The organism is Halalkalicoccus paucihalophilus, from assembly GCF_001593955.1.
Lineage (GTDB): Archaea > Halobacteriota > Halobacteria > Halobacteriales > Halalkalicoccaceae > Halalkalicoccus > Halalkalicoccus paucihalophilus.
Genome location: NZ_LTAZ01000005.1, coordinates 543,131 through 597,227 on the forward strand (window position 1 = coordinate 543,131; position 54,097 = coordinate 597,227).

Consider the following 54,097-nt stretch of genomic DNA (forward strand, 5'->3'; position numbering starts at 1 on the left):
ATCGACGGTTCGACGGCGGCGAGAGCCCGAGGGAACCGACGCAAACCGCGAGCGAACCCTCGCGGCTCTACTTGCGGACGACCATCGGCGGGACGATCATGCTGATCGTGCTGGCGCTCACGGTCGTGCTGTTCGTGCTGGTCTTCCTCTGAAGGCGCACTTTTTTGCTGCGAGTCCTTGCTCACTACGTTCGCTCGAACCGTACCAAAATCGCGGAGCGACTTTGTGGGCTCTACAAGAGCTTCGCTCTTGTGAACGCTTGCAAAAACCTGCACTATGACCAGAAACCCAAGTTTCTGGTCGTCAACCGGAATGCTATGCATTCCGGTGATAAAAAGACCGGCTCGGCGGAGCCACACCGGTCCGCCTCCGCACCGCCCCCGCACTTATTTCGACGCGGATCGACAGTGGGTCCAATGCAAACGGAGCCACCCGTCGAGGGCGACACCTACATCCACGAGCGAACGTTCACTCACGAGGACGTCCGGCGCTTCGGGGAGATCTCGGGCGATACACAGTCGATCCACACCGACCCCGACGAGGAGGGTCGGCTGGTGGTACAGGGCCTGCTGACGGCGACCATACCGACGAAGATCGGCGGGGATCAGGAGTTCATCGCTCGAACCATGGAGTACGACTTCCGACGGCCGGTTTATACGGGCGAGACCATCACCTGCGAGTGGACCACCGAGACGGTAAAAGAGCGTGCGGACCGCTACGAGGCCTCGGGGACTGCGGTCTGTCGCAACGAGGAGGGGACGACGGTGATGGCCGGGTATTTCGAGGGGATCGTTCGGAAGTGAGCGGGGGAGGATCGGCAGGTTTTACTGGCGGATCGAGTAGATACGACATGGATCAGTTGCGCCGATCGCTGCACGACGCGCCCATCATCGAGAAGGACGGCTATCACTACTTCGTCCACCCCATCAGCGACGGTGTGCCGATGCTCGAACCGAGCCTCCTGCGCGAGATCGTCATCAAGATCATCCGCAAGGCGAGCCTGGAGGACGTCGATAAGATCGTCACGCCCGCGGCGATGGGCATCCACATCTCGACGGCCGTCTCGCTGATGACCGACATCCCCCTCGTCGTGATCCGAAAGCGCCAGTACGGCCTCGACGGCGAGGTCGCGCTCTTTCAAGAGACCGGGTACTCCGAGAACCAGATGTACATCAACGACGTGGAGGCGGGCGACCGGGTGCTCGTCCTCGACGACGTCCTCAGTACGGGCGGCACCCTCAAGGCGATCACGGGGGCGCTCGAGGATATCGGTGCGGAGGTCCAGGACGTCGTCGCGGTCATCAAGAAGGTCGGCGGCGAGAACAAGCTCGACGGCACCTCCTACTCGGTGAAGACGCTGATCAACGTCGACGTCGTCGACGGCGAGGTCGTCATCGTCGACGAAACCGGCGACGACTGAGCGGTCCCGACCCGCGGAGTAACCCCGACTCGGTCGAACCCCGGTCCCGACCGATCGAAACGTCCGAACGGCGGAGCGGTTCGCCGATATATAATACGCCGACCCCACTCCTACTGCAATATTAATAGTGTAGTTAACGATACGTTCAAATTACGACGAAATTACCGACAAGACAGGAGTCAATATCTCCAATAGCATACATACACCTCATTAAACGAAACTATAGTGGAGATGCAAAGCTTGCTGATTTCGAAAACCGTCACGTATATGTGTATACAATCAATACCGAAAAAGTATGGCAGAAGGTCACAAAATGAAGGTCCGCGATATCAATCGGCGCCGGCTTCTGCAGGGGATGGGAGCGGCCGGTGTCGCGGGGGTCGCGGGCTGTCTCGGCGGCAACAACGACGAGGACGAGGACACCAGCAGCCCGGAGGTCAGCGACCGCGAAGAGGTCGATTTCGGGAATCTACAGGCGGGCGGGACCCTGCGTGGGGCGGTCGGCGCGAACGTCAACTCGTTCGATCCGCCATACAGCACGGACACGACCTCGACGCAGGCACAGAACTTCATCTTCGAGCAGTTGATCACGTCCGATCGCTCCGGGAACTACTACCCGTGGCTCGCAGAGAGCTACGAGCTGGTCGAGACCCAGGACATCGACCGGACGGCCTACGCCGACTACATGACCTCGGTCGCTACCGACGAGGAAGGCGCCCTCGAAATCGACGAGCAGGTGATCCTCCAGCACCCCGAAGACGATCCCCTGGACAGCGACGAGGTACGAGTCATCACGCCCGAGCAGGCGGCGGCGGCCGTCGACGACGGCACCTTTGGAATGCAGTATCGCTACCGGCTCCGGGAGGGCGTCCAGTTCCACAACGGCGAGGAGCTGACCGCAGAGAACGTCACCGCGAGCGTCGAGCGCTACGAGAACTCCGACGTCTCGGCCCAGACGTTCGACTCGCTTCTACACGCACGGGCGGTCGACGAGTACACGGTCGACCTGTTCGCGCAGGTCCCCGACGCCGAGGCCGAAGGACAGCTCCCGGCGGTCTACATCTTCACGACCGATCAGGCCGGCCTCGAGGACGGCGCGATCGACCCTCGGCAGGGCAACGAGCCCATCGGGACCGGGCCCTACCAGTTCGAGGACTTCTCGGACGAGCAGTACTACGAGCTCTCGAAGTTCGACGAGTACTGGACTGAGGCCATGGGCGTCGACGCCATCGACTGGTTCGACGGCCCCGAGGAATTCCCCGACGGCCCGCTCGTCGATACCATCGAAATGGAGATCGTCCCCGACGCCGCGAACCGGGCGGCGGCGCTCCGAAACGACGAGATCGACATCACCACCGGGCTGGCGACCGACACCCTCGACGAGTTCAACTCCGACGACGGGTTTACCGTCACCGGCATCGAGACCGGCGGCTACGAGTACATCCAGTACCCGGTCAACGTCGAACCGTGGGGCGACCAGCGCCTGCGGGCGGCGGTCAACCACCTCGTCCCCCGCGAGAACATCGTCCAGAACGTCCTCAACGGGTGGGCACGCCCGGCCTGGACGCCCATCCCCGAACTGGCCGAGGAATCGGGTACGGCCGACCCCGAGGCCCTCATGGAGGAACTCCGCCCGTACAACGAATACGACCCCGAGCGCGCGGGAGAGCTGCTGGACGAGGTCGGCGAGGACCTCGGGCTGGAGTACCCCCTCGAAGTCACCCTCGAAACCAACGCAGACAACCCCGACCGCGTGCAGATGGTCGAGCTGATCGCCGAGTCGATGGCCCAGACGGAGTACTTCGAGACCTCGGTCGAGACCTACGAGTGGAACGCCTACACTGCGCGGGTGCTCGACCCCGAGTACCCCGACGGGGAAATCATCCCGTGTATCGGGCTCTCGGGGACGTTCAACCCCGGCAGTTTCTGCGATGCGCTCCACGGCACCGCGAACATCGGGCAGTGTTGTAACCTGACGGGGATCAGCGACCCCGAGTTCGACGAACTGGTCGACGCCGCACGCTTCGACATCGCCGTCGTCGAGGACGAACAGCTCCGCGCCGAGCGCTACGACGAGATCTGGCGGCTGCTTGCCGACCGGCGCTACAGTTCGCTGACGCACTTCGACCTGATGACCGCCGTCTCGAACACCGCCGTCACCGGATTCGGCATCTTCCCCTTCGACGAGGGGATCTACAGCTTCGCGCTGTACAACCCGACCGAGAGCCAGACGATGTGGCTCGAACGCGAGTGATCGCGCCGCCAGACCGGTAAGTGGCGACCGTCCCGACCAGTACAGCTACGACGACCGACTCCCCATGAACGACCAACGATGACCGTACTATGAGTTTACGACGCTTCATACTGAATCGAGTGCTGTCGATCATCCCGATCCTCTTTGGCGTCTCGGTGATTACCTTCGGGCTGGTTCACCTCACGCCGGGTGACCCCATCAGCCAGATGGTCGCGCTGAACCCCGAGGTGACGGCGAGTCAAGAGGCTCAACTCCGGGCGCGCTACGGGCTCGACGGCCCGGTCTGGCAGCAGTACCTGACGTGGATGGGCAACGTCCTGACGGGCGATTTCGGCACCGTCATCAGAACCAATCGGGAGGTCTCGGCGATCGTGCTTGCGCGCCTGCCCGAGACGATCGCGCTCGGCCTGTTCGGCTGGGCGTTCGCGCTGCTCATCGCGATCCCGACGGGGATCTACGCGGCGGTCAACAAGGACGCGTTCGGCGACACCGTCAGCCGATTCATCGCGCTGTCGGGCATCTCGATCCCGAACTTCTGGCTCGGATTGATGCTCATTCTCGTCGGCGCGCTCTGGCTCGGCTGGTGGCCGGTGCTCGCTCCCTCGCGATTGCCGCTGTACCACCCGCAAATGCTGTGGTACCTGATTCTCCCCGGACTGACGATCGGCACCGCCGCGGCGGCCTCGATCATGCGGGTGATGCGCACCTCGATGACCGAGGAGATGAACAAGGAGTACGTCACCGCCGCCCGCGCGAAGGGGCTTCCCGAGCGACAGGTCGTGCTCAAACACGTCCTGCGGAACTCCCTGATCTCGGTGGTGACCCTCGCGGCGACGCTGACGGCGGGGATCGTCGCCGGATCAGTCGTCGTCGAGACCGTCTTCAACTGGCCGGGACTCGGCCGGGAGTTCATTCAGGCGATCACCGCCCGCGAGGTAAACCTCATCATGGCGATCACGCTGTTTACGGGCGTGTTCATCATCCTCGCGAACCTGCTTGCGGACATCCTCTATGCGGTACTCGACCCGCGGATCAGATACGATTAAACCATGTCTACAGAACGAGGCCGAATTCGGATCACCGGGTTCGAGGCGGAGCGCGTCGAGGAACGCGACTCGCTTTCGGACTGGGAAGCGGAGAGTGGAACAGGTACGGAGAGCCGGTGGCGCCGAGGGTTACGCCGGTTCAAGCGCAACCGCTCGGCGATGCTCGGGATCGCGATCGTCGTCGTCATGTCGTTGCTCGCGATCCTCTCGCGACCGATAACCGTGGGGGGAGTGCTCGTTCAGCCGATCTCGCTGGCCCCACACGCGCCGACGGACATCCTGTACCTACAGAACCCCTCGGTCGGGGTCTACGATCCGCCGTCGCTCGCCTACCCCATGGGGACCGACGGCTCAGGGCGCGACCTCTTTTCGCGGCTGCTGTACGGCGGGCGCTTTAGCATCTCGATCGGCTTCATCGTGGTCGCGCTGACCGCCAGTTTCGGGGCGGTCTACGGAGCGGTCTCGGGTTACTACGGCGGCTGGGTCGACGAGGTCATGATGCGGATCGTCGACACCATCTTCGCGTTTCCCAGCCTCATCCTCGCGCTGATCATCGTCGCCATCCTCGGCGGTGGCTACTGGCAGCTCGTCCTCGCCTTCACCCTCTTCGGGTGGGCGGGCTACGGGCGGCTCGTCCGGGGAGAGGTCCTCTCGATCAAGGAAAACGAGTACGTGCTGGCGGCCAAGGCCCTGGGCGCGAAAGACCGATCGGTGATCTTCAGACACGTCATCCCGAACGCGATGCCGCCGTTGCTCGTGTTGGCCTCGCTCAACATCGGTACCGTCGTCATCGGCGTCGCGGCGCTCGGCTTCCTCGGGCTGGGGATGCCGCCGGGCACCGCAGAATGGGGGACGATGTTGGACGCGACCCGCCAGACGCTGATTCAGGGGCCGGGAGGTGCGATCCCGTGGTGGGCGACGGTCTATCCGGGCCTGGCGATCTTCCTGTTCGTGATGTCGATGAACATGATCGGCGACGGTATCAACGACGCCCTTGACGCCCAGGAGACGGGCGTCGGACGCGGGGGTGAGGAGTAATGGCGCTGCTCGAAATCGAGGACCTGACCGTCGAGTTCTACACCGAAGAGGGCGTCGTCACCGCCGTCGAGGACCTCAGCTATCGGATCGAGCGCGGCGAGAAGTTCGGCGTCGTCGGCGAGTCGGGGGCTGGAAAGAGCGTCACCGCCCTGTCGGTGATGCGCCTCATCGAGAGTCCGGGTCGGATCGCAAGCGGCGAGATCCGCTTCAAGGGAGAGGACGTCCTCGGGATGAGCGAGCGGGAGGTCAGGGACCTCCGAGGACAGGAGATAGCGATGGTCTTTCAGGACGCCCAGACCGCGCTCAACCCCGTCTACACCGTGGGCGAGCAGATCGCCGAGGCGATCCGCCACCACCTCGACTACGACGACCGGGAGGCAAGGGAGCGAACCATTCAACTGTTGGACGAGGTCGGCATCCCGGAAGCCGAGACGCGGTACTCCGATTACCCACACGAGTTCTCCGGCGGGATGCAACAGCGCGCGATCATCGCGATGGCGCTGTCCTGCGAGCCGGACCTGCTCATCTGTGACGAGCCGACCACGGCGCTGGACGTGACCATCGAGGCCCAGATCCTCGATCTGATCGAGGAACTCGCCGACGAGTTCGACGTCGCGGTCCAGCTCATCACCCACGATCTGGGCGTCATCGCGAAGGTCTGCGATCGCGTGATGGTGATGTACGCCGGCAAGCCAGTCGAGAAGGCGCCCGTCGAGGAGCTGTACTACGACCCCAAACACCCCTACACGGTCGGACTGATGAGTTCGATCCCGCGCGTCGGCGATCGCCGAGAGCGCCTCCAGACGATTCCGGGAACGATGCCGGACCTCGTCGGACTGCCGCCGGGCTGTAGCTTCCACCCGCGCTGTCCGTACGCCGAGGAGGTCTGCACCCTCGAGGAGCCGCCGCTGCTCGACCCCGAGACCGGCGCGGAGGCGAGCGGGCTCGGCGAGGCAAGCGAGCACACCGCGGCCTGTCTCGAGTACGCCGGCGCGCTCGAAGACGGGCTTGACTACGAGGTGGAGATCCGGAATTCGGAAAGCGAACCGCGGGCCCCACAGGGGGGACAGCGATGAGCCATCGAAACGACGAGCCGATCCTCCGGATCGAGAACCTGAAGAAGTACTACGACACGTCCGGCGGGTTCGTCGACAGCCTGCTGGGGCGGGGCGGGTCGGTGAAGGCGGTCGACGGCGTCGACCTCGACCTCTACGAGGGCGAGACCCTCGGCGTCGTCGGCGAGAGCGGCTGTGGGAAGACCACACTAGGACGATCACTGTTGCGCCTGACCGAGCCGACCGGCGGGTCGGTCCACTACCGGGGTGAGGAGGTCACCGACATGTCCGACGGGCGCCTGCGCGAACTCCGGACGGACCTCCAGTACATCTTTCAGGACCCGTTTTCGAGTCTGAACCCCCGTCTGACCGTCGGTGACATCATCGGCGAACCGCTCGACATCCACGGGATCGCCGGGGGCGAGGAGCGGACCGAACGGATCTACGAGCTGCTCGAAACCGTCGGGCTGAACCCGACACATGCTAACCGTTACCCCCACGAATTCTCCGGTGGACAGCGCCAGCGCATCGGCATTGCCCGCGCGCTCGCGGTCGACCCGGAGGTTATCGTCTGTGACGAACCGGTCAGCGCGCTCGACGTCTCGGTGCAGGCCCAGATCCTCAACCTGCTGGAGGACCTCCAAGCGGAGTTCGGCCTCTCCTATGTCTTCATCGCCCACGACCTGAGCGTCGTCGAGCACATCTCGGATCGGATCGCGGTGATGTATCTGGGCGAGGTCGCCGAGATCGGACCGACCGAGGCGGTGTTCTCGCCGCCCCATCACCCCTACACCGAGGCATTGCTCTCGGCAATCCCCGAACCCGACCCGCTCTGGGAGGGCGAGCAGATCTTCCTCTCGGGGACGGTCCCCTCGCCGATCGATCCGCCCTCGGGCTGTCGGTTCCACACGCGCTGTCCACGCGTCATCCAGCCCGCCGAGTACGATCTCGAAGGGGACGAATGGCGCTCGCTGCTCGATATCAAGCTTCGGGTCAGGGACGCGGAGGGCCTCGAATCGCTCACCGCGACCGACGGCACTCGAGGGGCCGGTGACGAACTGGCGGCTCCGGGGAACGCCTCCCGGAGGGAGGTGGACGAACTGGTCCGCACGGAGTTCGACCTCCCACGGCCGGTGTCGGATCCGCGAGCCGAGGAGGCGCTCTCGGCGGCGATCGGAGACCTCGATACGGGGGACATCGACGGGGCGTTCGAACATCTCGAATCGGCGTTCGTCTCGCCGTGTGAGCGCGAGCACCCCGCGTTGACGCCCACCGGCGAGGCCCACCGGATCGCGTGTCACCTCTACGACGACGGGTACGACGAGCGATCCGACTCGGCCACGGGGACGGACGACGCCGTCGCCGATGACTGAGAGGGAGTATCGTAGCCAGCGGGAGACACAGCGACTCTCGATAGGTCCGGCGTTCGGTTCTCGACGAGGACACCGCTGAACTCCTCCGTGAACCCCTATGTGTCCCGCCTCGTCCCAACGTTTTAGTCGGTCTACCGCCTCCGAGAGACAATGCGCCGGATCTACGAGTCGGAGGCCCTCCACCGGGACGACGACCGGTTCACGCCGGCCGAGCGGAGGGGAGACGAGTTACAGGCGATGCGGTCGGTCGACGGGACCGCACTGAGCCGTCGGCTGGTTCCGGACTGGCTTCGACACCGGGCGATCTCGGTCGAGGTATCGACGCCGAAGACCGCGTACACCCCCCACGAATCGATCCCGTTCCGGGTGACGATGACGAACTCGATTCCGTTTCCGATCACGTTCCGGACCCGCTCCCCGCTCCTCTGGACGTGGTACGTCGACGGGGTGGCCGAGGCCTCGCGCGTCTCGCTGCGCGATCCGCCGGACGAACCGGGGGAGTTCAGGTTCGCTCGCGGCGAGCGAAAGCGCTTCGTGAAACGCTGGGAACAGGCGTTTCGTGTCTCCAAGCGGGAGTGGGAGTCGGCCGGCACGGGCGAGTTCACGATCGGCGCGGGGCTCAACGTCGAGAACGCCTCGGAGAAGGGGCTGACCGACGAGACGACGGTTCGGATCGTCCCGGAGGGCTATGAGCAGGCCGATCGGACTGCGGAGACGGGTTAGGACCGGACGCCCGATTCGTGTTCGGCCACGGCGAGGTCCGCGGGGTCGAACTCGAGGAGGGGCTGCTCACAGTCGACACAGCTGATCACGACGACCTCGTGTGTGCGACAACAGGACTCGACGGTGTCCTCGCTGAAGACCACCTCGCCGCCACAGTTGGGGCAGGTCTCGTGGAACGACCGGAGCGATTCGAGGATCCCGAGGCGCTGTTCGAGGGGGACGGTCGCCCACCGGTCGGTCAGTTCGGACAGGGCCTCGTGGGTGACGACGTCCGCGAGCAGTGCGGCCTCCGAGGGCCACTTCCTGATACGGCGATCGATCTCGACGGCGGGATACGGGCGGTCCATCAGTGTCATCGAGTCGGCGTCGGTATCGAACAGGGCGGCCATCGCCTCGTCGTCGGGTCGTCCATCGTGTGTGGCGAGCCGGTCGTCGAAGAGATGCCCGAACCCGTCGGTCAGACGGAGGTCGTCCTCGTGGTCACACGGGCCGACCGCACCCACCTCAAGGAGGAACCGTTCGGGATCGACCGCGTTTCGCCTGTGGTCTTCGAGTTTTGCGACCGTCTCCCATGCCCCCTCGTCGATCCGTCGGTCGGCCGCGGGGTGGCTATCGAACAGCGCGAGGACGCGCTCGGGGAAATAGCGCTCCGTGATCGCGGGCGTGCCGGGAACGAGATAGCCACGGAGATAGATGGCGAGCACCGAGCCGAGGAACGCGACGGCCGCGAGACCGACCGAGGCGAACGCGAGGAGGACACTCGCGAGGAGGGCGAGCGACACGTTGAGGACGGTACAGGGGGTACACCGGTTCTCGCCGGTGTACTCGGGCCGTCGGGCGCGTTCGAGGAGGGATGTGAGCCGATCTACCATACCCGATACCGGGACCACGGGATCAAAAACGTACCCGCTCGCCCGCATCCGTCGGGGCCGGGCCACCGGCCATACTACCGGATCAGCGTGATCCGGCGAACGCGGACGCCGGCACGTCGTTTATCGGGCTCGGTCCCCTGAATTGAACTATGGTACGCGTACTGTTCGTCGTCAGCGAGGAGGGGTACTGGGGAGAGGAATGCATCGAGCCGCTCACGACGCTTTCGGATGCCGGCATCGAGGTCACCGTCGCGACGCCCAGCGGCGCACCGCCGGTGATCGACGAGACCTCGCTCGATCCCGAGATGGTCGGCGAAGAAACCGCCGAATGGGTCCGTGAGGTCCACGAGACCGACGAGCGGCTGAACGACCCCGAACCGCTCGCCGCAGTCGAGGCCGAGGACTACGACGCCGTCGTCTACCCCGGCGGCCACGGCACCGTCTGGGACGTCAATCAGGACCGCGACGCCCGCCGGATCCTCGCCGAGACGGTCGAAGCCGGTAACGAGGCGCTCGTGGTCTGTCACGCGGTCGGTATCCTCGCGTTCACCCGCGAGGCCGACGGGTCGTTCCTCGTCGAGGGACGAAACGTCACCGGCTTCCCCAACGAGTGGGAGGAAGACACCGTCGAGGAGAACGACGTCATGCCCGACGGTCGAAAGCTCCCCTACTGGGTCGAAGAGGAAGTGATCGCTGCGGGCGGGAACTGGGACGCCGAACTCGATGCCGAGACCTCGGTGACGGTCGACGGGGACCTGCTGACCGCCCGCGGGCCCGAATCGTCGGCCGAGGCCGCCCGGACGCTGCTTCGGGAACTGGGGATCGAACAGACCGCCTGAGAGCGGGCCGTCTTCGGGTTTTCTCCTATCAGAATCGCGCCACAGGACCGGGCAAGCACTTACTTCATTATCTTCCGTGACGTATCCTCGTCCATGGCAATCAACACGAAAGCGGTGGTGTACGGCTTCATCGTGAGCCTGCTCATCGGGCTGATCGGCGGAGCGGTGATTCCGGGCACGGACATGACGGTCCCGATCCTCGGATGGGGATTTGCAGGTATCGTCGCCGGTCTGGTCGCCGGCTACGTCGCCGGTGGAAGCGTTGGTAACGGGGCGATCCACGGCGGTCTGGCGACCGTTATCGGCGCGCTCGTCCTACTGGTCGCGGTGTCGTTCGCGGGGGCCCTCTTCGGTGGACTCGTTCCCGCGTTCGGGCTGCTCACGGTCGGCGTGACGGTGCTCGTGATCTATGCGATCCCCGGCGCCATCGGCGGGGCGATCGGCTCGTGGGGGAAGAACCGCCGGACGAAACCGACGGCTCGCCCGGCAGCCTGAAACGCCAATCGAACGGAGTGATCGGACGATACTCACTCCGAACGACTTTTCGACCGCGGCTACACGATGGCAAGCCGTCGGTTTATTCTCCATCAGCGTTCAGTGACCCCATGGACAAGGACAAGCGAGGGATGATCATCTACGCCCTCATCGGGGTCGTAATCCTGCTGTTCGTCTCGTACGTCGTCGTACGGGCCGTAATGGGAGCGTAGGGAGAGTATCGAACGTGTTACGCGGCGTCGGACGCTCCATTGGGGGGAGCGTCCGAACAAGGGACGAAACGTTCCAGAAACCAGTTGTGTCTCTGACCGGTTACTTTGTCGAGAACAAAGATTAATCTATTGTATATAACGGAACACACCGCGTCATCATAACTCTTCGCCTGTCAGGGGGAGGCCGACGGAGGTTCCTCGATGTCCGGCGGCGTGGGAACGTGGCTCGCGGAACGGATGTGGCGATACACCAATCACCAGGGGATTATCTATGCGGCTTGAAAAGTAATACTACGGCGTATGTCCGACGAATACGTAACGCCAGCAACGAACCTCCCCCCGGATCCCGAGGGCGATGAGATCACACTCCAGATTAGTGATAAGTACATCGCTCCGCGCGTGACGTTCGACTAGTCGTATCCCGAGGAGATCCGGAGCGGACCCTCGATCGCTGGGAGCGGCTCGAATCGGAAGGGGGGGGGATCCGATGACGGACCCGGCCCGGATCCCCGTGGGCGCGGGCACGCCCGAGGGAGTCAACAGCGCCTACCACCTCCCCGACCGGGGTGTCGTGGTCGATCCGGGGCCGCCAACCGAACCCACATGGAACGCGCTCGTCGACGCGATCGGTTCCCTCGGGGGCTATCGAGTACGTGTTCATGACCCACTGGCATTCCGATCACGCCGGCCTCGCCTGCCGGCTGGTCGAGGCGGCGGGCGCGACGATCCACTTGCACTCCGCCGATGCGCCCCTCGTCGGCGAAATGCGCGGTATCCACGCGAAGTTCGGTGCCGGCGAGGCCGCCGCGCACCTCAATCAGCTGGCTGCACTCGATGTCGTCGAGCGAACGGGCGAGGATCCGCTCAGCTACCGACCACGCGTCGCGGACTACCCCTCCGATCTGAACTTGACGCCGTAGCGCGCCACGCCCTCCTGCGTGTAGATCCGCCGGATCGTCGCCCGGACGGTGTCGCCGACCGCGACCGCCTCGGGATCGACGTCGGCGAGCTGTGCCGGCAGTGTCGTCTCGCCGCCGCCGGCCTCGAGGGCGATGATGGCGACCGCGTACACACCCTCTCGTTGCTGTAACTCGGCGAATTCGGGGGGCGCACCGCCCTGGCCGATGATCGTCAGTGCCCGGACCGTTCCTCGCCGAGACGCTTCGACCCGCTCGAACTCGACCCGCGAGTGACACTCCTGACAGGCCCCCCGCGGCGGGAACGTGATCCCGCCGCAGTCGGGACATTCGCCCGCGACCAGCCGGTAGCGTTGGTCGAGCGAGCCCTCCCAGTTCGGGAGGCTCACGTTCGCGCCGCCACCTGCGACCTCGCCCTCGACGACGTAACCCCGCTTGCGGAGGTACGTCGTGTAGTCGATCGCCTCCCCTCCGTCGAGCTCGTCGATCCCCGCGACCGGGAGACCACCCTCGAGTTCGAGGGCGACCGCGCTGCCGCCGCCGAAGAAGCCGCCGACCGTCACCCCTCCTGTGTCGCCCTCGGCGAGCGCCGCGAGCAGGCCGATCGGGACGGTCGCCGCGCCAGCGTCGCCGATCCGATCCACGACGGTTCCGGTCGCCACGGCCTCGTTCGAGAGGGGTAGATCGCCGTCGACGCGGTAGGGGAACTTCCCGTCGCGCTGGTGGAGCGCCGCGGCGGTCGCCTCGCTCGCGTCGCCCTCCAGAGCCGTCATTGCCGCAGTCACGGTCTCGCGGACCGCATTCCGCTCGTAGGTTGTGACCCCGAGCGAGTTGACCTCGCGCTCGCCACGGGGCCGGAAGCGGATCCCTGGGGTCTCGTCGCTGTGCCACGCGATATCTCGAATCGGGACGGCCGCATCCTCGTCGATCACGAACGCCGCCGCGCCGGCACCCAGTGGGTGGTCGGCGTCGGCGGGTGCTCCCTCAGGACAGTCGGCGGCGACGACCAGCGCCGGCCCGTTGGCGTCGAGCGCCCGCGCGAACGCCTCCCCACCCGCGGCGGTGTGCTGGGTCGAAACGGAGCCGGCGACGTCCTCGGGCAGCGCGAGCATCCGGACGAACCGCGAGAGGAAGTCGCCCTCGACCATCGGCGGCGTTGTCGTCGCGACAGCAACGAGTTCGATCGCTGAGCGGTCGAGAGACGCGCTGAGGGCGCGTTCGGCCGCCGCGACGGCCATCGTCAGCGCGTCCTCGTCGGCCGCGGGGACCGCCTTCCGGTCGATCCCCCTCGCGTCGGCGTGGCCCCACGCCGCGGCCGTCTCCTCGGTCGACAGCCGGAACCGGGGGAGGTAGATCCCGCCGGCGTCGATCCCCCTCATGCTACCTCCTCCCGCTCGAAAACGTGAACGGTCACCCCGCCGCCGGATCCGCCGACGTTGTGCGTCAGTCCATAGCGCGGCTCCTCGACCTGGACGTGGGCCTCGCCGCGGAACTGCTCGAATGCCTCGACGATCTGGCCCGTTCCGGTGGCACCGATCGGGTGGCCCTTCGATTTGAGCCCGCCGCTCGTGTTGGCCGGGAGTTCGCCGTCGGGGCCGGTGACACCTTCTCGCAGGAGGCGTCCGGCCTCCCCGCGCTCGCAGAAGCCCAGATCCTCGTAGGCCAGCAGTTCGGCGATGGCGAAGCAGTCGTGGACCTCCGAGAAATCGAGGTCCTCGGGGCCGATCCCGGCCTCCTCGTAGGCGGCCCCACCGGCCCGGACGCTCGCCGGAATACTCGTGAGCGTACCCCGCTGGAAGAGGCCGACCCGGCCGCTCGACGCGCCTGCGCCCGCGACGCGGATCAGGTCGTCGCCGTATTCGCGGGCGACCGCCTCGCTTGCGACCAGCACCGCACTCGCGCCGTCGGTGGTCGGACAGCAGTGATAGAGGTTGAGCGGATCGGCGATGGAGGGTGCCGAGACGGCGTCCTCAAGCGAGCACTCGAAGCCGAGGTGGGCTTTGGGGTTCTTCGCGCCGTTCGCGTGGTTCTTGACCGCGACTCGAGAGAGGTCCTCGACGGTCGTGTCGTACTCCTCGAGGTGGGCGCTTGCCATCTGGGCATAAACGCCGGCAAAAGTGGTTCCACTGATGCGCTCCCACTCGGTCTCGCCGCTGACGCCGAGCCACCACTTGGTCCCGTCGGCGCTCGTGTCGGTCATCACCTCGTAGCCACCGGCCAGTGCCACGTCGACCATGCCTGAACGCACGGCGGTGACGGCCTGTCGGAAGGCGTAGCCGCTGGCCGCACAGGCGTTTTCTACTCGCGTGGTCGGGACGCCGTGCAGGCCGACGTGTTCGGTCACTGCCGGCCCCGAGAGGCCGATCTGCCGGCCCCCAACACCGAGCGTTCCCAGGTATGCCTCGTCGATCGCTTCGGTCGGAAGCTCGCCCTCGACGCTATTGAGAGTGGACTCGAATGCGCTCTCGAACAGCGAGAGGTAGGTCTCCTCGGGAAAGGAGCCGAACGAGGACTGTCCGGCTCCGATCACGTATGCGTCTCGCATGGCCCGCACTACCTATCCCTGGGACTAAAGTGTATAGGTAGTAAGTATACTCAACGACGTGCTTCAAACGTAGGACTAATATTCGATTCAGAATTCATTACATAAGTATGTGCGTAATTGATTATCACCTATGAGTTGCCAGATGGGAGATCAGAATTCAGGTTATTCAGTCAATCGTCGCTGGCGCCGACACGTTCGCCGCCCTCCCAGACGTAAAAGCCCTCGCCGGTCTTCTTGCCGAGCTTGCCCGCACGGACCTTCTGGCGCAGCAACTGGGGCGGGCGGAACCGCTCGCCGAGCTCCTCCCGGAGGTACTCGAGGATGTCGAGGCGGACGTCGAGGCCGACGACGTCCGTGAGCTCGATCGGTCCCATCGGGTGGTTGTAGCCGAGTTCCATCGTGCGGTCGATGGCTCGCGGTCCGGCGACGCCTGTTTCGAGCATCCGGATCGCCTCGACCCCGAGGGCGACGCCCAGCCGCGAGGAGGCGAAACCGGCAGAATCCCGGACTGTGACCGGCTCCCTGCCGATGTCGTCGACGAACCCCTCGGCGAAGGCGACGGTCGCCTCGTCCGTCTGCTCGGCGACGACGAGCTCGACGAGCTCCATGATGTGGACCGGGTTGAAGAAGTGTAGCCCGACCGCCCTCGACGGGTCGTCGAGCACGCTCGCGACCTTCGTGACCGACAGCGAGGAGGTGTTCGAGGCGAGGACCGCCCCGTCGGGCGCGGCGTCCTCGACCGCCTCGAACGTCTCCTGTTTGATATCGATGTCCTCGGGGACCGCCTCGATGACGAGCTCAGCATCTGTGACGGCGTCGGCGAGATCGGTCGTCGTGGCGATCCGATCGAGCGTCGCCGCCTTCTCCTCGTCGCTGACCTTCCCCCGATCGACGCCCCCCTGGAGGTTCGCCTCGATCGACTTAACGCCCCGTTCGAGGATGTCCTCCTTAATGTCGCGGACGACGACGTCGTTTCCGGCCTGTGCGGCTACCTGTGCGATGCCGTGCCCCATCGTGCCGGCACCTAACACCGTGATTCGCATACGATCGACTCCATCTAGCAGATACTTAAATCAGGTACGTTTGAGGGCCCGAAAGTCAACTCTCCTACCGACGAGCCGGTCCGGAGCCGCCTTCACGGGCACCCGGGAGCCACTGAGGGAGCCGTCGAAGTAGAGGCTCCATACGCGGGCGTTCCGCTGGGACCGTCCGATTCGAGGGGATCGAAACCGGGACCGGCGGAGACTGTAGCCAAACGATCGTCCCCGAAACGATCGCCTTCGCGAGGGAATTCGATCCGCTCGATATCCATACGGACCCCGACCCAGCGTCCGCGACCCGGTTTGGCGGTCCAATCGCCAGCGGATACCACACGCTCTGTTTCTCGACTCGGTTGTTGGCCGAAGCAGTTCAGCGTCAACGCGGGGTAGCGGGCTACGTTATCATCGGTTAGTCGATAGAATTCTACACATATCTCTCTCATATACGAATCGAGAGTGGCGCATATAAATCATTCTGTGGACGATCACCGCGCGGTTCCACATGGACTTCGTCTCCATTGCTCGATGTGCCGTGGCTAGGAGTAGGGATACTACGGATCATGACGAAGAAGACGGCTGACGGAACCGACAGCGCTCCTCGCGTGACGGACACCCGATTCTCGACTGGAGCGTGCGATATCCTCACAGGGGGTACGTTCACGGGAGCGGCGTTTCGAGGGGGCTGCTCACGATACTGTCGGAAGGGCGTCGCTCACTCGGTGGCTTCGAGTTTCGAGACCTCCCTCGCGTAGTGGAGAAAGGTGTCTGCGGAGCCGACTACGACGCGGGCTTCGACGGTGACAGTCTCGATCCCTACGAGGGAGATGCGAGTCCAGAGATCCACGACGACCCCCTTGTCCAAGATCCGATCGAGGACTTCCACGAGGCTCGACGTACTCGGTCGGTCGGAGTTCATTATACCGTGTCAATAGATACCGCCACTCGCAGCCTCTTAGCGTTTAGCAAATATGTGTAGCAATCAATAGGTGGGCTACTCGTTACCGGAACCTGATCGCCGACAGTCGTCTCGGAGGGGATCACAACAATATTTTATACTATATACTACTATTATAAATTTACTTTATTTCTTATTGGAAATTCAAGGGCGATGTTCGATACCGAAAGTACCGCGGGGAGCACGGAAGAGCGCTCGAACGGAACCGCCGATCGGCGGACGTTCTTGAGCGCGGTCGGGACACTTACAGGCGTATCGGTCGGAACGGCAGCAATGAGCGACGCCGCCACAGCAGAGGACACGAATCGAAACGGATCGGAGGGGACCGAATCGAAGCGAACGCCGCGAATCACCGCACATCGCGGCTACGCGGACGTCTATCCGGAGAACACTGTGGGAGCCGTCGAGGGGGCATCACGGCTCGGGGCCGACCGGATAGAGATCGATATCCAACCGTGTGCGGGCGGCGAACTCGTCGTCTTCCACGACGATTCCCTCGGCGATCTGACCGACGAGGAAGGGCGGGTCGCCGAGACGCCCCGTGAAACGGTGCTACGGGCGGAAGTCCTCGAGAGCGGGGAGACGATACCGAGGTTGGCCGAGGTCCTCGATGCGGCACGACCGAGTGTCACGATGAACATCGAGTTCAAGAGTTCTGGGAACTACTCGTGGGAGGCGGTCGCCGACCGCGCGTTGGACGTCGCCTCCGAGTACCCCGGTGACTTTTACGTCTCCTCGTTCGAGCCGGCGGCGCTCGAAGCGGTTCGGGAGGTCGATCCGACCGTTCCGGTGGCGGTGTTGTTCGGATCGGACACGGAGGAGAACCTCGAAATCGCTCGCGAACTCGATGCCGAGGCCGTGAACGTCTCGACGGGGGTGCTCGATCGCGACCTCGTGGAGACGGCCCACGAGGAGGGACGGGACGTAAACGTCTATACGATCGATAGCTGGCGGGAAGCACGCCGACCGGTCGAGCTGAACGTCGACGGGCTCATCGTCGATTATCCGAGCGTGCTGGCGTTCGCTTCCGAGAAAGCGGACTGAAAACGACAGCCCGTAGCACGGCTGCTCGGGCCGATCAGGGCGCTCGGAACACCCGTATCGTGTCCCGTGCCGTGGGTTCGCGGATCAGTTGGACGGCCCCCGTGTCGGCGAAGACCCGCTTCCAGTCGCGATGGTACAGCGGGAACTCGTCGTCGACGTAGCTGACGGCGGCGTCCTCCCGGCCGCGTGTGGGACCGTTGCCCTCGTTTTCGACCGTCACGAGCAGATCGCTCGTGATCCGGGCGAACTCCGCGAACACCCACTCGTCGTCGGGGTGGATGTGTTGGAGCGTCTCGACCGAGTAGACGACGTCGAACGCGCCGTCGTCGAACTCCGGAACGAGGTCTTCGATGGCCCCCGTATGGAACGTCCCCGCCTCCGCGAGCCGTGGATACTGCTCGGCCATCACCGAGAACGACTCGTCGTTGATGTCGATCCCGGTGAGGTCTTCGAAGCCGTGTTCACGGAGGTGTGTCAGGTGGCGTCCGGAGCCACAGCCCACCTCGAGGATCGCGGCGGTATCGTCGACGTAGTGGGTGAGCACGTCCACGAGCGTCTCGCTCACCTCGTTCGGTCCGATCTCGGCGTAGTACGCCGGCGAGAACCTCCCGGAGCGCTCGGCCCAGTCCCGGCGGACGTCGTCCGGCTGCATACGTCCTCGCAGGTGAGTGAGCGGTATATACTGCGCGGAACGGATGTGACTTCGGGTTCGAGCGGATCGACTCGTCTCGGCCCTAGAGCTGCATGAACAGCGGGATGAGAACCACCGCGAACGCCGCCAGTACGATCCCGTTGATCAACGCCGGGACGACGAACTCGTCGCCGGCGGCGGTCCGGATGAGCGGCAGCGTCACGTCCATCGTGGTCGCGCCGCCGACGCTGACGCTCGTTATCCCGTTGAGGTACTTGACGACGGGTGGGACGACGAGGAAGGTGAGGAGCTCCCGAAACAGGTTCGCGAGGAACGCGATTGCTCCCAGTTTCGAGCCACCGACTTCGAACAGCACGACGCCGGCATAGCTGTACCAGCCGAACCCCGCGGCGACCGCGGCCCCATGAGAGACCGGGAGCCCGATCACGGCTCCGACGAGCACCCCGCCGACGACGCTCCCGAGGGCCACCGCGACCGGAATCAGGAACACGCCCCAGCCGAGCCGCCTGACGTAGCCCAGCGATCCCGTATCGCTGCCGACCGCGAGTCCGACGCCGAACAGCAATAGCCACAGCGCGTAGACGCTTACGGGTTCCAGGCGTGTGAGGACCCACGGCGGGAAGGCGATCGACGAGAGGACGAATCCAACGGCGAGCGAACCGAATATGATACCGGTCGTTTCCCGATCGAACCCGTCCGTCACCGCAGTCGTCATGTCCGGTCGTGAGCGCGACGGCGAGCCGGTAGACGACAACGGATCGCTTGAGACGGTGCTGATCAGGCTGAGGGCGGTGCTCGCATAGACGCAGACGACGCTTCCAGCGACGCTCCCGATACAGAGGGCGACCGCCGAGAGACCGATGCGCTCGATGTCCCGCAGTAGTCGGTCGTCGCCGCCGATCTGGGCGCCGATGGCGAAGAGGAGGACGGCGACGACCGACGAGGACGATCCCGTCGGCGATGCGGTGGGTCCGCCGAAACGGGGATCGCCATCCGATCAGTCCCCCGACAGCGAAGACGGCGAGGAGAAGCCCTATGTCCATTGAAAGCCGTGTAGCGGTCCCTCGTTTCGTTGTCCGGTTCGTCCTCCCATCGTGTACCTCAGCTATACCGCCCTACGCTAGAAGTGCTAGGTGACGGGCATGAACGTATCGAAACCGTGAGGGCGAACAGAACACCGTACGTACCGACTGGGCCCGTACGAGGTAGAGGTGGGAACCGGTCGGGTCACTCGACGGATCGTTCGACGGCGTGACCGGCCTGTAACACGGTCGCGTCGTCGAAGCGCCGCCCGGCGAGCATGAGACCGACCGGAAGGCCGTCGGTCGTTCCGACAGGAATCGAGAGGGCGGGATGGCCAGTCACGTCGAACGGGGCCGTGTTCGGGAGCATGTTCACCGCCCGCTCGATGATCTGCAGATCGGACGGATCCTCGAGCCGCTCGTGAGCCGTCTGTGGCGTCGTCGGCATCGCCAGTACGTCGACGTCCTCGAGGACCTCGTCGTACGCGGCGGCGAGGTCCATCGAGAGGTTTCGCGCCTTGGCGTAGTAGCGACCGTGGTACTCCTCCGTGAGGTACTCTCCGAGCGTCGCGACGAGTTTGATCGTCGGCGGGAACGCGTCGGCGTTCTCCCGGCGGGCCTCGGCGAACGCCGCCATCAGATCGGTGTCGTAATACCCGTTTCCGAAGTGACCGATCCCCTCGCCCGCGATCGTCGCGGTCGTTTCCTCGTTGGCCACGCCGTTCCAGATCGCGAGCCCGTCGAGGTGCATCGGGATCGAGACGTCTTCGATCGCCGTTCCCGTCTCCGCGAGGGTGTCGAGCGCGTCCCGAACCGTCTCGTCAACGTCCGGATCGCTCTCATCGTGGCCGAACCCTTCCTCCAAAACGCCGACGGTGAGGGCCTCGGGGGTCGACTCGTCGAGCAACTCGGTGTACGGTTGGGTCGTGACCGCGCCCTGTCTGGGATCCAGCGGGTCGTCGCCGGCGATGACTTCGAGGACGCGGGCACAGTCGGCGACGCTCCGTGCGAGCGGTCCCGTGTGATCGAACGACCGGCCGAGCCCGAGGATCCCCGTGTACGGAACCAGCCCATACGTGGGTTTGTGGCCGACACAGCCGCTCCATGCCGCCGGAATACGGATCGAGCCGCCCTGATCCCCGCCGATCGCGACGTCGACGTCGCCGGTCACGACGGCCGCCGCCGAACCGCTCGACGACCCGCCCGCGAGGTGATCGGGGTCGTACGGGTTTTTCACGGGACCGTGAGCCGACATCTCTCCGCTCCCGGAAAACGCGAGGTCCTCCATGTTGAGCTTCCCCGTGATCGACGCCCCGGCCGCGAGCAACCGTGTAACGACCGTCGCGTCGATCGACGGGACGAATCCCGAGACGACGTCCGATCCGAACGTGGTCTCGATCCCCGCGACCGAGACGTTGTCCTTCAGACCGACGTCGTATCCCGCGAGCGGACCCGACTCCGCACCCTCGACGAGGCAGGTGCGGACGAACGCGTTCAACGGGTCCTCCTCGGTCGAAGGTGCTTCGCCAGCGGTGCGATCCGGATACTCGACGTCCGGTTCGGATGCGGACAGTTCGTCCAGTCGCTCGTACGCGCCGAGTACCGCCGGAATCGCCGCCGACAGGTCCTCGACTTCCCGTTCGGAGAGGTCCATGTGATGGGTCGCGGCGTACCGTTCGATCTCGTCGGTGGTCGGTGGGCGAAGGTCGGTCATGACGTATAGTGTGCGCGTTGGCAACACACATGAAGGTAGTGACCGGGAGGCGGAGTAACCCCCTCGAACGTGTCCATTTGGAGGGGTCACTAAATCGACCTCGTGTCACGGATCGATCGGTACACGCCGTGGCGGTTCCGTCGTGGAGGATCGGGAATACACCGACACGACAGAGGTGAACCGGGAGGGTTAGCGCTGTGCGCTCGATCGGGACACGTCCGAGAGCAACCCGAGGTAGTCGACGAGCAGGCGCGGGAGCAGGAACCGCTCGCGGACCATCTCGCGTCCTCGCTCGCCGAATCGGCGCTTTCGCGTCCCGTCGGTGAGCAGTCGCGTGATGCGCTCTGCCGTCGCGGCGATGTCCGTGGGCTCGACGAGGTAGCCGTTCTCGCCGTCCTCGATCTGAAGGGGGATCCCCCCGACGTTCGTCCCGACGACCGGCGTCCCCTTCCACAGCGCCTCCGAGACGGTCAGGGCGAACCCCTCGCGCAGGGACTTCTGGAGGACGACGTCGGCACCCCGCTGGAGGGCGTTGATCCCGGCGTCGGGGTGGTTCGTCAGGAGGTGGACGTCCGGATCGTCGCGCGTCGCCTCCTTCACCTCCCGGTAGACGACGATCCCTTCGGGGTCGTCGTCGGGCATCGCGCCGACGAGCGCGAGCTGCGCGTCGGGGATGGACGACTTCGCCTCGCGGTAGGCCTCGATCACGCCCAGCGGGTCCTTCCAGGGGTCGAACCGCGACACCTGGACGACCAACGGCCGATCTGTATCGAACGGGTAACTCTCGAGGTCGGCGGCGTCAGCGGCGTCGCCCGACAGCCCGTCGAGCGCTCGGTTCTTCTCGGTCAACGGGTCGATGGCCGGGTGGACGACCGTCTTCTCGACGCCCGTGATCCCCTCGCCGTACTCCGGGAGGGTGACTATCGCGCGGTCGATCGGATCGAGGTACGACTGGACGAACTCCAGAAATGGTGGCGCTGCTGCCGTGAGATCGATGTGACAGCGCCAGACCAGCGTCGTCTCCGGATACCGCTCGGCAAGCGTCGGTGCCATCCCGAGCGACTGTGGGTCGTGTAGCACGATCACGTCGTAGGCCTCGTCCAGGTCGGTCGCGTTCCCGACGACGACGGGCCGATACGTCTCGTGCATTGCGTCGGTGAACTCGCTTTTCTCGCCCTGAAGACCGTTGTGGATGGCCTTCGTCACGTCGAAGAACTCCGTGTGGGCGTCCATGACCAGCCAGTCTGTCTCGACCCCGACGTCGTTCAACAGCGGCACCAGCGAGCCGACGATCTCCGCGACGCCGCCACCGCTCGCCGTCGAGTTGACGTGGGCTACCCGTACGTCCACGAGCGCGTCCGTCGCGTCGCGGATCGCCCGGCGTTGTCGGTCGTCGAGATAGGAGTCGTAGGCCGTCACGGTCTTCTCTTCCGTCGGTGCGTTGTGCATCGAGTGTCCCCGATAGTCAATCACACCCGCATGTTATCACGATTTGGGCGCGCCCGGACCCGAAAGGCGACTAATCCGCCCGCGACGCAAAGGACGACGCGTCGGCTGGGGCGTACGAATCGAGGCGGACGGAATCCCGGTGGCGCTTCCGTTCGACCCAGTTCCGGGCGTCGGCACAGAAGAGGTCGAACCGATCACCGGCGCTTCCGGCCGGGTGTGATCGGTTGTACGGCGACTTCGGGGCGCGGAAGAAACTAATCAGGGTCCACATCACGCAGGTCGCGAGCGCGCCTGCGGCGGAGAACGTCATGCCGAGCGTCGCGAACGTAACGGCGTAGACGCCGCCGATGATCATCGAGGGTGCGCTCGTCGCGATCGGGACCCGCGCGGCCGTATCCCGAAGCGTCGGTGCGAGAAAGACGATAGAGAGGCTACTACCGGCCATGAAGACGAAGTCCTGCCACATCATGGTCGTGCCTCTCTGTGAATGGGAGGGTGCTCTCGAACTGGCATCAAGACTTACTCATACTGTAGTAAATAAATGCCTTATGGTCCAGTCGTTCACTAATCTCCACACAGAACGCCTAAAACGCCGGACAAGGCGTGATACCGTGATACACATTCTCGGTAGATGGGGTCGGTCTTGTACCGGCAGTTTTCGTCTCCGTTCACGGAATCCCGAGGCCGGATTACCTCTCCACTCTCCGATGTGACCCCCATTGGAGCTATTCGTACTCATATTCAAAATCACCGCCAATCGATCGGCTCGCCAGTAGTGGACGGTGTCCGGCCATGCGCTCGGCAGTCGGCGGTGACGGTCGGTTTTACCCGGAGTGTTGAACCCCTCAGTTCACGGCGTCGTCTCAACGGGATATAAGGAGTATATATGCGTGTTTACGTCCATCACACACGAGCCATGCAGGCACAGAGACGCACGCTCCTCGTCGGGATCGGAGCAACGATAGTGGGGCTCGGTACGGGCAGCACCGTCCTCGCGAACCAGCACACCGGGAGCGACGACGGGGCCTCGTCGGCGGACGACGCCGGCAGTGGAACCGACATCGAACTCCCGCGGGAGTATCACGCCCACTTGGAGGGCGAACCGCACGGAATCGAAACGGATGCGATCGGGGAGGCGAGGTTCGAAGTCAACGAGGACGGAACGGAAGCCACCTACGAGGTGACGGTGGAGGGTCTCTGTAACGTTACGCAGGCCCATATCCATCTCGGCGCCGAGGGCGAGGACGGGCCCGTCGTCGTCTGGCTCTACCCCGAAGGCGGGACGGAGCCGAAACTCGTCGACGGGCCGTTCTCCGGCACCCTCGCGGAGGGATCGATCACGGCCGAGGACCTCGTCGGGGACTGGGAGGGTGCCGACTTCGCGGACGCCGTCGGGACCTTCGAGGAGGAAGGGGCCTACGTCAACGTCCACACGGAGCAGTACCCCGAGGGTGAAATCCGCGGTCAGATCCTTCCCCCACACGAGTGACCACGGTCCTCGGAACGGACCACCGGCACGAACGCCACCCTCGTTTTCGGGGAGGACCACGGTCGTTCGTCGAACTTCGATGCCGATACGTCGACGCGTGATCACACCTCGAGGATCTCAACGAGTCCCCGCGTGCCGTCGATCCGAACCCGCTGGCCGGTCTCGATGCGGCGTGTGGCCTCGGGAACCGACACGACTGCCGGTAGCCCGTATTCGCGGGCGACGATCGCCCCGTGGCTCATCCGCGTTCCGACCTCCACGACCATGTCCGCCACCTTCAGGAAGGAGCGACCGTCCGGGAGCCGTCACTCGCGGAGGTCTTCCGTTCGGAGTTCGCCCTTGGCGTACCACGTCCGGGGCCGGACGGCCGCGGCGATCGCGGCGAGATAGAACAGCGCGACGACGACAGCGACGACCCCTCCGGGGATCACGCCGATCGCAGCGCTTTCGGTCCACGGCCCGGAAGCGAACGCGGTAATACGGACGATCCAGGCGGCGAGTAACACCGCAAACAGCGGGAGGTACACCCGGCGGAGCCGGTGTGCGATGGCCTCCTCGGCGGTGATCTTCAGCGTCGGCGTCCGGTAATCCCGGCTCAGGCGTTCGCGCCAGTTCGGGTCGGGGAGCCCGGCGGAGGGGTCGAGCCCGTAGGCGAAGACGTTCTCCTGCAGCGTCCGGACCCTGCTTCGCCAGATGTCGTAGCCACGATACCGGCGCGCCTCGATCAGCAGGAAGACCGAGAGCGTCGCCATCCCGATGAGGATGACGTAATGTGGGGTCTCGGATCTGGAGAACGACCACGTCAGGATAGCGGAGATGACGACGACCGCCCAGTTGGTCGTCCGGTCGAGGCGCTCGCGCCAGAACTTCATGCGGTGGATCTCGCCGCGATAGAGGTGCGCCATCGCGGATCCCGGCCCCATATCCTCCTCCAGTAGTCCCTGCCCGATCTCTCGGTGATCCGCGTCGGCCGGGTCGATCTCCTTCGCCGATGACCGTGTCATCGCGGACCCCGGTCGGCGAACACCAGCGGCCCGAGACCGGGGGCGGCCACGCCGATCATGCTTCCGGAAGGGAGTCCAGAACGCGGACGAAGCGTTCTCGAACCTCGGTTGCGATCCCGTCTAGCTCGGGCGTATCGATGACAGACAGCAGCGTCTCGGGATCGACCGCGCTCACTCCGACGGTGCCATCCTCGGCTTCGTAGACGACGACGTTACACGGGAGCAGCGTCCCCAACTTGAGGTCCGTTTCGAGCGCTCGGTGAGCCAGCGACGGGCTACACGCCCCCAAGATGCGGTACTGGCGGTACTCCTTGCCCAGTTTCTCCTCGAACGTCCGTCGAACGTCGACGTCACAGAGGACGCCGAACCCCTCGTCGGCCAGCGCGTCCGTCGTCCGCTCGACCACCTCGTCGAACTCGCCGCGAACCCGCGTATCCATAGTATAGGACATACAGTACAATATTATGCACGGCCGCTAATAGGTGTTGTGTCTCCCGAACGAGGTCCGAGACGTCAGTCGGGGAGGCCGATGGCCTCGGCGATCAGCTCGTGCGATCGGATCCTGTCTTCGGGGTCCTCGATGAGGTTCTGGACGATGACCTCGTCGGCGCCGACCCGGTCGGTCATCCCCTCGAGGAGCGTCTCGACCGTCGAGGGGCTCCCGGAGATGGCGCGTGGCCACTCGTCGACCGCCAGCGACGCCGGTGTCGGATCAGGGACGCCGCCGAGTTCGTCGATGGCTTCCTCGACGGTCGGCGGCGTCCCGAAGGCCCCCTGTGCCATGCGCCGATAGGCGGCCTCCGAGGAGGCCCGGAGGCGCGCCGCCTCGTGATCGGTCTCCGCGCAGGCGACGTTGAGCGCGAGCATGCCGTGTGGGGCGTCCAATCCGGTTTCGAATTCGGAGGCGCGAAACCGCTCGCGGTAGGTGTCGAAGGCCTCTTCGGCCAACGTCGGCCTGATGAACGCCGCGAAGGCGTAGGGAAGCCCGAGGTCGCCGGCGATGGCGGCGCTCGACGGACTGGAGCCGAGCACCCACACCTCGGGGATCCCGTCCGGGGAGCGGGGGATTCGGATCCCGCTGTAAGGGTGGTCGTCCGGAAACGCGCCGTGGAGGTGTCTGGCCGTCTCCTCGATCTTCGCGGCGTGATCATCACTCGGACGGCGGGCGACGCCGGACCGGAGCGCGCGGTCGGCGGCCGGCATTCCCGTCGCGCGCCCGAGACCGAGATCGATCCGTCCGGGCGCGAGCCCGTCGAGCGAGGCGAACGTCTCGGCCACCTTGAACGGGCTGTAGTGGTTGAGGAGGACCGTTCCCGAGCCGACGCGGATCTCAGAGGTCTTCGCGGCGAGGTGGGCGATCAGGGTTTCTGGGGTCGTGCTCGCGATCGAGTCGGCGAGCCCGTGGTGTTCGGCAACCCAGAACCGCGAATAGCCGAGGCGTTCGGCCGCCCGAGCGAGGTCGACGGTGTCCTCGTAGGCGTCCGTTGCCGTCGCTCCGTTCCGGACGGGTGCGATGTCGACGATTGAAACGTTCATAGGGAATCACAACGAGAAGCGCGTCGTGACCGTCTCGGGGGTGGCCGTACTTGACTCTGTCCGGTTCGATCCCTCGAAGGGGTCTCCGGGTTAGACCAGCAGTTGATGTCCGACTCGGCCGTGTCCCGAACGACCGCCGCGGGCGGGAGGTGAAAATCGAGGCCGTCCACATGCCCGGTCACACGACCGGAATGACCGTCCGCCGGTTTCGGTGTGCCAGTGAAGCATCACTCCGAGAGAGAGGTACGGGGCGATCTGTCTCGAACGCCGGTCGGCCCAGTCGGTACGATCCGTGCGTTCGGTTGTGACGGAACCGGATCGCGGTGTCCACCGGTTTTCACCGTCGGTAAGACAGTATTGTACATACTATGCAAACAGTTTTGAGTCTCCATCACATAATATTGGTAACTAATGGCTAACTCGATGAGTGAAATGCTCCGCCAGGACATGCAGTGTGAGGGGCTACTGGAGTGTTTCCACGATCTCAAGGAAATCGACAAGAACGTCTTTCGGATGTTGAACGAGACCGAGGACTCGCTCACGGTCGACGAGATCGCGGACCGAATCGATCGCGAGCGATCGACGGCCTATCGATCCGTTCAGCGCTTGCTGCAGGTCGGGTTCATCCAGAAAGAGCAGATCAACTACGAGCAGGGCGGCTATTATCACGTCTATCGGCCGCGGGACGCCGAGGAGATCGCCCAGGAGATGCAGCGGATGCTCAACGACTGGTACGCGAAGATGGGCCAACTCATCGGCGAATTCAGCGAAAAATACGCCGTCGAGTCCGGTCGATCACCGCCACTCGAAGGCTGACCCGTTCGTGTCGGTTCACCGGGGTACCGCTCCACTCAGTCGTCGGATCGTTTCTCGTGTGACGCGGGGGTCATGACGGACGCGGAGCTTCGGTGCCCTCGTTACGGGCCGATTTCCTTTCGGCCCGTGACGCTCGCCGGAACCAGTCGAAACGTTCGGAAGGTCACGTCTTCGGGCGGCCGATCGAAGATGTCCACCCGGGGGATGTCTACCGCCCACATCCCCTGGACTGCGGTCGATTCGTACGGGAAGTCAGTCACCCGCTCGAGTTCGCCGGTCGCCACGACGCTCTTCCAGCCCGTCTCGGTATCGCCGTGGACGACGAAGCTCACGGGCCGTTCGATCGCTTCGACCTTCTTGCTGTCGGGCAGCATGGACAGCTCGTAGTAGAAGTGCGAGGTCCCCTCGTCGTACCCGTACGAGACGGGGATCGAAAACGGCGGCTCGTCCCCCTCGGTCGAGAACGATATCACGCCGGTTCCCCCGTCCCCGAGGAACCCATCGATCTCTCCATCGGTCATCTGGACCCAGCGGAGGTCTCCCATAGGGGTCGTATGCCCCACTATGGGAAATCAGTTACTCCGATGATACCTTCTGTCGTCGGATCGGCCCGATCCTCGGGGGACGGGCCGACCGAACACAGCCCCGCTGGCCCGAGGTACCGGTTCCAGAGAATGGGAACGGACGCAGGGCTATACGGGTGCTGGGAGCCAACTAGTCCCGTGTGAAGGAGATGTACGACAGAATCCTGATTCCAACCGACGGAAGCAACGCGGCCGAAAAGGGTGTCGAGCACGGGATCGAGCTCGCGTCCCGATACGACGCGGTGGTCGATACGCTGTACGTCATCGACGAGCGACTGTACAATACCCCTGCGCTGTCGAGTACGGAAGCGATCTTCGAGAAACTCGAAGCCGACGGCGAGACGGCGATGGACCTCGTCGCCGAGCGCGCCGCCGAGGCCGGCGTCGAGGTCGCCACACACGTCGTTCGTGGCCTTCCACACGAACGGATCGTCGAATTCGCCGACGAGCACGACGACCTGATCGTGATGGGGAAACGAGGACGCGGGGACGTCTCGCCGCCCCACATCGGCAGCGTCACCGATCGCGTCTTTCGCACGGCCAGCGTCCCGGTCTTCCCGGTCTGATGTCGGCGACGAGCGCTCTCTTATGCCGCGGCGCCACCGGTCTCCTCACCGAAGAAGAGATACAGCCCCAAGACGGCGACCCCGTCGCCGTGACGCCCGTCAGGACGCCCAGGCGGAAGTACTCCATGCCGCCGAAGAACCAAATCGCGCCGAGATAGGCCGCGAACTCTACCCCGAGGAGGTAGGGATGGGTCGCCAGTAAGGAGTGAAATAGAGGACCGGACCGACCAGCAGGGCCAGCGCGATGAACTGGATCGCGCGGTCGACGGGCACGAACGGCGCGAACACGCCGAGATACGGGTTGATACCCGCGAGTAGAAGGGTCAAAAACGGAAACACCCAGTTGAGCGCGTCCGTCTCAGTGCGTGCTGTCTCGTTCATCCCTTTCCCTTCGTTTCGGAGACGATCAGCGAACGACGGTCACGGGTACCGGCGAGCGGCGGACGACGGTTTCGGCAACACTTCCGAGCACCACCCGCGAGAAACCGGTTCGCCCGTGGCTGCCGATCACGATCCCATCGGCGTCGGATTCCCCCGCGTACTCGATGATCGACTGTGGCGTCCGTCCGTAGACGAGCTCCGTCCGTACGTCCACGCCCCGGTCTTTCGCCTCATCCTGCATCTCGGTGAGCAACTCCTCAGCCTCCTCTTGCTTGCGTTCGAGCAAGCGATCGTCCCAAACGGCGGGATCGGAGACGGCGACGACCGCCGTCGGACTGATCACGTGCAGAACAGTGATCTCCGCTTCGGGGTACTCGTCGAGTGCGAACGCCAGCGCTTTGCGAGCCTGAGTCGAGTGATCGACCGGCACGAGGACGTGTTGTAGCATACGCTACCTAGTAGCCACCCACGACGAAATAGTTATTCATCCAATAGGACCCGGTTCTGACCCGACGGTCTCGGGATCGGCGTGAACGGGCCCTGACGCGGACTGATCGGGACGACGGTTCGAGCCGGCTGGCGTTATTCCCTGATATCGGCCTCCTTTCGTCCGCTGATCTCCTCGGGGACGAGCCGGAAGAACTCGAACGAGACCGTCCTCGTGGGTTCGTCGAACATATCGACGAGGGGGATATCGACCCGATCGAGCCCCTCGAGGGTCTCGGTCGCGATCGACTCCTCGTCTACGTCCTCCAATCGACCGTTCGCGACGACGCTCCGCCACCCGTCCGCTCGGTCGTAGGTCACGAACGAGACGTCACGCCCGTTCAACTCGCCCTTCCCGCTGTCGGCCCCGACGGCGAGGCGGAAATAGAGGGTCGTTTCGGTCGCGTCGTAGCCGTACGAGACCGGTATCGAGTGTGGGCTCTCCTTATCGGGTGTCGAAAGCGAGATGACGCCGATGCCACCGCGCCCGAGGAGTTCGTCGCGCGTCTCGGCGTCCATCTCGACGCTGGTGTCTGCCATACCCCTCCTACGGCGTGTGACGGGTAAAAAACAGCGGCTGGTCCGGGAGCATGACGATGGAGTGGTGCGCCCACGGCATCGGGAGACCGCCGAACTGGACGGGAACTGTATAGTTATTTCGTCCCGTGGAACCGATAGTCGGCCGATGTACGACCGGATCCTCGTCGCGACCGACGGGAGCGCGGACGCCGAGCGGGCGGCCGAGCACGCGGTCGACCTCGCCCGTCGGTACGGGGCGGAACTCCACTGTCTCTACGTCATCGAGACGCGGACCGCCTACGACAACGCGATCGTCGAACCCGAGATCGTCCACCGGCGCCTGCGCGAGGAGGGTGAGGAGGCACTCGACGCCATCGAGGCCGATGCGAGAGGAGTCGGGACGGTCGTTTCCTCGATCGAATCAGGGGTGCCCGCGGAGGTGATCACTGCCTACAGCGACGAGAACGGGATCGACCTCGTCGTCATGGGCGCGAAGGGGAAATCGGCGTTCAAGACGATCCTCCTCGGGAGTACGACCGAAGCCGTCGTCCGATCGGGCCTGCCGGTGTTGATCGTCGGTGAGCCCGAGCGCTGAGGAGTGAATAGTATCGGCTCGGGGTTCGATCCGGACCCGTCGACCGATCAGAGACCGGCGGCACTCCCGTTTTTGATATCGGTCATGCTCATACACTCCGGACACCCGTAGAGGACCCCCCTCGTTGTCGGCGAACACGCGGTGGAAATCCGCCGTGACGTGATTCCCACACTCGTTACACTGGGACATACCGCTACGTCCTGTCGGTGGGTTATTAATTTTGGGGAGATTACAGCTATCAGGAACGAACACGAGTCGACCGACGAGAGGATCGGTCGGTCATGGCACGTTCCGCTAGTCGATCATCTCTCTGATCAGTCATTTCTGGGAGATGACTATAGATATATTATGAAAATATTTCTACTGGAACAGACGCCTTCGGCCGTTATGTACGAATACAAATATATAGTACGAATAGTATAACGACTCTACCCCTCGAGACAGTCGATCGTGGCCGCTCACAGCCGTTCAAGAAAATATCAGGAATTAAATGAGTATTTTCCGAATAGAATTATATAGTATTCTTATCTTTACTACTATAATATATATTCTAGACTACTAGTTGTTTTATAACTGTTATATCTATCCAGTAGTATCGATTTTCCCATATGTCGTCTCGCGCTCCGATACCGGTCGGAATTGGAGCCAGTTATTGGCCGGAAAAAGCCATCACAACCGTTAATGCGACCGCTGATTGGCATTGAGTTGACCATGAGCGCAGTACTGATGCAACCATCCGACCGACTCTGTCGGGGATCGGTTCCGGATCCCGACATATCACCGTGGCTATTGGTCACGGCGACGGGGTTCGAAGCGACGACTCGGTGCCTACGCACACGGCAGCCGGCATCGGCCCGTCCTATCGGGAGGCCGACAGTGGTGGCTTCGTATCGAAACCGCCTGTCGCTGGACGATGGCGGAATGGATCGGAGGTGTGAGTGACGATGGAGCCCTGGAACCCGCTGTTCCGAGGCGTCTTGGTCACGGCGTTGATACTGCTCGTCGGTGTGCCACCGACCCTCTCGTTCGTCGTCTTTCCCGAACTCGAGCGTCGCGGTCTCGATACGACGCGAGCGCGCCACGTTTCCCTCTCCATTATCACCGCGACACTCATCGGAGCGGGCCTCGCCGCGAGCGCGCTGGCAGTCGGGAACGCACGGGCGTCCGAAGTCGGGACGTTCCTCACATGGATGGGGTCGACCGCGGCGGGAGGGGCGTGGACGGTGTTCATCGCCGCCGCGATAGTCTCGGGGGCGGTGACGGCGGGTCATCGGGCGTTCTCCGAGCGGGTCTCGCGACGGTTTTGGCTCGGGACCGTCTCGGTCGGTGCGCTCGTGATGCTGGTCGCGTTCTGCTGGACTCGCTTCTCGACGGCCATCGAAAACCCCGCCGTGGCCATCCTCGTGAAGTTCGCACACATGGGAGGTGGAGCGCTGTGGGTCGGCGGCCTCGCCGTCCTCGCCGTGCTCCCGTCGCTCGTGCCGCGTGAGCCCGAAACCGATCTGGCGGAGTTCGTGCTCTCGACCGTCCGCCGGTTCTCGCTCATCGCCGTCGCCGGTGTCACGATCGCCGTGACGACTGGCGTCGTCATCTCGGCGTGGCACGTTCCGGCGCTCTCCGCGCTCGTGACGACCAAGTACGGCATCCTCCTCTCGCTGAAAGTCGGACTTGTCACCGTCGCGGCCGCAATCGGCGGGTTCAACCGGGTCGTCCTCCACGACGAGATCGCCTATTCGGTTGGCGAGTCGAAGGGGGTCGCGGCCCTCCCGGGGATGCTGACGGGTGTCAGACCGCGGATAGCGGCCTCCGACGCCGTCTCGACCGTCACCCGTTCGATCCGGATCGAACTGACGATCCTGATGCTGGCGGTCGGGCTGTCGGTCGCGCTCACGACCGCCGTCACGCCGTCGTACGAACTGCTCGAACCCGCGGTGGCGGCGTCGAGCGAGGTCGTTCAGGGGGTCCCGCTCACCGAGTTCGGGACCCTCCTCGAACTCGGCGCGATCAGCGTCGCCCTCGCCGGAGCACTCACGCTCGGGTACGAAGTGGGCCAGTTCGGCGTCCACCGGAAGGAACGCAAGGAGCAGCCCGACTCCCAGCCACGCGAGGAGGTCGAACTAAGCAACGACTGATCGCCCGTATCGAGCCCGGTCCGAAAGGGCGAGAACGCGCCGGGTAGGCGTATTTGGTGGAATCGGCGGCTCGGCGGTCGGACGGATGCGAATCCGTCGGGGGTGCGTCGCACGGGGACGGGAGCCGTGTCGTCCCGATTAGCAAGGCCTTAGTCGATACGGCGACCGGATAGCCCATGACGGAGCGTTCGGCGGACATCCAGCAGTCGATAGCGGTATCACCGTCGCCGGGCGAGGAGTTCCGGACCCTCCCGTGGGCACACCAGCGCGAGGTGTTCTTTCAGTTTCCCGAATCGATCCAACAGGCCGTCGTCGAGGACATGGACCGGCACCAACTCTACCGGTTCGTTCGCCGTCTCGACCCCGACGAGGCGACCGACGTGCTCGGGTTCGCGACCGAGAAGACCCAAGAGGCGATCCTCCGCCGACTCGACGACGACCGGCGGACGAAAATCGAGTTCCTCCTCGAGTTCAGTCCCGAGAGCGCCGCTGGGATGATGCACCTCGACTACGTCACCGTCGAGAGCGCGCGGAGCTTCCGTGACGTGACGGCGCGTGTCAGGCGCTACGAGAATCGAACCGGTCGCTTCCCGAGGATCTTCGTCACCCGCGACGGCACGCTGTTGGGCGAGTTGCCCGGACAGGCACTGGCGATGGCCAACGCCGATTCCGAAGCGATCACCGACTACCTTCACGAGACGCCGACCGTCGGTTTCGACAGTGAGCAAGAGGAGGTCCTCGAGGTGTTCCGAGCGAACCCCGAGAGCACCGTCGCGGTGCTGGACGAGGACGAGACGATCCTCGGCGTCATCTACGCCGAGGACCTCCTTCGACTCGTCGAGGAGGAAGCGAGCAACACCCTCTACGAGTTCACGGGCGTCGTCGAGGAGGAGAGCATCCTCGACGGCCCGCTGGCGAAGATCCGAAACCGGTACAAGTGGCTGATCGTCAACCTCGGGACCGCCTTTCTTGCCGCCGCCGTCGTGGGGCTGTTCGAGGACACGATCGCGGCGTTCACGCTGCTTGCGGTCTACATGCCGGTCGTCGCCGGGATGGGCGGGAACGCGGGGACCCAGTCGATGGCGGTCACTGTCCGGGGACTCGCGTTCGGGCAGGTCTCGCTGTCGACCGGCGGCCGTGCCGTCTTCAACGAGATCCTCGCCGGCGGCGCCAACGGAGCGATCACCGGCGTGATCGTCGCGGTCATCGCGGCGGTGTTCAACCAGAGCCCGCTCTTGGGCGTCGTCCTCGGCGTTTCGATGGTGTTGAACCTCGTCATCGCCGGCTTCTTCGGGACGGCCATCCCGCTCGTGCTCGACCGTCTCGAGATCGATCCGGCGACGTCGGCGACGATCTTCATCACGACTGCGACGGACGTGCTCGGGTTCTTCGTCTTCCTCGGCCTGGCCCGGACCGTCCTCGGGATCTGAGTCGGGTCGTTAGCCGGCGACGCGTCCGACCGTGCGCCGTCGGATCCGATCCACCGTATCCGTTCCCTGTACCGGGATACCGCCACCCACACGCTTACGTACTCTTGGTCCGATGACAATAGCTGACGATAGTCACTAGGGAACGATTACCATGACAATCACGAGAACGCTCTCCGAACGACTCCCCCGCGAGGCGAGAAGACGGCTGCCGCCACTGGATCGGGACGCGGCGTCCCGTCTGAAGGATCGTCTCAGTGCAGGGACAGAGGCCCTCACCGGGCTTCCGACGCGCGTCCGCCGCCGCGCCGACGAACGAACAGGCCGTGCGATCGAGGACGGCGTCCGCCGCCTCACGAACGAGAACGGGTTCGACGACTGGGACCTCCCGGACGACCCCGTGCTCGACCGCTTCCTGTCCCGATACGGTCTGGACGACGCCCGCCTCGACGAGCGGACGCTCGAATCGATCAGAAACCGACTGGTCGCGGGACCCGACGGGGGGACGACCCGACCACTCGACCGTCTCGTCGCCGAACTCTCGGCGCGATCCGGGACGGACGGAGACCGGCCGGCCGAGCGGCAGTTCGTCGAGGCGCTGTCCCGACTCCGGGCGGACGAGGACGACCCGATCCGTTCGCTCAACGACCTCCTCGAGCGGGACGCGATAGAGACGGCCCAGCGGGTCGAGCAACTGGTCGTCGAGGACCTGCCGGAACTACTCCGGAGATCCCGGGTCGATACGAACACGGATCGGGGGGACAGGCTGCCCGTCGCGGCGGCGCTCGCCGCGATGACGGTCATCGTGGACGGCGAGGGAGTCGACCCGGCCGTCGAGCGTGGCCTCGTCGAACTGGCCTCGTGTCTGGGCCGCGCGCTCGACGATGGAGGCGATTCGCCGGAGCGCGCCCTCTCGGAGCTGGTACGGAAGTATCGGGAGGACGGGTTGGACCTCGAAACGCTGCGCTCGAAACCGACCGGTTCGGCCGCGCTGGTCGTGTTGTTCGTTGTAAACCTCGTGGGGATGGGCGTGGGGGCGTGGCTGTCGTATCGCCACGCGCCGCCGATCCCCGAGGAGGTCCGCGGTCCGGACGGGACTGTCCTCGCCACCGCAGAGCAGGTGCGGGCCGGCAAGAAGGCCTTTCAAGCGAACGGCCTGATGAACCAGGGGTCGATCCTTGGAAACGGTGCGTACTTCGATGCCGATCTCACGGCCGACGCCCTGCGCTTGAAAGCCGAGTTCATGCGCGAGTACTACGCCCGCAAGCAGGGGATCGAGTCCGTCGAGGCGCTCGACGGGGACGAACGGGCCGCAATCGAGGAGCGCGTCAGACGGGACCTCGATACGGACGCGCCCGAAGGGCCGATCCTCCGGTATTCGGCGGCCGAGGCGGACGCCCATCGACGGATCCGCGAGGCCTACGTCGAGCGCTATCACGAGGGTGACCGCAATCGGGGGATTCCGGAGGGGTTCGTCGGGAGCGCAGAACAGGCCGAGCGGGTCGCCGACTTCGCGCTCTGGACGGCTTGGATGGCCCACACCGATCGCCCGAACGCGGATCACTCGTATACGAACGACTGGCCCTACGAGCCCGCTGTCGGGAACCGACCGACCGGGCAGGTGCTGGTCTGGAGCACGATTAGCCTCGTGTTGCTTGTCGGTGGCGGGGCCCTCGGCGTGTGGGCGTACCACGCCCTCGACTTCGCCGAACCGACGACCGACGTCATCGACGTGCCCTCGCCCGACGAGGTGTCGGTTACGCCGGCACAGTACGCCGCGGCGTGGTACGTCCCGGTCGCCGGCGCGCTGTTCGTCGTTCAGGCGCTGACCGGGGCGCTGTTGGCCCACTACTACATCGAGCGCACCGGCTTCTTCGGCATCGGCGACGCGATCGGGATCGATATCGTGTCGCTTCTCCCGTTCGCGACGGTTCGGACCTGGCACGTCAACCTCGCGGTGCTCTGGATCACGACGCTCTGGCTCGCGGGCGGACTCTTTCTCCCGGGGCTGTTCGGCGACGACGACCCGCCGTGGCAGGCCGCGGGGACGACCGCGTTGTTAGGGTTGCTCGTGACCGCGACGGTCGGCGCCTTTGCGGGGGTCTGGCTGGGTATCCGCGGGGCGTTCGGTACACCCGAGGAGGGCGAACTCTGGTGGTGGCTCGGCTCCGAGGGGCTCGAATACCTCGAGGTAGGTCGGCTCTGGAAGCTCCTGTTGCTCGCCGGGTTCGCGGGCTGGACCGGGTTGGTCCTCCGAAGCGTCCGCCGAATGGACGACTCGCCGACCGGGCTCGGGCACTTCCTCGCCTATGCGGGCGGCTCGATCGCGCTGCTGTTCGGAGCGAGCATGCTGTATACCCCCGAGACGAACGTCGCGGTCACGGAGTTCTGGCGCTGGTGGGTCGTCCACATGTGGGTCGAGGGCGTCTTCGAGTTCTTCGTCACCGCCGTGATCTCGGTCGCGCTGGTCTCGATGGAACTCATAGAGCGACGCGACGCCGAGAAGGCGATCCTCTTCGAGGTCTTTGCGATCATGGGCGCGGGCATCGTCGGCGTCTCGCATCACTACTGGTGGGTCGGGCTGCCCGACTTCTGGGTACCCCTCGGGACGACCTTCTCGACGCTCGAGTTCGTCCCCCTGGTGTTCGTCCTGTACCGGAGCCTCGGGGAGTACCGCTCGCTGCGCGCTCAGGGCGAGGAATTCCCCTACGAGATCCCCTTACTGTTCATCCTCGGCAGCAGCGTCTGGAACTTTGTCGGCGGCGGGGTACTCGGCTTTTTCGTCAACCTCCCGGTGATCAACTACTACGAACACGGCACCTACCTCACGGTGGCCCACGCCCACGCGGCGACGTTCGGCGCGTTCGGGCTGCTCGCACTCGGGCTTGGAACCTATATCCTGCGCGTGGTCACCCCCGAGGAGGCCTGGGACCCGACGTGGTTCCGGGGGTCGTTCTGGCTGACGAACGTCGGACTCGCGGTCATGACCCTCGCGTCGCTGCTGCCGGTCGGGTTCGCACAGCTCCGAACGGTCTACACCGAGGGCTACGCCGAAGCCCGGAGCCTCGAGTTCTACGAGCGGCCACGGGTTCAGGCGCTCTTGTGGGCGCGAACCCTCGGGGACACCCCGATGATCCTCGGCGCGCTCGCCTTTACCGTCGGCGCGGTCCGACAGCTCTATCGCGCGCGACGGCCCCCGACGGAACGCCACCGGAAAACCCCGGGGGCCTAGTCGGTCAGTCGCCCGTAGTAGCCCCGCAACCGCTGTCGTGCGAACTGCGCGAGCAACTCGAGATCGTCGAACTCGAGGAGTTTCGCGATGGCCACCTTGCTCCCGGCGTTGATCCTGCTGAGGGTCTCGGTATCGAGGCGGTCGAGGTCCCGAAGCAGGGTATCGTAGCGCTCGTTCGAGGCGAGGTACAGCAGTTCCGTCATCGACAGGCGCGCGCCCTGTCCCGGTGCGACTTCGGTGTGCCAGAGCTCGTCGTACAGCGAGACCTCCTCGGCCGACGTATCGCGCTCGCTCGGGATGAGACACTGATCGGCGGTGATCGCAGCGGCCCGTCCTGATCGCATCCCCTTGTGGATCCCCTCACCCCAGAGTGGGTCGATCGTCGGGACGGTATCGCCGATCGCCATGAAGTTGTCCGTGCTCAGGGAGCCGGGGGGCTGGATGTGTGCGGAACCCCGATGCTGGCGACCCTCGATCCGCTCGGCGGCATTGAAGCGTGGATCGGTGTCCAGCCAGTGTTGGAGGTAGCCGTCGACCGTTCGGCGGGCTTCGGCGTACCGCTGGTAGCTCTCGTTTTGGATGTAACAGAGGCCGACCTTTGCCGTGTCCTCACCGGTGTGGAAGATCCAGGCATAGCCACCCGGTGCGTACTCGTGATCGAGCCGGAGCATCATCGCGTCGGTCAGATCGGCGTATCCCGGTGCGTCGAGATCGACACCCTCGAGTTCGTACTCGATGCCGATCGCCTGCTTCGCTCGCTTGAGGTCGCTCACGCCGAGTGCCTTCGCCAGCGGGGCGGCCGGCCCGGTGGCATCCACGACGATGTCGCCGTAGACCTCCCGGGAGCCGTTGTACTGCACCCCGACGGCCTCGCCGTTCTCGGTGATCGGCTTCGAGACGCGGGCGTCGAAGCGGTACTCGGCCCCCGCTTCGATGCCGTCCTCGACGAGGTACGTCTTGAACGCGCCGAAATCCAGTACGCCGCCGGCCTGCTCCTGAACGAAGTGTTCGTTCGGCGATTCGATCACGATGCTGTCGGTGAAGTGCATCACCACGTCGTCCGGGATCCCGAACGCCGCCAGCATCGAGGGAAACGTCCCGCCGGTCGATTTGTTGCTTTGACGCGGGAACTCCTCTTCCGATTCGGTCTCGAGGACGAGGACGTCGTACTGCCGTGCAGCGAGGTCTCGTGCACACTGTGCACCCGCGGGGCCGGCACCGGCAACCACGACGTCGAAGGAGTCGTCCATAACCAACCAATACGGGAACCTGTTATGAATTTTGGTACTCGGCGCGGCCCCGCTGCTGGAGACGACCCCACGTGCGCGCGATTCCTACCGGTAGAGGACGGTTTCCTGAAAGGTGATGAGATGGCTGTCGCGGGTCGACGCCGGGACGACGTCGCCGTCGACGAACCGGGCGTGATCCCCCGAGAGTGCCGCCAAGGAGGCCGCAAGCGCGTCGATGTTTCGCTGGGCGATCCGTCCGCTCCTGCCCGGATCGTGCTCGGCGATACGGATGTTCTCCTCGATACGCGCGGCGTTGAGCACGATCACGTCCGTTTCCTGTCGATGAAACACGTGTGTGAACCGATCGAGCACGGAGACGACGTCCTGTAAGCGGCTTCCCGACCCGTCGGTGTCGAAGAGGCTCGCTCCGGGTGGAAACAGCGACGGATAGCCCTCCGAATCGGTCAGTCCGGCGGTGAACCCGTTCCGGTGGGTCTCCGTCAGCAGCGTCGCCACGGCCGCCTCGGCGTCCGGAGACAGGGTGTCGGGGATCTCGAGCAGGAGATACTCGCCAGTGAGTTCGTCGATCGAGATCGGAGAGTCGTACCCTCTCGAGTCCCGGTGGCGCGTCGGAAGACGCCGTAAAATGCCAGTAAAAAGCGACTTGATAGTCTGCATCCCGGGCGAGTAGACGCCGGATTTCCCGTTAAGCGCTTCGATCAAAAAATACAGTCTATCCACTGTCGATACGATGGCTACTCGTGGCGTGGGGAGGACGACGGTCGGGTCCAGTGGACCGTCGTCTCGACCGCTAGGAGGAAACGATACCGTACCGGTTGCAGGCGATCATCCCGATTACGACGGCGAGAAAGCAGATCGTGTGGCTACTGTCGTTCGTACGTAGTTCGAAACGGGCGTGTGTCAGAGGCACCCGTCAGGCGTTCGCTTGGTTTGATTTCAAGTAGTGAGCTCATCCACTCCTTCCAAGCGAATCTGCCTACTCCGACCCAAGAGGAGAGACGGCAAAAGGATCATGCCTATCTATTTAGCATGGGAACGACGAGCAGCGTGGTGATCGTTCGGATAGTTCAAAAGGATAATGAGTATCGGCTAAATATTTAGTAGAATACGTACCTGATTCCCGTTCTGTTCCCCTGAATGGCGTCCGGTCGAGAGGACGCGGAGCCTCCACGTCGATCGGACGGTCTGTCGTGGCGGGTCACGACCCGACGAGTGGTTCGGAGCAATCGATTGGTTCCGATACCAATATACGGTCGGAGCGCCAGTTCGCAACCGTCGACCCGGAACGGGGACCCGTCTCGGCTGTAGTGGACAGCGGTCCCGAACCCACCCGAAGGACACGGCGAGGGGGCGGGTCGTCCCTCGCCTTGGACGGAGTGTACTCATGTCACAACGCACCCGAACGGATCGTCAGGGGAGATCGGTCCTGTTAGCTACTGTCACGACGGCCGAACAGCCTCGCTCCGACAGCAGTCTCGCGTCCCGAAGCGAGTCGGACTCCGATGGGGTGACCGACGTGCTTTCGTTTCCGGACGTCGAGGAACTCTACCGAACGTTCACTCCGAAAGCGCTCGAACTGCTCGACGCGATCCGCCGTGAGCGCCCGGCGAGTATCACCGAAACCGCCCGGCTCGTCGGACGCGACGTCAAAAACGTCCACACGGAGCTCCACCGTCTCGACGACGCGGGGGCCGTGTCGTTCGTCGACGACGGACGGGCAACTCGCCCCGTCACCGAGTACGACGAGGTTCGGCTCCGCGTCTCGTTCGACGAGGGGGCTTTCGCGCCCGACGGGACGGGCGACAGGTCGGCTCCAACCGAGATCCCCGAAGCGGTCTACGGCCGGATCACTGACGCGGTCCTCTCACTCGATCCGGCCGCTCGTGTCACCTACGCCAACGAACGGGCCGAAGAGTTGCTCGAACATCCCGCCGAAGAGGTGGTCGGATCGGTGATCTGGAACGCGTTTCCCGAGGCGACCGGGACGGTCTTCGAGGACCAATATCGACGGGCCGTTCGAACGCAAGAGCCCGTCAGCGGCGAGGGATACTTCGGCCCACTCGACGCCTGGTTCGCCGTCCGAGCGTATCCGACGGAGACCGGAGTGACGGCGTATTTCAGGGACGTCACCGACCGGAAACGCCGTGAGCAGCGGCTCGAGAACCAGCGTGCCGAACTCGCCGCGATCAACCACCTGAACGGTGTCATCCGGGAGATAACCCGCATGGCGATCGAGACACCCTCGCGCGAACGGATCGAGCAACGGCTCTGTGAGCAGTTGGTGGACACGGAACGGTACGCCTTTGCGTGGATCGGCTCGATAGAGAGAAGGACCCGAGACGTGACGTGGGACTGTATGGCCGGTGGCGACCGGTCGTATCTCGAGGCGTGTCGTACCTCCATCGAACGTACGGATCCCCACGGACGGGGACCGACGGGGACCGCGATTCGAACGCACGAACCGCAGTTCGTACAGGACATGCGGACGGATCCCGACTACGGACCGTGGCGATCGGAGGCGCTCGAGCGGGGGTTTCGGGCGTCGGCAGCGATTCCCATCACGCACGACGGTGTCCTCTACAGCGTGTTGAACCTCTATGCGACGCGCCCGAACGCATTTACGAAGCCCGTCCGTGAGGCGCTCGGTCATCTCGGAACGGTAATCGGGTACGCGATTCACGCCGCCGAGCAGCGCACGGCACTCCTGAGCGAGTCCGTCCGCGAGATCGAACTCCGCAACGAGGACTTCGCACAGCGGTTGGTCGGGTCCGACTCCGAGGTCCACCTCTCGGTGGACCGAACGGTGCCGACCGGCGAAGGCAGGATCCTCCACTTCATGGAGGTGTCCGAGATGAGCGCCGAGGAGTTCGTCGACTCGATCACTCGAGTGCCGACGGTCGAGGAGGTGACGCTGCTCGAGGAAGACGAGCGGGACGGCTCGTTGGTGTTCGAGGTGACGATTGCCGAGCCGTCGCTGACCGGGACGCTCGTCTCATACGGGGGGCGGGTGCGGAGCGTGCAGACGACGGCCGACGGGACCCGTATCGTCGCGCAGTTGCCGCCGAGCGCTCCGATACGGGAGGTGGTCGAGGCGGTAAACGAGGTCCATCCGGGGACGGAACTCATCGCCCAACGAGCCGTCGAGCGCGAACCCAGAACGACCCGAGAGATCTACAGCGTGATTATGGATCGCCTCACCGAAAAGCAGCGTGCCGCACTCGAGACGGCGTACTTCGCGGGCTACTTCGAGTGGCCACGATCGGTAACCGGCGAGGACGTCGCGGCCATGCTCGGGATCACGGCACCGACGTTTACCAACCACATGCGGATCGCCGAACGGAAACTCCTGGCGGTGCTGTTTTCCGACGACACCGATCCGATATCGCTCGAATAATACGAATCCGATGGGGGTAGCGGGAGGTAGATTTGAACTACGCCGACTTCGGTCGCTTCGCTCTACCGTTCTCTTATTCAAATCTACTCCGTGCAATACCTGCTGCTCGCGGATTTGTTCGCAACAGAAGTATAGCGGGAGGTAGATTTGAACTACCGATCTGCGGGTTATGAGCCCGCCGGAATCTCCTGGCTATCCCATCCCGCTACCAGTTCATACCGGAGTGTCGTAGTTAAGGGTTGTGATTCGGAAATCGCATCCCGGCGGCGAGGTAGACGGCGGGACAAACAGCTTTGAGGGTGCCACCCAGAGAAGGGGTATGACACGACTCGCGCTGATCGCCCACGACGAGAAGAAACCCGATCTGATCAAGTTCGTCCGGCGCCACGAGGAACGCCTCGCCGAATGTGACCTCATCGGAACGGGTACCACGGGAAAACGGCTCAACGAGGAAACCGGTCTCACCGTCGAACGCATGGCCTCGGGGCCGCTGGGCGGCGACATGATGATCGGCGCGGAGATCGCAAAGGAGGCCCTCGACGGCGTGATATTCCTGCGCGATCCGCTTCGCGCCCAGCCACACGAACCGGACATCACCGCCCTATTGCGGATCTGTGACGTCCACGACACGCCGCTCGCGACGAACCTCGCGAGCGCGTCGTGTCTGATCGAGGGCGTCTGAGCTACGCGGAGGGCGTGCCGCGCTTCTGGACGATGTCGACGGCCTCGGCGTCAATGGTTTCGACATCGAGGAAGTGGGGCACGTAGTTTCGCCGCTCGAAGTCCCCGCGTTCGTCCTCGGTGCCGATGACACACCACAGTTGGGGACGCTCGGGGCCGTGCCAGTCGCCGTTTCGCGAGATCGAAAAGAGGACCATCTCCTGGTCGTCGTAGTCGATAATCCCGTCCTTTCGGACGCCGGGATCCCCGTGGATGATCAGGCGCTTCATGCGGTGGGGTTCGCCGGATGAACGATTAAGCGCTTCGAATGATCGACAGCCCTTTCTTCGCCACCGTGGTAGGCGAGGGAAATGAATCGCTTTCTGCGTGCGATCAGCGCGGGTGTCGCCGCGACGACCGTACTGATGCTCGTGTTTCTGTTCAGTCAGGTACAGACGCGATCGCAACTGGGCGCGCCCGAGGCGATCGCCCGCTTCGTCGGGATGCCCGAACACCACATCATCGGCTTTGCGGTCTTCTGTGCGATCGGGATCCTCGTCTGGCCGGTCGTCTTCGTGTTCGTCCGGGAACGGGTCGCGGGTCGCGGGCCCCGCGATCCGACCGTCCAAGGTCTCCTGTTCGGCGTCATCCTCTGGGTCCTCTTTCTCGTCCTCGGGACGGGGCAACTGACGTGGCCGTTCGTCATTCTCTATCTCTTGTTCACCCTCATCGGCCACCTCGCCTACGGGTTCGTGTTGGGGTTCGTCTACGAGCGGTTGGTGTAGGCCCTTCGACAGTCAGGCTTTGGCTTCGTTTCGTTCCGCGTCGTCGTGGCTCTCGGTGGTCGACTGTGCCTGTTCGAGGCGGTTCTCGAACCACTCCCACTCCCTGGTGAACTGCCCGTATTCCTTGAGCCCCCAGACGTCGGCGTCCATGACGATCCGGCCCGAACGATAGGACTGGACCATGTTGTAGAGCCAGACGATCTGTCCGAGCGCGATCAACGCGGCCCCGATGGAAGCGGTCACCTGTAGCGGGACGAACTCGGCGGGGTAGGTCGCCGAACGCCGCGGCAGGCCGAGCATCCCAAGGAGGAGCATCCCGAACGACAGCAGGTTCACCCCGACGAACGAGAGCCAGAAATGGGCGGCCGCGAGCGGCCTGCTGTACATCCGGCGGCTCATCAGCGGGAACCAGTAGTAGACGGCCGCGAAGACGGCAAAGGGGATGGTCCCCGTGATGAAGAAATGGAAGTGACCCACGACGTAGTAGGTACCGTGATACAGCAGGTCGACGGGGATCGAGCCCAAAAACACGCCCGTTACGCCGCCGAAGATGAGCGTCGAGATCGCGCCGATACAGAACAACATCGGCGCTTCGAGCCGGATGTTTCCGGTCCACAGCGTCGTGACCCAGTTGAACACCTTCACCGCGGTCGGCACCGCGATCGCGATGGTGATCGCCATGAACGACGCGCGGATCTGGGGATTGATCCCCGTCGTGAACATGTGATGGGCCCACACGCCAAACGAGAGCACGCCGATCGCCATCGTCGAGTAGACGACGAACTGGTAGCCAAACAGTTTCCGTCCGGTAAATTTCGGGAGGACGAGACTGATCAACCCGAACGGCGGCAGGACGAGGATGTACACTTCGGGATGACCGAAGAACCAAAAGAGGTGCTGAAAGAGGATGTACCCCCCTTGTTCGACTGCGAAAAACGAGGTTCCGATGCTGCGGTCCAGGAGTAGCATGATCAGGGTCGCACCCAACAGTGGGAAGGCAAAGAGGATCAATCCGGCTTGGACGAGCAGCGTCCACGAAAAGATGTCGAGTCGCTCCCAGCCGACGTCGGGCGAGCGCTCGGCGAAGACGGTCGCGATGATGTTGATCGCTCCGAGGGTGGTCCCGATACCCGAGAGATGCAAGCCCAAAAGCGCCATGTCGATCTGTGGGTTCGCCGTCTGTACCGAGAGCGGCGGGTAGAACGTCCACGCCACGCTGACCGGCTCGAAGGCTGCAAACACCGTCGACAACGCCGGGCTGACCGCCCCGAGGAGCAACGCCATCGAGTCGCTGATGATCCCGAAACGGATCAGGACCGCGGCGGGGGGCAGCACCCAGAACGCGATGGCGTTGATCCGGGGAAACGCCATGTCGTCGGCCCCGATCAGGAGCGGGAGGAAGTAGTTCGCCAGGCCGAAGAGGATCGGCGTCGCGAACAGGAACAGCATCGTGATCGCGTGGGTGGTGAAGAGTTCGTTATACGTCTGGATGCCGAAGACCTCCGCGCTCGGCGTCAGCAGTTCGGTACGGGCCATCATCGCGTCGGACCCGCCCCAGAGGAACATGAACACCCCGAAGGTGAGATAGAGCACCCCGATGTCCTTGTGATCGACCGTCGTGAGCCAGCGGATCAGTCCAGTGGGTTTAGAGGTGACGAAGCCGTAGCCGGTCGCGATACCACCGTCGGTCCGTTCGTCCCTCGGAGGCGATTCACGTTCGGTTCGCTCACCGCCGTTGGAGGACATCTCCGACGTGGATCGCGAACCGTCGGTCCGCTCATTTCCGGAAGACCCGCCGTGCTCGTCTTTCGACGTTCGCCTCGCGTCGTTCGGCTCACCGCCGTCGGTCCGGATATCGGTATCGTTGTCGGTCGCGAACGCCCGGGCCGGGCGGGTCAATCGACCGTCGATCCACAGACAGAACACGAGAAGGACGACACCGAGCAGTGTCCCCCCAAGGATTTCGGCGTACATAGCTCAGATCCCCCGCTCCGTTTCGAGCGGTACCGGCGGCCACGATAGCGGTCGAGTCGTGCGATTTCGGAGGTCAGTTCCGGTACCCATTGACTTCTGAAAGTCGGGCTGGGAGCCACATCAACCTTTGCAGCCACCGTCGGGAAGCAACCAAACGGGTTTTAAGCCGCCATGTCCAACCGGTCGACAAGGCTATGGAGATCCCACGACGATTCAACACCTACTGTCCGTACTGTAACGAACACCACGAGCACGAACTCGAGAAGACGAGGACCGGCCGCCAGACCGGCATGAAGTGGATCGACCGCCAGCGCGAACGCCAGGTCGGCATCGGCAACGACGGCAAGTTCTCGAAGGTCCCCAGCGGGGGGAAACCGACGAGCAAGACCGACTTCAAGTACCGCTGTGGAGAGTGTGGCAAGGCCCACCTGCGCGAGGGATGGCGCGCCGGCCGCGTCGACTTCCAGGAGTAATCATGGCAGGCAACTTCTACTCCGTCGAGTGTCCGGACTGCGAGAACGAACAGATCGTCTTCGATAAGGCCTCCACCGAGGTCGCGTGTGCGGTCTGTGGGCACACGCTCGCCCGACCGACCGGCGGGAAGGCCGACATCGAGGGCGAGGTCATCGAGACCGTCGAGAACCGCTCGACGACGGATCTGGGTGACGCCGGCGAGACCGCCGAGGCACGATAATGAAGTACAGCGGCTGGCCCACCCCCGGCGAACTCGTCGTCGGCAAGATCGAGTCGATCGAGGACTTCGGCGTCTTCGTCGACCTCGAGGAGTACGAGGACAAACAGGGACTGATCCACATCTCTGAGGTCGCCTCGGGGTGGATCAAGAACGTCCGCGATCACGTCCGCGAGGGTCAGACCGCCGTCTGTAAGGTCCTCGACGTCGACAAGGGCTCCCAGCAGATCGACCTCTCGTACAAGGACGTCAACGAACACCAGCGAAAGGAGACCATCCAGCGCTGGAAGAACGACCAGAAGGCCGACAACTGGATGACCATCGCCTTCGGTGAGGACGTCGACGATTCGACGTACACCGAGGTCGCAAACGAACTCATCGAGGCCCACGGCAGCCTCTACGGCGGGTTCGAGCAGGCCGCGATCCACGGCGCCGAAGCGCTCACCGAGACCGACCTCGACGAGGAGCAAGTCGAGGCGATCGTCGAGACCGCCCGCGAGAACGTCTCGGTACCCTACGTCACCGTCACGGGCTACGTCGATCTGGTCTGTTCGACGGAGGCGGGCGTCGACGCCGTCAAGGAGGCGCTGCAAGCGGCGGAAGGAAACGGCGAGATCAGCAACGAGATCGACCTCGAGGTCACCTACGTCGGCGCGCCCGAGTACCGGATCCGAGTACAGGCGCCGAACTACAAGACCGCCGAGTCCGAACTCGAACGGAGCGCCGAGCGGGCAAGCGCGGCCATCGCCGAGGTCGGCGGCAGCGGGAGTTTCCACCGCGAGCGAAAGACCGACAACGAGTAGCGATGAGATCGGACATTCGGGTGTGTAGCGAGTGGCGAGCGAACCACGATCGCCCGGTGTACACCCTTTCTGCGAGCTGTCCCGACTGTGGAGCCGACGCGGTAAACAGCGCTCCCGCACCCTTCAGTCCCGAGGACCGCTATGGGGAGTACCGACGCGCACTTAAGCGCCGGGAGCGCGAATGAGGGTATGGACGACGTAGAGGTCGAGGTACTCGCAGAGCCCGAACTCGTCGACTCGGTGTTGATCGAGGGACTGCCGGGCGTCGGTCACGTCGGGACGCTCGTCGCCGAACACCTGATCGAGGAGGGGGAAAGCGAACTCCTCAGACGAATCTACTCCGAGCACCTCCCGCCGCAGGTCACCGTCTCCGAGTCCGGTCTCGCCGAACTCGTCTGTATCGAGTGCCACCACGTGGTCCTCGGGGACCGCGACCTGCTCGTTGTGACCGGCGATCAGCAGGCCGGGAGCGGCGTCGGTCACTACCGGATCGCCGAGGCCGTCCTCGACATCGCCGAGGAGGTCGGCGTCGAGAGCGTCCTCGCGCTGGGTGGGGTGCCGACGGGCGAACTCGTCGAAGACCACGCCGTCCTCGGGGCCGCCTCGAGCGAGTCGCTGATCGAAACGCTCGAATCCTCGGGTGTCGAGTTCCGCGAGAACGAACCCGAGGGCGGGATCGTCGGCATCAGCGGCCTGCTCGTTGGACTGGGCGGTCGGTCCGGACTGGACGCGGCCTGTCTGATGGGCGAGACCAGCGGCTACCTCGTCGATCCCAAGAGCGCACAGGCGGTACTCGGCGTGCTCGAAGACCTCCTCGAGTTCGAGGTCGACCTCACCGACCTCGAAGAGCGCGCCGACGAGATGGAGGACGTCGTCGAGCGGATGCAGGAGATCGAAAACCAGAACATGCCTACTGAAGACGACCTCCGATATATCGGCTAGGACCGCGAAACCGGGTGCAGGGCTCGTTCGTCACGTATCACGAAGTTTCTTTGTAGATCGCTCCCTACCGAGGGGTGTGCAGTCCGATCTCGTGTGGTTCCTCCCGTGGTGGCTCGTCATCGGGATACTCGTCGGACTCGTCGTCGGCGTTCTCGTCGCCGGGATCTTCGTCGCCGGCGCTCGACTGTTCCCCGACGAACCGCACGAACCGATGGCGGGCGGCGAGAACAGAAAGCGCGCGGAGATCCGGCGCTACCTCCGGGCCATCGACGAGGAGTTCATCGAGAACTACGTGATCGCCGGCGGCCCCGTCGAGTTCTACCTCCCCCCCCGTGACGTCGCGATCACCTTCGACGCCCGGGCATTCTTCCGGATCGAGGGGAGTTCTACCCACGGCGTGCTGGTCGAACACGAGATGCCGGGGATCCACCTCGGGCGGCGGCTCCCCTTCGAGACGCCCGACCTCACGGCCGATCCGGATGCCGACGGGGCCACGATGGCCGCCTTCGCGACCCTCGGCCTGCCGACCGACGCGAGCGAACGCGAGATCAAAGCCGCCTACCGACGGAAGGTGAAACACGTCCATCCCGACCACGGCGGGGATCGCGAGTCCTTTGAGCGGGTCCGATCGGCCTACACCACCGCGCGAACACACGCGGTCACGGACGACGATGAGGCCACAACCGTCGCGACCCCACCGTCCTCATGACCTGTGTGGGGTATCGATACGCTCATCCCTGCGGCGACGAATCCCCGGCCGTGTTCGAGGACTGCGTCTATCGGGACCGCGCGCTCTACGTGCCCGGCGAGCGGACGCTCGTGCTCGCGGACGTGCATCTCGGCCGGGATCGGGCCTCGAACGTCCAACTCCCGCTCGGCGAGCGCCGGGACCTCCTCTCCCGGCTCGAAGCGCTCCTCGAGCGCTTCGAACCGCGCGAGGTCGTCGTCGCGGGCGACCTGCTCCACAGTTTTGATCACCTCCCTCCGACGGTCGAGCGGAGCCTCGGAGCGTTCGAGCGGCTGATCGACGAGCGGGACGCCCGGCTCGTCGCCACGCGGGGCAACCACGATACGATGCTCGAGTCCGTTTTCGAGGCGGTCGTCCCCGAATGCGCGGTCGGTGACCTACTGGTCTGTCACGGTCACGAGCGTCCATCGCGGGCGGCGGGGTATCTCGTCGGCCACGTCCACCCGGCGATCGGGATCGAGGGGCGAAAGCACCCCTGCTATCTCCGCGGACCGGCGACCGGTGCGGGCGGCGAACTGCTCGTTCTGCCGGCGTTCACCCGTCTCGCCGGCGGGGTGGACGTCGCACGCGTCGGTTCCTTCCGGTCGCCGCTGCTCGGAAATCCCGACGCATACCGGCCGATCGTTAGCGACGACGAGGGCGACGAGACCCTCGAGTTTCCCCCTCTTGGCGAGTTCCGATCCCTCCTCTGAGGACCTCCGACCCGCGTGGGGGTCCCGATTCGCGGTCTCGTGGTTCGCTTCCGGAGGGTATCACGCGGCGTCCTCGAGGACGGCCTCGGCGGCGACTCGTCCGCTCTCCATCGCGCCCTGGATCGAGGACCACTGGGTGTAATCGCCCGCAAGGTAGACCGCCCCCTCCGGGTCGCGCACGTCGGGTAGATCGGTGTAAAAGCCCGGTGGCTGGGCGAACTGCGCGAAGGGGAGCCGGTCGGTGTGCAGAAGCGAGAGCGAGTTGACCGAGCGCTCGGGATACCACGAATCGAGCGTCTCGCGAGTGCGCTCGGCGAGGGTCGCGTCGTCCGCCTCGGGTTCGCCGAGAAACGTCGCGCTCAGAAGCGTCTCGCCCGCAGGCGCGTACTCGGGGGCGACGGCGGTGTGGGGGATGACCTGATTCGGCGCGTCGGCCTCGCCCGCGGCGTCGAGTATCAACCGCTTTCCAACGTCGAGATCGCCCGACAGCGTGTACCACTGGGTGACACAGCCGCGAGCCTCGGTCGGGATCGACGCGAGGTTCGTCAGTTCACGTGCGCGCTTCGGGTCGGTCGCGACGACGACCGCGTCCACCCCGAGCGACTCGCCACTCGCGGAGACGGTCGTCTCCTCGAGCGCATCGACCTCTCTGTCGGTCTCGATCCTCGCGCCCGCGGTTCGTGCGGCGTCGGCCAACTGCTCGGGGATCGCACCCATTCCGCGTGCGGGGACGGCGATCCGGCCCCGCGAGAGCATCGCGAAGGTGTACGCGAAGGTCGCCGCCGAACTCGACAGCGATCGATCCAGCGTGGTCCCGCCGTAGAAGGGTGCGGCGAAGTGCTCGATGAACTCCTCGGAGAAGCCGCGCTCGAGCAGCGCCGCGCGGATGGTCTGATCCCCGCCCGAAAAGAGCTCCTCGGGGTCGACCGACGAGAGCCGGCGGCGAAGCGCGAGCGTTCGGAGTTTGTCCCCGAGGGTAATCTCGTCGTTGAACGCGGATTCGACGAGCGATCGCGGATCGCGAAGCGGGTCCGAGAGGACCGAGCGCTTTCCGGGGCGGGCGAGACAGGCACCGGGAGTGAAATATCGGAGGTCGAGCGCGTCGTAGTCGAGTTCGCGCTTCGCGGCGGGATAGGCCGTAAAGAGCACCTGGAACCCCCGGTCGAACGTGAATCCGTTTTCGTGGATCGATCGGACTCGCCCGCCGACCTCGGGTTCGCGCTCGAACAGCGTTACGTCCGCCCCGTCGCTCGCGAGCCGGTGGGCACAGACCAGCCCGGCGAGCCCGCCGCCGACGACTACGACGTTCATATCGTCGCTTTCGGACGCGGACTACTAAGTCCCTGCTACCCCGCAGATCGCAGCGATACGGAAGCGACGACGGGGTAGCCGCCACATGGAACAGAGGAAGGTCTTAGTCCTCGGCGGGTAAGCCCACCGTATGGAGACGACAGCGGCCTTCGCCGGCCTCTCGTGTATCGACTGCGGCGAGCGCTTCGAGCCCGACCACCAGCGGTGTCCCGACTGCGGCGGGATCCTCGATCCGGCCTACGACTACGAGGCGATTTCGCTGAGCCGCGCGGAGCTAGAGGACCGGCCGTTCGATTCGATGTGGCGCTATGAGGAGCTGTTGCCGTTCCCCCGCGAGATGGCGATCACGATGGACGAGGGCGCGACGCCGCTGGTCGAGTGCGAGAAACTCGCCGCGGAGATGGGCGTCGGGCGCGTCCTGATCAAGGACGAGGGTCGAAACCCCACCGGGAGTTTCAAGGACCGCGGCCAGACGGTGGCGATGACCGCCGCCGCTCAATCGGGAGCGAGCGATATCGCGCTCGCCTCGGCTGGCAACGCCGGACAGGCCGCCGCGGCCTACGCCGGCCGAGCCGGGGTCGATTCGCACGTCTTTCTCCCCTCGCGGGCGGGCTTTACCAACAAGGCGATGGTGAACGTTCATGGCGGTGATATGACCGTCGTCGGCGGGCGGATCGGCGACGCGGGGGCGGCCTACGCCGACGCGATGGACGAGGAGGAGTGGTATTCCGTCGGGACGTTCGTCACGCCCTATCGCCACGAGGGCAAGAAGACGATGGCCTACGAGATGATCGAGCAACTGGGGTGGGAGGTGCCCGACGCCGTCGTCTACCCCACCGGTGGCGGTGTCGGCCTCGTCGGCATGCACAAGGCCGCAACGGAGCTTCGCGAGCTGGGACTGATCGAGGAGCTACCCGCGATGTACGCCGCCCAGTCGAGTGGTTGTGCCCCCATCGTCGAGGCGTTCGAGGATGGAAAGGAGCGCCACGACCCCGTGGAGTACCCCGATACGATCTGTGGCGGGATCGAGATCCCCGACCCCGGTGCGAGCCCGTGGATCCTCGACTGCCTGCGCGAATCGGGCGGCGGCGCTGTCGCGACGGACGACGAGGAGATCCTCGAGAGCGCGATCGCAGTCGCCAAGGGCGAGGGCATCGAAATGGGCGCGACCTGTGCGGCGGCCGCGAGCGGGGCGTGGGAACTCGCCGAACGGGGCGAGTTCGACTCCGACGCGACGGTCGTCCTGCTCAACACCGCGACGGCCAACAAGGACAGCGACGTGCTCCGAAGCCACTTGATGGGCAAGGGGATCTAATCCGCGATACGTCAACACGCCTCTGATTAGCGAGGACAGATATATACTTTAGACGGGGCTAACGCGATGTAGACGATGGCCGAAATCAGCGATCACTTCCACGAGGCGACCGACGGTTCCGGCCGGAGGCGACACCGTCCGACCGGGCTCGAAGCCGTCGTGGATGGAACCAGTCACATCGAGGGCGAGACGTGACTGGCTGGGTCGAGATCGCGGTGGTAGCGTTCGTCGCCCAATTGGCGGTGTTGCCGGGTGAGAAGGTGCAGTTCATCATCGCCGGCCTCTCGACACGATACAGCCCGTGGACCGTCGTGGGTGCCGCCAGTTTGGCGTTCGCCGGATGGACCGCCCTCGAAATCCTCTTCGGGAGAGCCCTCCAAACCGCACTCTCGCCGATGGTGCTCAGCCTGGTGACCGGTGGGCTGTTCTCGCTGTTCGCGGTGTTGCTCTACCGGTCGATCCCCTCGGCGGAGGACCCGGCCTCGATCGCCCAGCGGACCGATGGGGGGGTCGCGGGTATCACGCCGACCATCGACGCGCCGACGGTGTTCGGCTACGACCTCTCGGAGTCGTTCGGCGGGTTCGTTCCGATCTTCCTGTTGATGGCGACCGGCGAGTTCGGGGACAAGACCCAACTCGTGACGATCGGGCTTGCCGCCCAGTACGGCGCGACGTCGGCCATTTGGGTCGGCGAGATGCTCGCCATCGTTCCGGTGAGCCTCGCGAACGCCTTCTTCTTCCACAAGTTCTCCCACCGGGTCGACCTCCGGAAGGCCCACTTGTTCGGGGCGGCCCTGTTCGCGTTCTTCGCGGCGGATACGTTCCTCTCCGTGATCACGGGGGTCTCGATCTGGGAGGCGTTCATCGGGACCGTCTCGGGGATCGCCACGGGACTCGTCTGAGCGCCGCGCTCCCATCCGACGGCTTTTCCTCATCCCCCGTGAACTCGCGTCCATGGTCGGGATGGTCGGTGGCGGCCTCGTGGGCATCGTCCTCGGACTCTCGCTTGCGGCCCCGCCGGGCCCGATGAACGCGGTCATCGCCGAGGAGAGCACCGTTCGGGGATGGAGATCGGGCGTTCGCGCGGGTCTGGGTGCGATGAGCGCCGACGCCTGTTTCCTTCTCGTCGCGCTCGCGGGCGTCGCAACTGTGATACGGGACGCCCCGAGGCTGCGGATCGGGATGATGGCGCTGGGTGGGCTCCTGATGGTCTATTTCTCGATCGGTGCGGCCAGAAGCGCACGCGGGTCGTTCGTCGACCACGAGATCGGCGAATCGAAGGGGTTTCGAAAGACGTTCGCTCTCGCGCTGACCAACCCGTATCAGGTCCTGTGGTGGCTCACGGTCGGCGTGGCGTTGCTAGATCCCGGCACCATCACGGTCGCGGTTCCCGCCATTGGCGATGTGAGTATCCGGACCGGAAACGCCGCCATCGTCATCGGTTTTTTCGCCGGAATCGGGCTGTGGATCACGCTGTTTCCGCTCGCACTCTCCCGTGCCAGTCGACGGATCGACGGGTTCGCACCGCTGATCGCCGGGACGAGCGCGCTCGTTCTCGCCGGCTTCGGGCTCGTCTTCCTGTACCGCGCGATCGCGTTACTCTGAGTCCTCAGCGTCGGGTTCCATCTCCGGGACCTCCAGTTCGAGCCACTCGCGGAACCAGCGAACGCGCTTGAGCCGCTCGTGAGCGATGCTCTGACCGGTCGGGCTCTCGATCCGATCACACGCCTCCTGACCGCGCTCGTAGACGCGCTCGATCATCGTCGCGGCGTCCATGTGGGTCCGGGCCTCGTAGCCCATCCGAAGCAGCATCAACACAGTGCCGTTCGCGCCGACCTTATCGAGCAGGTCGGCTTCGATCAGGCACTGCCCTTCGAGCGAGAGCTCCCCCACCTCGCCCGAATGGGTGTGTCCCGTGATCGCCCGACAGACCCGTTCGATAAAGGAGTTCGGAAACGAGCCACGTGAGGTGAGGTACTCGCGGGCGACGCGAGCGCCCTCCTCCGCGTGGACGTCCTGTGCCGCGTCGAGTTTGGCGACGTCGTGAAAGAGCGCGGCCACCCGGACCACGTCGACCTCGGCACCCTCCTTTCGGGCGAT

58 protein-coding genes, 1 tRNA gene and 2 pseudogenes (2 of these 61 cut by a window edge) are annotated in these 54,097 nt (G+C 64.7%); 35 read left to right on the forward strand and 26 right to left on the reverse strand.

Translation table 11 applies throughout. The features are described from left to right. The 9 genes from HAPAU_RS12310 to HAPAU_RS12350 all read left to right on the forward strand — a co-directional run. Positions 1-152, forward strand: partial view of a Na(+)/H(+) antiporter subunit D gene (locus HAPAU_RS12310; RefSeq protein WP_066383031.1) — the end only. 1,705 nt of this gene lie to the left of the window's left edge; the window shows 152 of its 1,857 coding nt (coding positions 1,706-1,857); its start codon lies off the left edge, out of view; the stop codon is at positions 150-152. Positions 153-416: 264 nt separating this feature from the next. After that, positions 417-803 (forward strand): MaoC/PaaZ C-terminal domain-containing protein, encoded by a 387-nt coding sequence (locus tag HAPAU_RS12315; protein ID WP_066383033.1) that lies wholly within the window; start codon positions 417-419, stop codon positions 801-803. A gap of 47 nt (positions 804-850) precedes the next feature. After that, positions 851-1,420, forward strand: a complete 570-nt coding sequence (hpt, locus tag HAPAU_RS12320; protein ID WP_066383035.1) for a hypoxanthine/guanine phosphoribosyltransferase — start codon at positions 851-853, stop codon at positions 1,418-1,420. Positions 1,421-1,715: 295 nt separating this feature from the next. After that, a complete protein-coding gene (locus HAPAU_RS12325) occupies positions 1,716-3,674 on the forward strand; it encodes an ABC transporter substrate-binding protein (RefSeq protein ID WP_245634092.1) in 1,959 nt (652 codons plus the stop codon). 89 nt (positions 3,675-3,763) lie between these two features. Next, positions 3,764-4,720, forward strand: coding sequence for an ABC transporter permease (locus HAPAU_RS12330; RefSeq protein WP_066383039.1), 957 nt, complete (start codon positions 3,764-3,766; stop codon positions 4,718-4,720). Between the two features lie 3 nt (positions 4,721-4,723). Continuing rightward, entirely contained in the window at positions 4,724-5,758 is a 1,035-nt protein-coding gene (locus HAPAU_RS12335; RefSeq protein WP_066383041.1) for an ABC transporter permease, read from the forward strand. Then, complete coding sequence (locus tag HAPAU_RS12340; protein WP_066383043.1) at positions 5,758-6,834, forward strand: ABC transporter ATP-binding protein; 1,077 nt, start codon at positions 5,758-5,760, stop codon at positions 6,832-6,834. Before HAPAU_RS12335 ends, HAPAU_RS12340 begins: the two co-directional genes overlap by 1 nt. Beyond that, positions 6,831-8,186 (forward strand): oligopeptide/dipeptide ABC transporter ATP-binding protein, encoded by a 1,356-nt coding sequence (locus HAPAU_RS12345; RefSeq protein ID WP_066383045.1) that lies wholly within the window; start codon positions 6,831-6,833, stop codon positions 8,184-8,186. The genes HAPAU_RS12340 and HAPAU_RS12345 overlap by 4 nt, the downstream gene beginning before the upstream one ends. A 150-nt stretch (positions 8,187-8,336) precedes the next feature. Then, positions 8,337-8,909 (forward strand): hypothetical protein, encoded by a 573-nt coding sequence (locus HAPAU_RS12350; RefSeq protein ID WP_066383046.1) that lies wholly within the window; start codon positions 8,337-8,339, stop codon positions 8,907-8,909. Here HAPAU_RS12350 and HAPAU_RS12355 read toward each other — a convergent pair. Beyond that, the gene (locus tag HAPAU_RS12355) at positions 8,906-9,781 is read right to left on the reverse strand and encodes a hypothetical protein (RefSeq protein WP_066383048.1); all 876 of its coding nucleotides are present in this window, start codon (positions 9,779-9,781) and stop codon (positions 8,906-8,908) included. The genes HAPAU_RS12350 and HAPAU_RS12355 overlap by 4 nt on opposite strands. Before the next feature lie 149 nt (positions 9,782-9,930). On the opposite strand from HAPAU_RS12355, the gene HAPAU_RS12360 reads away from it, so the two are divergent. The 3 genes from HAPAU_RS12360 to HAPAU_RS12370 all read left to right on the forward strand — a co-directional run bounded on the left by HAPAU_RS12360 (position 9,931) and on the right by HAPAU_RS12370 (position 12,247). After that, on the forward strand, positions 9,931-10,620 hold the full coding sequence (locus HAPAU_RS12360; RefSeq protein WP_066383050.1) for a type 1 glutamine amidotransferase domain-containing protein: 690 nt from the start codon (positions 9,931-9,933) through the stop codon (positions 10,618-10,620). Positions 10,621-10,713: 93 nt separating this feature from the next. Continuing rightward, positions 10,714-11,115, forward strand: coding sequence for a DUF5518 domain-containing protein (locus tag HAPAU_RS12365; RefSeq protein WP_066383052.1), 402 nt, complete (start codon positions 10,714-10,716; stop codon positions 11,113-11,115). Between the two features lie 871 nt (positions 11,116-11,986). After that, complete coding sequence (locus tag HAPAU_RS12370) at positions 11,987-12,247, forward strand: hypothetical protein (RefSeq protein ID WP_084383718.1); 261 nt, start codon at positions 11,987-11,989, stop codon at positions 12,245-12,247. Here HAPAU_RS12370 and HAPAU_RS12375 read toward each other — a convergent pair. The 3 genes from HAPAU_RS12375 to HAPAU_RS12385 all read right to left on the reverse strand — a co-directional run bounded on the left by HAPAU_RS12375 (position 12,217) and on the right by HAPAU_RS12385 (position 15,853). Further along, complete coding sequence (locus tag HAPAU_RS12375; RefSeq protein WP_066383054.1) at positions 12,217-13,623, reverse strand: zinc ribbon domain-containing protein; 1,407 nt, start codon at positions 13,621-13,623, stop codon at positions 12,217-12,219. The genes HAPAU_RS12370 and HAPAU_RS12375 overlap by 31 nt on opposite strands. Further along, positions 13,620-14,789 carry a thiolase C-terminal domain-containing protein gene (locus HAPAU_RS12380; protein WP_066383056.1) on the reverse strand — a complete coding sequence of 390 codons (1,170 nt, stop codon included), beginning with the start codon at positions 14,787-14,789 and terminating at the stop codon, positions 13,620-13,622. The genes HAPAU_RS12375 and HAPAU_RS12380 overlap by 4 nt, the downstream gene beginning before the upstream one ends. Before the next feature lie 170 nt (positions 14,790-14,959). Further along, the gene (locus tag HAPAU_RS12385; RefSeq protein ID WP_394327291.1) at positions 14,960-15,853 is read right to left on the reverse strand and encodes a 3-hydroxyacyl-CoA dehydrogenase family protein; all 894 of its coding nucleotides are present in this window, start codon (positions 15,851-15,853) and stop codon (positions 14,960-14,962) included. Between the two features lie 209 nt (positions 15,854-16,062). Between HAPAU_RS12385 and HAPAU_RS22885 the strand changes: the two genes are divergently transcribed. Beyond that, positions 16,063-16,242, forward strand: coding sequence for a MaoC/PaaZ C-terminal domain-containing protein (locus tag HAPAU_RS22885; protein ID WP_368085888.1), 180 nt, complete (start codon positions 16,063-16,065; stop codon positions 16,240-16,242). Between the two features lie 299 nt (positions 16,243-16,541). On the opposite strand, the gene gvpA is transcribed toward HAPAU_RS22885, so the two are convergent. After that, the gene (gene gvpA / locus HAPAU_RS12390; RefSeq protein ID WP_066383060.1) at positions 16,542-16,745 is read right to left on the reverse strand and encodes a gas vesicle protein GvpA; all 204 of its coding nucleotides are present in this window, start codon (positions 16,743-16,745) and stop codon (positions 16,542-16,544) included. A gap of 192 nt (positions 16,746-16,937) precedes the next feature. On the opposite strand from gvpA, the gene HAPAU_RS12395 reads away from it, so the two are divergent. Then, positions 16,938-17,828 (forward strand): glycerophosphodiester phosphodiesterase, encoded by an 891-nt coding sequence (locus HAPAU_RS12395; RefSeq protein ID WP_066383062.1) that lies wholly within the window; start codon positions 16,938-16,940, stop codon positions 17,826-17,828. A 34-nt stretch (positions 17,829-17,862) separates the two neighbouring features. On the opposite strand, the gene HAPAU_RS12400 is transcribed toward HAPAU_RS12395, so the two are convergent. Next, the gene (locus HAPAU_RS12400) at positions 17,863-18,480 is read right to left on the reverse strand and encodes a class I SAM-dependent methyltransferase (RefSeq protein WP_066383069.1); all 618 of its coding nucleotides are present in this window, start codon (positions 18,478-18,480) and stop codon (positions 17,863-17,865) included. Between the two features lie 82 nt (positions 18,481-18,562). Next, a complete protein-coding gene (locus HAPAU_RS12405) occupies positions 18,563-19,195 on the reverse strand; it encodes a lysine exporter LysO family protein (RefSeq protein WP_245634093.1) in 633 nt (210 codons plus the stop codon). 154 nt (positions 19,196-19,349) lie between these two features. Here HAPAU_RS12405 and HAPAU_RS22305 point away from each other — a divergent pair, with 154 nt between their 5' ends. Continuing rightward, positions 19,350-19,526 (forward strand): hypothetical protein, encoded by a 177-nt coding sequence (locus HAPAU_RS22305; RefSeq protein ID WP_245634094.1) that lies wholly within the window; start codon positions 19,350-19,352, stop codon positions 19,524-19,526. Positions 19,527-19,707: 181 nt separating this feature from the next. Here HAPAU_RS22305 and HAPAU_RS12410 read toward each other — a convergent pair whose 3' ends face one another. The 3 genes from HAPAU_RS12410 to HAPAU_RS12420 form a co-directional block, all read right to left on the reverse strand. After that, positions 19,708-21,216, reverse strand: coding sequence for an amidase (locus HAPAU_RS12410; protein ID WP_066383070.1), 1,509 nt, complete (start codon positions 21,214-21,216; stop codon positions 19,708-19,710). A gap of 189 nt (positions 21,217-21,405) precedes the next feature. Then, positions 21,406-22,665 (reverse strand): glycosyltransferase, encoded by a 1,260-nt coding sequence (locus HAPAU_RS12415; protein ID WP_066383072.1) that lies wholly within the window; start codon positions 22,663-22,665, stop codon positions 21,406-21,408. Between the two features lie 70 nt (positions 22,666-22,735). Further along, on the reverse strand, positions 22,736-23,134 hold the full coding sequence (locus tag HAPAU_RS12420; protein WP_066383073.1) for a hypothetical protein: 399 nt from the start codon (positions 23,132-23,134) through the stop codon (positions 22,736-22,738). Positions 23,135-23,581: 447 nt separating this feature from the next. Between HAPAU_RS12420 and HAPAU_RS19710 the strand changes: the two genes are divergently transcribed. Beyond that, the gene (locus HAPAU_RS19710) at positions 23,582-24,154 is read left to right on the forward strand and encodes a CHRD domain-containing protein (RefSeq protein WP_084383709.1); all 573 of its coding nucleotides are present in this window, start codon (positions 23,582-23,584) and stop codon (positions 24,152-24,154) included. Between the two features lie 101 nt (positions 24,155-24,255). Here the strand turns inward: HAPAU_RS19710 and HAPAU_RS19715 are convergent. From HAPAU_RS19715 to HAPAU_RS12440, 4 genes and pseudogenes are all read right to left on the reverse strand, one after another. Next, positions 24,256-24,438 (reverse strand): annotated as a pseudogene (locus HAPAU_RS19715) (PEP-utilizing enzyme); the annotation flags it as partial. A 21-nt stretch (positions 24,439-24,459) separates the two neighbouring features. Further along, a complete protein-coding gene (locus HAPAU_RS12430; RefSeq protein WP_066383075.1) occupies positions 24,460-25,158 on the reverse strand; it encodes a DUF2270 domain-containing protein in 699 nt (232 codons plus the stop codon). Positions 25,159-25,213: 55 nt separating this feature from the next. After that, on the reverse strand, positions 25,214-25,609 hold the full coding sequence (locus tag HAPAU_RS12435; RefSeq protein ID WP_066383076.1) for a DUF302 domain-containing protein: 396 nt from the start codon (positions 25,607-25,609) through the stop codon (positions 25,214-25,216). A 62-nt stretch (positions 25,610-25,671) separates the two neighbouring features. Beyond that, positions 25,672-26,694: an LLM class flavin-dependent oxidoreductase gene (locus HAPAU_RS12440; RefSeq protein ID WP_066383077.1), complete on the reverse strand. Its 1,023-nt coding sequence runs from the start codon at positions 26,692-26,694 to the stop codon at positions 25,672-25,674. 411 nt (positions 26,695-27,105) lie between these two features. Here HAPAU_RS12440 and HAPAU_RS12445 point away from each other — a divergent pair, with 411 nt between their 5' ends. Beyond that, complete coding sequence (locus tag HAPAU_RS12445; protein ID WP_066383078.1) at positions 27,106-27,510, forward strand: helix-turn-helix domain-containing protein; 405 nt, start codon at positions 27,106-27,108, stop codon at positions 27,508-27,510. A 101-nt stretch (positions 27,511-27,611) separates the two neighbouring features. Here the strand turns inward: HAPAU_RS12445 and HAPAU_RS12450 are convergent, their stop codons facing one another. Next, entirely contained in the window at positions 27,612-28,055 is a 444-nt protein-coding gene (locus HAPAU_RS12450; RefSeq protein WP_066383079.1) for a pyridoxamine 5'-phosphate oxidase family protein, read from the reverse strand. A gap of 188 nt (positions 28,056-28,243) precedes the next feature. Between HAPAU_RS12450 and HAPAU_RS12455 the strand changes: the two genes are divergently transcribed. After that, a complete protein-coding gene (locus tag HAPAU_RS12455) occupies positions 28,244-28,660 on the forward strand; it encodes a universal stress protein (protein WP_066383081.1) in 417 nt (138 codons plus the stop codon). A 168-nt stretch (positions 28,661-28,828) separates the two neighbouring features. Here the strand turns inward: HAPAU_RS12455 and HAPAU_RS12460 are convergent, their stop codons facing one another. The 3 genes from HAPAU_RS12460 to HAPAU_RS12470 all read right to left on the reverse strand — a co-directional run bounded on the left by HAPAU_RS12460 (position 28,829) and on the right by HAPAU_RS12470 (position 30,067). Continuing rightward, entirely contained in the window at positions 28,829-29,041 is a 213-nt protein-coding gene (locus tag HAPAU_RS12460; protein ID WP_066383083.1) for a hypothetical protein, read from the reverse strand. 25 nt (positions 29,042-29,066) lie between these two features. Next, positions 29,067-29,489, reverse strand: coding sequence for a universal stress protein (locus HAPAU_RS12465; protein WP_066383084.1), 423 nt, complete (start codon positions 29,487-29,489; stop codon positions 29,067-29,069). Between the two features lie 134 nt (positions 29,490-29,623). After that, positions 29,624-30,067, reverse strand: coding sequence for a pyridoxamine 5'-phosphate oxidase family protein (locus tag HAPAU_RS12470; protein WP_066383086.1), 444 nt, complete (start codon positions 30,065-30,067; stop codon positions 29,624-29,626). A 145-nt stretch (positions 30,068-30,212) separates the two neighbouring features. Here HAPAU_RS12470 and HAPAU_RS12475 point away from each other — a divergent pair, with 145 nt between their 5' ends. Then, positions 30,213-30,641, forward strand: a complete 429-nt coding sequence (locus HAPAU_RS12475; RefSeq protein ID WP_066383090.1) for a universal stress protein — start codon at positions 30,213-30,215, stop codon at positions 30,639-30,641. A gap of 126 nt (positions 30,642-30,767) precedes the next feature. Here HAPAU_RS12475 and HAPAU_RS23270 read toward each other — a convergent pair. Continuing rightward, positions 30,768-30,830 (reverse strand): annotated as a pseudogene (locus tag HAPAU_RS23270) (DUF7563 family protein); the annotation flags it as partial. A 755-nt stretch (positions 30,831-31,585) separates the two neighbouring features. Here HAPAU_RS23270 and HAPAU_RS12480 point away from each other — a divergent pair. The 3 genes from HAPAU_RS12480 to HAPAU_RS12490 all read left to right on the forward strand — a co-directional run bounded on the left by HAPAU_RS12480 (position 31,586) and on the right by HAPAU_RS12490 (position 37,432). Beyond that, the gene (locus HAPAU_RS12480) at positions 31,586-32,773 is read left to right on the forward strand and encodes a copper resistance D family protein (RefSeq protein ID WP_066383093.1); all 1,188 of its coding nucleotides are present in this window, start codon (positions 31,586-31,588) and stop codon (positions 32,771-32,773) included. 176 nt (positions 32,774-32,949) lie between these two features. Further along, complete coding sequence (locus HAPAU_RS12485; protein ID WP_066383094.1) at positions 32,950-34,203, forward strand: magnesium transporter; 1,254 nt, start codon at positions 32,950-32,952, stop codon at positions 34,201-34,203. Between the two features lie 151 nt (positions 34,204-34,354). Then, entirely contained in the window at positions 34,355-37,432 is a 3,078-nt protein-coding gene (locus HAPAU_RS12490; RefSeq protein ID WP_084383710.1) for a nitric-oxide reductase large subunit, read from the forward strand. Here HAPAU_RS12490 and HAPAU_RS12495 read toward each other — a convergent pair. Together HAPAU_RS12495 and HAPAU_RS12500 are read right to left on the reverse strand one after the other, a co-directional pair. After that, the gene (locus tag HAPAU_RS12495) at positions 37,429-38,682 is read right to left on the reverse strand and encodes a digeranylgeranylglycerophospholipid reductase (RefSeq protein ID WP_066383096.1); all 1,254 of its coding nucleotides are present in this window, start codon (positions 38,680-38,682) and stop codon (positions 37,429-37,431) included. The two genes, HAPAU_RS12490 and HAPAU_RS12495, sit on opposite strands and share 4 nt — an antisense overlap. A gap of 84 nt (positions 38,683-38,766) precedes the next feature. Next, entirely contained in the window at positions 38,767-39,339 is a 573-nt protein-coding gene (locus HAPAU_RS12500) for a hypothetical protein (protein ID WP_066383270.1), read from the reverse strand. 727 nt (positions 39,340-40,066) lie between these two features. Between HAPAU_RS12500 and HAPAU_RS12505 the strand changes: the two genes are divergently transcribed. Beyond that, entirely contained in the window at positions 40,067-42,076 is a 2,010-nt protein-coding gene (locus HAPAU_RS12505) for a bacterio-opsin activator domain-containing protein (protein WP_084383711.1), read from the forward strand. 132 nt (positions 42,077-42,208) lie between these two features. On the opposite strand, the gene HAPAU_RS12510 is transcribed toward HAPAU_RS12505, so the two are convergent. Then, positions 42,209-42,283 (reverse strand) — tRNA-Met (locus tag HAPAU_RS12510). A 112-nt stretch (positions 42,284-42,395) separates the two neighbouring features. On the opposite strand from HAPAU_RS12510, the gene HAPAU_RS12515 reads away from it, so the two are divergent. Then, positions 42,396-42,758 carry a methylglyoxal synthase gene (locus HAPAU_RS12515; protein ID WP_066383273.1) on the forward strand — a complete coding sequence of 121 codons (363 nt, stop codon included), beginning with the start codon at positions 42,396-42,398 and terminating at the stop codon, positions 42,756-42,758. A gap of 1 nt (position 42,759) precedes the next feature. Here HAPAU_RS12515 and HAPAU_RS12520 read toward each other — a convergent pair whose 3' ends face one another. Beyond that, on the reverse strand, positions 42,760-43,026 hold the full coding sequence (locus HAPAU_RS12520) for an HAH_0734 family protein (RefSeq protein ID WP_066383100.1): 267 nt from the start codon (positions 43,024-43,026) through the stop codon (positions 42,760-42,762). A gap of 81 nt (positions 43,027-43,107) precedes the next feature. Here HAPAU_RS12520 and HAPAU_RS12525 point away from each other — a divergent pair, with 81 nt between their 5' ends. Continuing rightward, the gene (locus HAPAU_RS12525; protein ID WP_066383102.1) at positions 43,108-43,521 is read left to right on the forward strand and encodes a DUF6789 family protein; all 414 of its coding nucleotides are present in this window, start codon (positions 43,108-43,110) and stop codon (positions 43,519-43,521) included. Positions 43,522-43,533: 12 nt separating this feature from the next. Here the strand turns inward: HAPAU_RS12525 and HAPAU_RS12530 are convergent, their stop codons facing one another. Further along, complete coding sequence (locus HAPAU_RS12530; protein ID WP_066383103.1) at positions 43,534-45,495, reverse strand: cbb3-type cytochrome c oxidase subunit I; 1,962 nt, start codon at positions 45,493-45,495, stop codon at positions 43,534-43,536. A gap of 194 nt (positions 45,496-45,689) precedes the next feature. On the opposite strand from HAPAU_RS12530, the gene HAPAU_RS12535 reads away from it, so the two are divergent. From HAPAU_RS12535 to HAPAU_RS12560, 7 genes are all read left to right on the forward strand, one after another. Continuing rightward, complete coding sequence (locus tag HAPAU_RS12535) at positions 45,690-45,968, forward strand: 50S ribosomal protein L44e (RefSeq protein ID WP_066383106.1); 279 nt, start codon at positions 45,690-45,692, stop codon at positions 45,966-45,968. Positions 45,969-45,970: 2 nt separating this feature from the next. Then, entirely contained in the window at positions 45,971-46,189 is a 219-nt protein-coding gene (locus HAPAU_RS12540) for a 30S ribosomal protein S27e (RefSeq protein ID WP_066383110.1), read from the forward strand. After that, complete coding sequence (locus tag HAPAU_RS12545) at positions 46,189-46,989, forward strand: translation initiation factor IF-2 subunit alpha (RefSeq protein WP_066383113.1); 801 nt, start codon at positions 46,189-46,191, stop codon at positions 46,987-46,989. The genes HAPAU_RS12540 and HAPAU_RS12545 overlap by 1 nt, the downstream gene beginning before the upstream one ends. Positions 46,990-46,991: 2 nt before the next feature. After that, a complete protein-coding gene (locus HAPAU_RS19720) occupies positions 46,992-47,174 on the forward strand; it encodes an RNA-protein complex protein Nop10 (RefSeq protein ID WP_084383712.1) in 183 nt (60 codons plus the stop codon). 4 nt (positions 47,175-47,178) lie between these two features. After that, the gene (locus HAPAU_RS12550; RefSeq protein WP_066383118.1) at positions 47,179-47,931 is read left to right on the forward strand and encodes a proteasome assembly chaperone family protein; all 753 of its coding nucleotides are present in this window, start codon (positions 47,179-47,181) and stop codon (positions 47,929-47,931) included. A gap of 76 nt (positions 47,932-48,007) precedes the next feature. Further along, positions 48,008-48,640, forward strand: a complete 633-nt coding sequence (locus HAPAU_RS12555) for a J domain-containing protein (RefSeq protein ID WP_066383119.1) — start codon at positions 48,008-48,010, stop codon at positions 48,638-48,640. A gap of 50 nt (positions 48,641-48,690) precedes the next feature. Continuing rightward, a complete protein-coding gene (locus tag HAPAU_RS12560; RefSeq protein WP_066383274.1) occupies positions 48,691-49,371 on the forward strand; it encodes a metallophosphoesterase in 681 nt (226 codons plus the stop codon). 60 nt (positions 49,372-49,431) lie between these two features. Here the strand turns inward: HAPAU_RS12560 and HAPAU_RS12565 are convergent, their stop codons facing one another. Further along, the gene (locus HAPAU_RS12565) at positions 49,432-50,682 is read right to left on the reverse strand and encodes an NAD(P)/FAD-dependent oxidoreductase (RefSeq protein ID WP_066383121.1); all 1,251 of its coding nucleotides are present in this window, start codon (positions 50,680-50,682) and stop codon (positions 49,432-49,434) included. Positions 50,683-50,812: 130 nt separating this feature from the next. Between HAPAU_RS12565 and HAPAU_RS12570 the strand changes: the two genes are divergently transcribed. The 3 genes from HAPAU_RS12570 (at position 50,813) to HAPAU_RS12580 (ending at position 53,602) form a co-directional block, all read left to right on the forward strand. Continuing rightward, entirely contained in the window at positions 50,813-51,997 is a 1,185-nt protein-coding gene (locus HAPAU_RS12570) for a threonine synthase (protein WP_066383122.1), read from the forward strand. 191 nt (positions 51,998-52,188) lie between these two features. After that, positions 52,189-52,899: a TMEM165/GDT1 family protein gene (locus tag HAPAU_RS12575; RefSeq protein WP_066383123.1), complete on the forward strand. Its 711-nt coding sequence runs from the start codon at positions 52,189-52,191 to the stop codon at positions 52,897-52,899. 52 nt (positions 52,900-52,951) lie between these two features. Next, the gene (locus HAPAU_RS12580; RefSeq protein WP_066383124.1) at positions 52,952-53,602 is read left to right on the forward strand and encodes a LysE family translocator; all 651 of its coding nucleotides are present in this window, start codon (positions 52,952-52,954) and stop codon (positions 53,600-53,602) included. Here the strand turns inward: HAPAU_RS12580 and HAPAU_RS12585 are convergent. Beyond that, on the reverse strand, positions 53,594-54,097 hold the 3' portion of the coding sequence (locus HAPAU_RS12585) for an HD domain-containing protein (protein ID WP_066383126.1). 189 nt of this gene lie beyond the right edge of the window; only the last 504 of its 693 coding nucleotides appear in the window; the start codon falls outside the window, past its right edge; its stop codon occupies positions 53,594-53,596. The two genes, HAPAU_RS12580 and HAPAU_RS12585, sit on opposite strands and share 9 nt — an antisense overlap.

What these genes read in the sequence shown, in the direction of transcription:
- HAPAU_RS12315 (WP_066383033.1), top strand. Translation starts at nt 417, where the DNA reads ATGCAAACGGAGCCACCCGTCGAGGGCGACACCTACATCCACGAGCGA.
- hpt (WP_066383035.1), top strand. Translation starts at nt 851, where the DNA reads ATGGATCAGTTGCGCCGATCGCTGCACGACGCGCCCATCATCGAGAAG.
- HAPAU_RS12325 (WP_245634092.1), top strand. Translation starts at nt 1,716, where the DNA reads ATGGCAGAAGGTCACAAAATGAAGGTCCGCGATATCAATCGGCGCCGG.
- HAPAU_RS12330 (WP_066383039.1), top strand. Translation starts at nt 3,764, where the DNA reads ATGAGTTTACGACGCTTCATACTGAATCGAGTGCTGTCGATCATCCCG.
- HAPAU_RS12335 (WP_066383041.1), top strand. Translation starts at nt 4,724, where the DNA reads ATGTCTACAGAACGAGGCCGAATTCGGATCACCGGGTTCGAGGCGGAG.
- HAPAU_RS12340 (WP_066383043.1), top strand. Translation starts at nt 5,758, where the DNA reads ATGGCGCTGCTCGAAATCGAGGACCTGACCGTCGAGTTCTACACCGAA.
- HAPAU_RS12345 (WP_066383045.1), top strand. Translation starts at nt 6,831, where the DNA reads ATGAGCCATCGAAACGACGAGCCGATCCTCCGGATCGAGAACCTGAAG.
- HAPAU_RS12350 (WP_066383046.1), top strand. Translation starts at nt 8,337, where the DNA reads ATGCGCCGGATCTACGAGTCGGAGGCCCTCCACCGGGACGACGACCGG.
- HAPAU_RS12355 (WP_066383048.1), bottom strand. Translation starts at nt 9,781, where the DNA reads ATGGTAGATCGGCTCACATCCCTCCTCGAACGCGCCCGACGGCCCGAG.
- HAPAU_RS12360 (WP_066383050.1), top strand. Translation starts at nt 9,931, where the DNA reads ATGGTACGCGTACTGTTCGTCGTCAGCGAGGAGGGGTACTGGGGAGAG.
- HAPAU_RS12365 (WP_066383052.1), top strand. Translation starts at nt 10,714, where the DNA reads ATGGCAATCAACACGAAAGCGGTGGTGTACGGCTTCATCGTGAGCCTG.
- HAPAU_RS12370 (WP_084383718.1), top strand. Translation starts at nt 11,987, where the DNA reads ATGACCCACTGGCATTCCGATCACGCCGGCCTCGCCTGCCGGCTGGTC.
- HAPAU_RS12375 (WP_066383054.1), bottom strand. Translation starts at nt 13,623, where the DNA reads ATGAGGGGGATCGACGCCGGCGGGATCTACCTCCCCCGGTTCCGGCTG.
- HAPAU_RS12380 (WP_066383056.1), bottom strand. Translation starts at nt 14,789, where the DNA reads ATGCGAGACGCATACGTGATCGGAGCCGGACAGTCCTCGTTCGGCTCC.
- gvpA (WP_066383060.1), bottom strand. Translation starts at nt 16,745, where the DNA reads ATGAACTCCGACCGACCGAGTACGTCGAGCCTCGTGGAAGTCCTCGAT.
- HAPAU_RS12395 (WP_066383062.1), top strand. Translation starts at nt 16,938, where the DNA reads ATGTTCGATACCGAAAGTACCGCGGGGAGCACGGAAGAGCGCTCGAAC.
- HAPAU_RS12400 (WP_066383069.1), bottom strand. Translation starts at nt 18,480, where the DNA reads ATGCAGCCGGACGACGTCCGCCGGGACTGGGCCGAGCGCTCCGGGAGG.
- HAPAU_RS12405 (WP_245634093.1), bottom strand. Translation starts at nt 19,195, where the DNA reads ATGACGACTGCGGTGACGGACGGGTTCGATCGGGAAACGACCGGTATC.
- HAPAU_RS22305 (WP_245634094.1), top strand. Translation starts at nt 19,350, where the DNA reads ATGTCCCGCAGTAGTCGGTCGTCGCCGCCGATCTGGGCGCCGATGGCG.
- HAPAU_RS12410 (WP_066383070.1), bottom strand. Translation starts at nt 21,216, where the DNA reads ATGACCGACCTTCGCCCACCGACCACCGACGAGATCGAACGGTACGCC.
- HAPAU_RS12415 (WP_066383072.1), bottom strand. Translation starts at nt 22,665, where the DNA reads ATGCACAACGCACCGACGGAAGAGAAGACCGTGACGGCCTACGACTCC.
- HAPAU_RS12420 (WP_066383073.1), bottom strand. Translation starts at nt 23,134, where the DNA reads ATGATGTGGCAGGACTTCGTCTTCATGGCCGGTAGTAGCCTCTCTATC.
- HAPAU_RS19710 (WP_084383709.1), top strand. Translation starts at nt 23,582, where the DNA reads ATGCAGGCACAGAGACGCACGCTCCTCGTCGGGATCGGAGCAACGATA.
- HAPAU_RS12430 (WP_066383075.1), bottom strand. Translation starts at nt 25,158, where the DNA reads ATGACACGGTCATCGGCGAAGGAGATCGACCCGGCCGACGCGGATCAC.
- HAPAU_RS12435 (WP_066383076.1), bottom strand. Translation starts at nt 25,609, where the DNA reads ATGTCCTATACTATGGATACGCGGGTTCGCGGCGAGTTCGACGAGGTG.
- HAPAU_RS12440 (WP_066383077.1), bottom strand. Translation starts at nt 26,694, where the DNA reads ATGAACGTTTCAATCGTCGACATCGCACCCGTCCGGAACGGAGCGACG.
- HAPAU_RS12445 (WP_066383078.1), top strand. Translation starts at nt 27,106, where the DNA reads ATGGCTAACTCGATGAGTGAAATGCTCCGCCAGGACATGCAGTGTGAG.
- HAPAU_RS12450 (WP_066383079.1), bottom strand. Translation starts at nt 28,055, where the DNA reads ATGGGAGACCTCCGCTGGGTCCAGATGACCGATGGAGAGATCGATGGG.
- HAPAU_RS12455 (WP_066383081.1), top strand. Translation starts at nt 28,244, where the DNA reads ATGTACGACAGAATCCTGATTCCAACCGACGGAAGCAACGCGGCCGAA.
- HAPAU_RS12460 (WP_066383083.1), bottom strand. Translation starts at nt 29,041, where the DNA reads ATGAACGAGACAGCACGCACTGAGACGGACGCGCTCAACTGGGTGTTT.
- HAPAU_RS12465 (WP_066383084.1), bottom strand. Translation starts at nt 29,489, where the DNA reads ATGCTACAACACGTCCTCGTGCCGGTCGATCACTCGACTCAGGCTCGC.
- HAPAU_RS12470 (WP_066383086.1), bottom strand. Translation starts at nt 30,067, where the DNA reads ATGGCAGACACCAGCGTCGAGATGGACGCCGAGACGCGCGACGAACTC.
- HAPAU_RS12475 (WP_066383090.1), top strand. Translation starts at nt 30,213, where the DNA reads ATGTACGACCGGATCCTCGTCGCGACCGACGGGAGCGCGGACGCCGAG.
- HAPAU_RS12480 (WP_066383093.1), top strand. Translation starts at nt 31,586, where the DNA reads ATGGAGCCCTGGAACCCGCTGTTCCGAGGCGTCTTGGTCACGGCGTTG.
- HAPAU_RS12485 (WP_066383094.1), top strand. Translation starts at nt 32,950, where the DNA reads ATGACGGAGCGTTCGGCGGACATCCAGCAGTCGATAGCGGTATCACCG.
- HAPAU_RS12490 (WP_084383710.1), top strand. Translation starts at nt 34,355, where the DNA reads ATGACAATCACGAGAACGCTCTCCGAACGACTCCCCCGCGAGGCGAGA.
- HAPAU_RS12495 (WP_066383096.1), bottom strand. Translation starts at nt 38,682, where the DNA reads ATGGACGACTCCTTCGACGTCGTGGTTGCCGGTGCCGGCCCCGCGGGT.
- HAPAU_RS12500 (WP_066383270.1), bottom strand. Translation starts at nt 39,339, where the DNA reads ATGCAGACTATCAAGTCGCTTTTTACTGGCATTTTACGGCGTCTTCCG.
- HAPAU_RS12505 (WP_084383711.1), top strand. Translation starts at nt 40,067, where the DNA reads ATGTCACAACGCACCCGAACGGATCGTCAGGGGAGATCGGTCCTGTTA.
- HAPAU_RS12515 (WP_066383273.1), top strand. Translation starts at nt 42,396, where the DNA reads ATGACACGACTCGCGCTGATCGCCCACGACGAGAAGAAACCCGATCTG.
- HAPAU_RS12520 (WP_066383100.1), bottom strand. Translation starts at nt 43,026, where the DNA reads ATGAAGCGCCTGATCATCCACGGGGATCCCGGCGTCCGAAAGGACGGG.
- HAPAU_RS12525 (WP_066383102.1), top strand. Translation starts at nt 43,108, where the DNA reads ATGAATCGCTTTCTGCGTGCGATCAGCGCGGGTGTCGCCGCGACGACC.
- HAPAU_RS12530 (WP_066383103.1), bottom strand. Translation starts at nt 45,495, where the DNA reads ATGTACGCCGAAATCCTTGGGGGGACACTGCTCGGTGTCGTCCTTCTC.
- HAPAU_RS12535 (WP_066383106.1), top strand. Translation starts at nt 45,690, where the DNA reads ATGGAGATCCCACGACGATTCAACACCTACTGTCCGTACTGTAACGAA.
- HAPAU_RS12540 (WP_066383110.1), top strand. Translation starts at nt 45,971, where the DNA reads ATGGCAGGCAACTTCTACTCCGTCGAGTGTCCGGACTGCGAGAACGAA.
- HAPAU_RS12545 (WP_066383113.1), top strand. Translation starts at nt 46,189, where the DNA reads ATGAAGTACAGCGGCTGGCCCACCCCCGGCGAACTCGTCGTCGGCAAG.
- HAPAU_RS19720 (WP_084383712.1), top strand. Translation starts at nt 46,992, where the DNA reads ATGAGATCGGACATTCGGGTGTGTAGCGAGTGGCGAGCGAACCACGAT.
- HAPAU_RS12550 (WP_066383118.1), top strand. Translation starts at nt 47,179, where the DNA reads ATGGACGACGTAGAGGTCGAGGTACTCGCAGAGCCCGAACTCGTCGAC.
- HAPAU_RS12565 (WP_066383121.1), bottom strand. Translation starts at nt 50,682, where the DNA reads ATGAACGTCGTAGTCGTCGGCGGCGGGCTCGCCGGGCTGGTCTGTGCC.
- HAPAU_RS12570 (WP_066383122.1), top strand. Translation starts at nt 50,813, where the DNA reads ATGGAGACGACAGCGGCCTTCGCCGGCCTCTCGTGTATCGACTGCGGC.
- HAPAU_RS12580 (WP_066383124.1), top strand. Translation starts at nt 52,952, where the DNA reads ATGGTCGGGATGGTCGGTGGCGGCCTCGTGGGCATCGTCCTCGGACTC.